At 59.8% G+C, this 57,671-nt stretch carries 52 protein-coding genes and 1 riboswitch; of the genes, 42 read left to right on the forward strand and 10 right to left on the reverse strand.

The window, feature by feature from the left end; genetic code table 11:
* The first annotated feature begins 157 nt into the window (after window positions 1-157).
* From argF to DW112_RS04685, 29 genes are all read left to right on the forward strand, one after another.
* A complete protein-coding gene (gene argF / locus DW112_RS04545; RefSeq protein ID WP_117584234.1) occupies window positions 158-1,153 on the forward strand; it encodes an ornithine carbamoyltransferase in 996 nt (331 codons plus the stop codon).
* A 138-nt stretch (window positions 1,154-1,291) separates the two neighbouring features.
* Window positions 1,292-2,779 (forward strand): YfcC family protein, encoded by a 1,488-nt coding sequence (locus DW112_RS04550; RefSeq protein WP_369831814.1) that lies wholly within the window; start codon window positions 1,292-1,294, stop codon window positions 2,777-2,779.
* Between the two features lie 554 nt (window positions 2,780-3,333).
* Window positions 3,334-4,815 carry a DUF1846 domain-containing protein gene (locus tag DW112_RS04555; protein WP_006234276.1) on the forward strand — a complete coding sequence of 494 codons (1,482 nt, stop codon included), beginning with the start codon at window positions 3,334-3,336 and terminating at the stop codon, window positions 4,813-4,815.
* 256 nt (window positions 4,816-5,071) lie between these two features.
* Window positions 5,072-5,410, forward strand: a complete 339-nt coding sequence (locus tag DW112_RS04560) for a hypothetical protein (protein WP_117655154.1) — start codon at window positions 5,072-5,074, stop codon at window positions 5,408-5,410.
* Between the two features lie 178 nt (window positions 5,411-5,588).
* Entirely contained in the window at window positions 5,589-7,250 is a 1,662-nt protein-coding gene (locus tag DW112_RS04565; RefSeq protein ID WP_006234274.1) for a CTP synthase, read from the forward strand.
* 2 nt (window positions 7,251-7,252) lie between these two features.
* Window positions 7,253-8,194, forward strand: coding sequence for a site-specific tyrosine recombinase XerD (xerD, locus tag DW112_RS04570; RefSeq protein WP_199585321.1), 942 nt, complete (start codon window positions 7,253-7,255; stop codon window positions 8,192-8,194).
* A gap of 462 nt (window positions 8,195-8,656) precedes the next feature.
* Window positions 8,657-9,091 carry a division/cell wall cluster transcriptional repressor MraZ gene (locus tag DW112_RS04575; RefSeq protein WP_035137949.1) on the forward strand — a complete coding sequence of 145 codons (435 nt, stop codon included), beginning with the start codon at window positions 8,657-8,659 and terminating at the stop codon, window positions 9,089-9,091.
* A gap of 20 nt (window positions 9,092-9,111) precedes the next feature.
* Entirely contained in the window at window positions 9,112-10,077 is a 966-nt protein-coding gene (rsmH, locus tag DW112_RS04580; RefSeq protein WP_006234266.1) for a 16S rRNA (cytosine(1402)-N(4))-methyltransferase RsmH, read from the forward strand.
* 90 nt (window positions 10,078-10,167) lie between these two features.
* The gene (locus DW112_RS04585; protein WP_089571576.1) at window positions 10,168-10,638 is read left to right on the forward strand and encodes a hypothetical protein; all 471 of its coding nucleotides are present in this window, start codon (window positions 10,168-10,170) and stop codon (window positions 10,636-10,638) included.
* Window positions 10,639-10,820: 182 nt separating this feature from the next.
* Window positions 10,821-12,521: a peptidoglycan D,D-transpeptidase FtsI family protein gene (locus DW112_RS04590; RefSeq protein WP_369834929.1), complete on the forward strand. Its 1,701-nt coding sequence runs from the start codon at window positions 10,821-10,823 to the stop codon at window positions 12,519-12,521.
* Between the two features lie 127 nt (window positions 12,522-12,648).
* Window positions 12,649-14,073, forward strand: coding sequence for a UDP-N-acetylmuramoyl-tripeptide--D-alanyl-D-alanine ligase (gene murF, locus DW112_RS04595; protein ID WP_117806416.1), 1,425 nt, complete (start codon window positions 12,649-12,651; stop codon window positions 14,071-14,073).
* Between the two features lie 3 nt (window positions 14,074-14,076).
* Entirely contained in the window at window positions 14,077-15,096 is a 1,020-nt protein-coding gene (mraY, locus tag DW112_RS04600; RefSeq protein WP_117637516.1) for a phospho-N-acetylmuramoyl-pentapeptide-transferase, read from the forward strand.
* A 9-nt stretch (window positions 15,097-15,105) separates the two neighbouring features.
* Entirely contained in the window at window positions 15,106-16,512 is a 1,407-nt protein-coding gene (gene murD / locus DW112_RS04605) for a UDP-N-acetylmuramoyl-L-alanine--D-glutamate ligase (protein ID WP_118328438.1), read from the forward strand.
* 36 nt (window positions 16,513-16,548) lie between these two features.
* Window positions 16,549-18,042, forward strand: a complete 1,494-nt coding sequence (gene ftsW / locus DW112_RS04610; protein WP_118328439.1) for a putative lipid II flippase FtsW — start codon at window positions 16,549-16,551, stop codon at window positions 18,040-18,042.
* Window positions 18,032-19,147 (forward strand): undecaprenyldiphospho-muramoylpentapeptide beta-N-acetylglucosaminyltransferase, encoded by a 1,116-nt coding sequence (gene murG, locus DW112_RS04615; protein WP_089571582.1) that lies wholly within the window; start codon window positions 18,032-18,034, stop codon window positions 19,145-19,147. The genes ftsW and murG overlap by 11 nt, the downstream gene beginning before the upstream one ends.
* Window positions 19,148-19,244: 97 nt before the next feature.
* On the forward strand, window positions 19,245-20,663 hold the full coding sequence (gene murC / locus DW112_RS04620) for a UDP-N-acetylmuramate--L-alanine ligase (RefSeq protein ID WP_118328440.1): 1,419 nt from the start codon (window positions 19,245-19,247) through the stop codon (window positions 20,661-20,663).
* Between the two features lie 5 nt (window positions 20,664-20,668).
* On the forward strand, window positions 20,669-21,580 hold the full coding sequence (gene murB, locus DW112_RS04625; protein WP_117636007.1) for a UDP-N-acetylmuramate dehydrogenase: 912 nt from the start codon (window positions 20,669-20,671) through the stop codon (window positions 21,578-21,580).
* Between the two features lie 424 nt (window positions 21,581-22,004).
* Window positions 22,005-22,793, forward strand: a complete 789-nt coding sequence (locus DW112_RS04630; RefSeq protein ID WP_231501570.1) for a cell division protein FtsQ/DivIB — start codon at window positions 22,005-22,007, stop codon at window positions 22,791-22,793.
* Between the two features lie 199 nt (window positions 22,794-22,992).
* Complete coding sequence (gene ftsZ / locus DW112_RS04635; protein WP_055251674.1) at window positions 22,993-24,147, forward strand: cell division protein FtsZ; 1,155 nt, start codon at window positions 22,993-22,995, stop codon at window positions 24,145-24,147.
* A gap of 210 nt (window positions 24,148-24,357) precedes the next feature.
* Window positions 24,358-25,158, forward strand: coding sequence for a polyphenol oxidase family protein (locus DW112_RS04640; protein WP_118328441.1), 801 nt, complete (start codon window positions 24,358-24,360; stop codon window positions 25,156-25,158).
* Window positions 25,155-25,991 carry a phosphate ABC transporter substrate-binding protein gene (locus tag DW112_RS04645; RefSeq protein WP_118328442.1) on the forward strand — a complete coding sequence of 279 codons (837 nt, stop codon included), beginning with the start codon at window positions 25,155-25,157 and terminating at the stop codon, window positions 25,989-25,991. The genes DW112_RS04640 and DW112_RS04645 overlap by 4 nt, the downstream gene beginning before the upstream one ends.
* Window position 25,992: 1 nt before the next feature.
* Window positions 25,993-26,919 carry a phosphate ABC transporter permease subunit PstC gene (pstC, locus tag DW112_RS04650; RefSeq protein WP_117736389.1) on the forward strand — a complete coding sequence of 309 codons (927 nt, stop codon included), beginning with the start codon at window positions 25,993-25,995 and terminating at the stop codon, window positions 26,917-26,919.
* A 3-nt stretch (window positions 26,920-26,922) separates the two neighbouring features.
* Window positions 26,923-27,828 carry a phosphate ABC transporter permease PstA gene (gene pstA / locus DW112_RS04655; protein WP_006234250.1) on the forward strand — a complete coding sequence of 302 codons (906 nt, stop codon included), beginning with the start codon at window positions 26,923-26,925 and terminating at the stop codon, window positions 27,826-27,828.
* Window positions 27,829-27,840: 12 nt separating this feature from the next.
* The gene (gene pstB / locus DW112_RS04660; protein WP_117776691.1) at window positions 27,841-28,644 is read left to right on the forward strand and encodes a phosphate ABC transporter ATP-binding protein PstB; all 804 of its coding nucleotides are present in this window, start codon (window positions 27,841-27,843) and stop codon (window positions 28,642-28,644) included.
* A 92-nt stretch (window positions 28,645-28,736) separates the two neighbouring features.
* Complete coding sequence (locus tag DW112_RS04665; RefSeq protein ID WP_118328443.1) at window positions 28,737-29,594, forward strand: PhoU domain-containing protein; 858 nt, start codon at window positions 28,737-28,739, stop codon at window positions 29,592-29,594.
* Window positions 29,595-29,713: 119 nt separating this feature from the next.
* Window positions 29,714-30,451, forward strand: coding sequence for a YggS family pyridoxal phosphate-dependent enzyme (locus DW112_RS04670; protein WP_118328444.1), 738 nt, complete (start codon window positions 29,714-29,716; stop codon window positions 30,449-30,451).
* Window positions 30,452-30,511: 60 nt separating this feature from the next.
* On the forward strand, window positions 30,512-31,237 hold the full coding sequence (locus DW112_RS04675) for a cell division protein SepF (protein WP_118328445.1): 726 nt from the start codon (window positions 30,512-30,514) through the stop codon (window positions 31,235-31,237).
* Between the two features lie 57 nt (window positions 31,238-31,294).
* A complete protein-coding gene (locus tag DW112_RS04680) occupies window positions 31,295-31,540 on the forward strand; it encodes a YggT family protein (protein WP_255360343.1) in 246 nt (81 codons plus the stop codon).
* Window positions 31,541-31,601: 61 nt separating this feature from the next.
* On the forward strand, window positions 31,602-32,279 hold the full coding sequence (locus DW112_RS04685) for a DivIVA domain-containing protein (protein ID WP_117640320.1): 678 nt from the start codon (window positions 31,602-31,604) through the stop codon (window positions 32,277-32,279).
* A gap of 165 nt (window positions 32,280-32,444) precedes the next feature.
* On the opposite strand, the gene DW112_RS04690 is transcribed toward DW112_RS04685, so the two are convergent.
* The 3 genes from DW112_RS04690 to DW112_RS04700 form a co-directional block, all read right to left on the reverse strand.
* Window positions 32,445-32,975 (reverse strand): nitroreductase family protein, encoded by a 531-nt coding sequence (locus tag DW112_RS04690; protein ID WP_118328446.1) that lies wholly within the window; start codon window positions 32,973-32,975, stop codon window positions 32,445-32,447.
* Between the two features lie 283 nt (window positions 32,976-33,258).
* The gene (locus DW112_RS04695) at window positions 33,259-33,882 is read right to left on the reverse strand and encodes a DUF47 domain-containing protein (RefSeq protein ID WP_117655140.1); all 624 of its coding nucleotides are present in this window, start codon (window positions 33,880-33,882) and stop codon (window positions 33,259-33,261) included.
* Window positions 33,883-33,949: 67 nt separating this feature from the next.
* Entirely contained in the window at window positions 33,950-34,999 is a 1,050-nt protein-coding gene (locus tag DW112_RS04700; RefSeq protein WP_117655139.1) for an inorganic phosphate transporter, read from the reverse strand.
* A 249-nt stretch (window positions 35,000-35,248) separates the two neighbouring features.
* Here DW112_RS04700 and DW112_RS04705 point away from each other — a divergent pair, with 249 nt between their 5' ends.
* The 5 genes from DW112_RS04705 (at window position 35,249) to DW112_RS04725 (ending at window position 39,067) form a co-directional block, all read left to right on the forward strand.
* On the forward strand, window positions 35,249-35,587 hold the full coding sequence (locus DW112_RS04705; RefSeq protein WP_138374472.1) for a hypothetical protein: 339 nt from the start codon (window positions 35,249-35,251) through the stop codon (window positions 35,585-35,587).
* A gap of 84 nt (window positions 35,588-35,671) precedes the next feature.
* Window positions 35,672-36,367 (forward strand): Bax inhibitor-1 family protein, encoded by a 696-nt coding sequence (locus DW112_RS04710; RefSeq protein WP_117655137.1) that lies wholly within the window; start codon window positions 35,672-35,674, stop codon window positions 36,365-36,367.
* A gap of 137 nt (window positions 36,368-36,504) precedes the next feature.
* Window positions 36,505-37,638 carry a TIGR02452 family protein gene (locus DW112_RS04715; RefSeq protein WP_022094505.1) on the forward strand — a complete coding sequence of 378 codons (1,134 nt, stop codon included), beginning with the start codon at window positions 36,505-36,507 and terminating at the stop codon, window positions 37,636-37,638.
* A 78-nt stretch (window positions 37,639-37,716) separates the two neighbouring features.
* A complete protein-coding gene (locus DW112_RS04720; protein WP_117655136.1) occupies window positions 37,717-38,376 on the forward strand; it encodes an SGNH/GDSL hydrolase family protein in 660 nt (219 codons plus the stop codon).
* 85 nt (window positions 38,377-38,461) lie between these two features.
* On the forward strand, window positions 38,462-39,067 hold the full coding sequence (locus tag DW112_RS04725) for a pentapeptide repeat-containing protein (protein ID WP_233545862.1): 606 nt from the start codon (window positions 38,462-38,464) through the stop codon (window positions 39,065-39,067).
* Window positions 39,068-39,212: 145 nt separating this feature from the next.
* Here DW112_RS04725 and thiD read toward each other — a convergent pair whose 3' ends face one another.
* Complete coding sequence (gene thiD, locus DW112_RS04730; RefSeq protein ID WP_118065214.1) at window positions 39,213-40,043, reverse strand: bifunctional hydroxymethylpyrimidine kinase/phosphomethylpyrimidine kinase; 831 nt, start codon at window positions 40,041-40,043, stop codon at window positions 39,213-39,215.
* A gap of 177 nt (window positions 40,044-40,220) precedes the next feature.
* The gene (gene thiC, locus DW112_RS04735) at window positions 40,221-41,555 is read right to left on the reverse strand and encodes a phosphomethylpyrimidine synthase ThiC (protein WP_099431544.1); all 1,335 of its coding nucleotides are present in this window, start codon (window positions 41,553-41,555) and stop codon (window positions 40,221-40,223) included.
* Window positions 41,548-41,663: riboswitch (TPP riboswitch) on the reverse strand. Its footprint overlaps the gene before it by 8 nt.
* Window positions 41,664-41,726: 63 nt before the next feature.
* Here thiC and DW112_RS04740 point away from each other — a divergent pair.
* Entirely contained in the window at window positions 41,727-42,242 is a 516-nt protein-coding gene (locus tag DW112_RS04740; protein ID WP_118065216.1) for a hypothetical protein, read from the forward strand.
* A gap of 40 nt (window positions 42,243-42,282) precedes the next feature.
* Here DW112_RS04740 and DW112_RS04745 read toward each other — a convergent pair whose 3' ends face one another.
* Window positions 42,283-43,092: a YaaA family protein gene (locus tag DW112_RS04745; RefSeq protein WP_118328448.1), complete on the reverse strand. Its 810-nt coding sequence runs from the start codon at window positions 43,090-43,092 to the stop codon at window positions 42,283-42,285.
* Between the two features lie 103 nt (window positions 43,093-43,195).
* Entirely contained in the window at window positions 43,196-44,593 is a 1,398-nt protein-coding gene (locus tag DW112_RS04750; protein ID WP_117655131.1) for an aminopeptidase, read from the reverse strand.
* Window positions 44,594-44,759: 166 nt separating this feature from the next.
* Here DW112_RS04750 and polA point away from each other — a divergent pair, with 166 nt between their 5' ends.
* On the forward strand, window positions 44,760-47,504 hold the full coding sequence (gene polA / locus DW112_RS04755; protein ID WP_118328449.1) for a DNA polymerase I: 2,745 nt from the start codon (window positions 44,760-44,762) through the stop codon (window positions 47,502-47,504).
* 343 nt (window positions 47,505-47,847) lie between these two features.
* Here polA and DW112_RS04760 read toward each other — a convergent pair whose 3' ends face one another.
* On the reverse strand, window positions 47,848-48,675 hold the full coding sequence (locus DW112_RS04760) for a Cof-type HAD-IIB family hydrolase (RefSeq protein ID WP_118328450.1): 828 nt from the start codon (window positions 48,673-48,675) through the stop codon (window positions 47,848-47,850).
* A 554-nt stretch (window positions 48,676-49,229) separates the two neighbouring features.
* Here DW112_RS04760 and DW112_RS04765 point away from each other — a divergent pair.
* The 4 genes from DW112_RS04765 (at window position 49,230) to ndk (ending at window position 53,199) form a co-directional block, all read left to right on the forward strand.
* The gene (locus tag DW112_RS04765) at window positions 49,230-50,456 is read left to right on the forward strand and encodes an argininosuccinate synthase (protein ID WP_035138001.1); all 1,227 of its coding nucleotides are present in this window, start codon (window positions 49,230-49,232) and stop codon (window positions 50,454-50,456) included.
* A 233-nt stretch (window positions 50,457-50,689) separates the two neighbouring features.
* Window positions 50,690-50,860, forward strand: coding sequence for a hypothetical protein (locus DW112_RS09945; protein ID WP_158571730.1), 171 nt, complete (start codon window positions 50,690-50,692; stop codon window positions 50,858-50,860).
* Between the two features lie 118 nt (window positions 50,861-50,978).
* Window positions 50,979-52,409: an argininosuccinate lyase gene (argH, locus tag DW112_RS04770; RefSeq protein WP_118328451.1), complete on the forward strand. Its 1,431-nt coding sequence runs from the start codon at window positions 50,979-50,981 to the stop codon at window positions 52,407-52,409.
* A gap of 385 nt (window positions 52,410-52,794) precedes the next feature.
* Complete coding sequence (gene ndk / locus DW112_RS04775; protein ID WP_118328452.1) at window positions 52,795-53,199, forward strand: nucleoside-diphosphate kinase; 405 nt, start codon at window positions 52,795-52,797, stop codon at window positions 53,197-53,199.
* 177 nt (window positions 53,200-53,376) lie between these two features.
* On the opposite strand, the gene rpiB is transcribed toward ndk, so the two are convergent.
* Window positions 53,377-53,844: a ribose 5-phosphate isomerase B gene (gene rpiB / locus DW112_RS04780; RefSeq protein WP_006234151.1), complete on the reverse strand. Its 468-nt coding sequence runs from the start codon at window positions 53,842-53,844 to the stop codon at window positions 53,377-53,379.
* Window positions 53,845-54,114: 270 nt separating this feature from the next.
* On the opposite strand from rpiB, the gene DW112_RS04785 reads away from it, so the two are divergent.
* On the forward strand, window positions 54,115-55,434 hold the full coding sequence (locus DW112_RS04785; protein ID WP_118328453.1) for a serine dehydratase subunit alpha family protein: 1,320 nt from the start codon (window positions 54,115-54,117) through the stop codon (window positions 55,432-55,434).
* On the opposite strand, the gene DW112_RS04790 is transcribed toward DW112_RS04785, so the two are convergent.
* On the reverse strand, window positions 55,431-56,189 hold the full coding sequence (locus tag DW112_RS04790) for an HAD family hydrolase (RefSeq protein WP_118328454.1): 759 nt from the start codon (window positions 56,187-56,189) through the stop codon (window positions 55,431-55,433). The two genes, DW112_RS04785 and DW112_RS04790, sit on opposite strands and share 4 nt — an antisense overlap.
* A gap of 315 nt (window positions 56,190-56,504) precedes the next feature.
* Here DW112_RS04790 and rpsA point away from each other — a divergent pair, with 315 nt between their 5' ends.
* The gene (rpsA, locus tag DW112_RS04795; protein ID WP_022095232.1) at window positions 56,505-57,671 is read left to right on the forward strand and encodes a 30S ribosomal protein S1; all 1,167 of its coding nucleotides are present in this window, start codon (window positions 56,505-56,507) and stop codon (window positions 57,669-57,671) included.

Here is a 57,671-nt window from a genome sequence, read left to right on the forward strand (position 1 = left end):
CCGCGGCGGCCCGCGCTGCATGAGCATGCCCTTCTGGCGCGAGGACCTCTAAGTCTTTCCGTTTCCGGTGCGGTCCCCCTACAACCGCACCGGTTTCGCCCGTCAAACGGGCAACACTAATACTTACGTAATTCATTTCTTCGAAAGGAAACGAACCATGGGTGTTAACCTCTCCGGCCGTAGCTTCCTCAAGCTCCTCGACCTCACCACCGAGGAGATCGAGTACCTGCTCAAGCTCTCCAAGAACTTCAAGGACATGAAGCGCGCTGGCGTTCCGCACCGTTATCTCGAGGGCAAGAACATCGTTCTGCTCTTCCAGAAGACCTCCACTCGTACCCGCTGCGCCTTCGAGGTCGGCGGCATGGATCTGGGCATGGGCGTCACCTACCTCGATCCGGGTTCGTCGCAGATGGGCAAGAAGGAGTCCATCGAGGACACCGCCCGCGTTCTCGGCCGCATGTATGACGGCATCGAGTTCCGTGGCTTTGCCCAGGACGACGTCGAGGAGCTTGCCGCTAAGTCCGGCGTGCCCGTGTGGAACGGTCTGACCACCGAGTGGCACCCCACCCAGATGCTCGCCGACATCCTGACCGTCCAGGAGAACTTCAACTACGACATCAAGGGCAAGACCCTCGTCTTCATGGGCGACTGCAAGAACAACGTCGCTCGCTCCCTCATGGTCGTCTGCTCCAAGCTCGGCATGAACTTCGTGGCCTGCGGCCCCGAGGAGTGCATGCCCGCTGACGACGTCATCGAGGCCTGCAAGCCTATCGCTGAGGCCAACGGCTGCACCATCAAGCTGACCACCGACGTCAAGGACGGCGTCACCGGTGCCGACGTTCTCTACACCGACGTGTGGGTCTCCATGGGCGAGCCCGACGAGGTCTGGGCCGAGCGCATCGCTCAGCTCACCCCGTATCGCGTTACCTCCGAGGTCATGGCTATGGCCAACCCGGGTGCCATCTTCCTGCACTGCCTGCCCAGCTTCCACGACACCAACACCACGATTGGCGCCGAGAAGTGCGAGCAGTTCGGCATCACCGAGCAGGAGGTCACCGACGAGGTCTTCGAGAGCCCCGCTTCCAAGGTCTTCGACGAGGCCGAGAACCGCATGCACACCATCAAGGCTGTCATGTACGCTACGCTCAAGTAAGAGCATCTAGCATCTCGCTCGGGGTGCATTGCTGCGCACCCCGAGCGCTTTTGTCTGGTTAAAATCTCGCATCGAGCGACATGCACGGCACGGAAGAGCCGCTTCGGGCGAGATCAGTAATTGATTTATGAAGGGGGGATGAGAACTATGACTGAGACCGCTAAGAAAAAGCGCGGTATGCCTTCATCGTTCACCATTCTTCTTGCTCTGCTGGCAATCGTCGCGGTTGTTACCGTTATCGTCTCCGGTACGTCCGGTGGCGCGGTTACCGCTGCCCGCTTGAGCGATTTCTGCACCGCCCCGGTCAAGGGCTTCGCTGACGCTCTGCCCGTCTGCCTCTTCGTTATGATCCTCGGTGGCTTCCTCGGCATGATGACCGAGACCGGCGCCCTGGACAACGGCATTGCCGTTCTGGTGCAGAAGCTTAAGGGCAATGAGATCATGCTCATTCCCGTGCTGATGCTCATCTTCTCCCTCGGTGGTACCACCTATGGTATGTGCGAGGAGACCGTTCCCTTCTACGCCCTGCTCGCCGCCACCATGATGGCTGCTGGCTTCGACCCCATGGTCGGCGCTGCTACCGTCCTGCTCGGCGCTGGCTGCGGCTGCCTCGGCTCCACGGTTAACCCATTTGCCGTCGGTGCTGCCGTTGACGCTCTGACTGGCGTTGGCATTGAGGTCAACCAGTCCATCATCATCGGCCTCGGTGCCGTCCTGTGGATTGTTACCACCGCTATGTCCATCTTCTTCGTCATGAGCTATGCCAAGAAGGTCAAGGCTGACAAGGGTTCCACCATCCTTTCGATGCAGGAGCTCAAGGACGCCGAAGAGGCTCACGGCAAGGCTGCTTCCGAGGTTCACAAGGAGGTCAAGCTCACCGGTCGTCAGAAGGGTGTTCTGATCGCCTTTGCCTTCACCTTCGTCGTCATGATCGTCGGCTTCATCCCGCTGGCCGATCTCAACGAGGGCGTCGCCAACTTCTTCGATGCTGGCGCCGTCTATGACGCCGACGGTAACGCCATCGTTCAGGGCTGGTCTGCCCTGATCACCGGCCTGCCCATTGGCCAGTGGTACTTCGACGAGGCTTCCACCTGGTTCTTCCTCATGGCTGTCCTGATCGGTATCATCGGTGGCCTGTCCGAGAAGCAGATCGTCAACACCTTCATCACCGGCGCTGCCGACATGATGTCCGTTGTCCTCGTCATCGCTCTCGCCCGTGGTATCTCCGTCCTCATGGCTAGCACCGGCCTCGACGTCTACGTCCTCGACGCTGCCGCCAATGCTCTGGCTGGCCTGTCCGGCGTGATCTTCGCTCCCATGAGCTTCCTGGTCTACTTCGGCCTGTCCTTCCTGATCCCCTCGACCTCCGGTATGGCTACTGTCTCCATGCCCATCATGGGACCGCTGGCTGTTAAGCTCGGCTTCTCGCCCGAGGTCATGGTCATGATCTTCTCCGCCGCCATCGGCGTCGTGAACCTGTTCACCCCGACCTCTGGTGCCATCATGGGCGGTCTCGCTCTGGCTAAGATCGAGTGGACGACCTGGCTCAAGTTTGCTCTCAAGCTCATCGTCGCTCTCTCCGTCGTCTGCGCCATCATTCTGACCGTCGCCTGCGTGATGCTCTAAGTACCCAACGGGTACCCCACGGAAACCTTGACGATCCTGCAAAGGACCACCTGGTCATCGTCTTTCCGGTGGGGTCAACCCACCGGTAGACTCCTACCTTTAGCCCCCTCCCGTTCCGTGCGCGGGAGGGGGCGCTCTTATGTTGCGCGGTTCTACGAACCGCGCAACCAGTCGACGCTGCGCGCCGTCCAGAACGACAATTTGTCATTCAAAAGGCAAGGCATGACCAAAAGGTCTATGCCTTGTCTTTTTCATGCCAACTTGTACGTTCTGGACGGCGCTCGCTGTCCGTCCTCTGCCTGCGGCGCTTTCCATTGTTGGTGCAGGGGCGCTTTGCCTACTCTGGCGGGCTTTCGCTGGCTTATGCTCAACCTGCGACGTTTTCATTGTTGGTGCTGAGTGCCTTGTTTCCCGTTCCAAATGAGCCACCCCGGGTCCCCGGCGGTTGCGGTGGGCGTGTTTGGTTGGTGCCTGTTGATGGCCTGGGCATCGGGGAGGGCAGGCTCCGTTATAATCGCCTAAGACATTAAATGGAAACGGGACGGGAGCCATATATGCGCCAGGGTTTCGACAACGCGAAGTATATCGAGCTGCAGGCCGCTCATATTAAGGAGCGCATCTCGCAGTTTGGCGGCAAGCTGTATTTGGAGTTTGGCGGCAAGCTGTTTGACGACTATCACGCGAGCCGCGTGCTGCCGGGTTTTGAGCCGGACAGCAAGTTTCGCATGCTCAAGAGCATCGCCGACGATGTTGAGGTTATCATCGCGATTAACGCGAACCACATCGAGAAAAACAAGGCTCGTGGTGACCTTGGCATTACCTATGACGAGGATGTGCTGCGCCTGGTTGACCTGTTCCGCGGCAACGGCTTTGCCGTCGCGGCTGTGGTCATCACCCAGTACGCCGGCCAGCCTGCTGCCGATGTGTTCCGCAACCGCCTGAACGCGCTCGGTATTCCCGCCAAGCTGCACTATCCCATCGAGGGGTATCCGCACGATGTCGATCTGATCGTGTCCGACGATGGCTACGGCAAGAACGAGTTTGTCGAGACCACTCGTCCGCTCGTCGTCGTGACGGCGCCCGGCCCCGGCTCGGGCAAGCTCGCCACTTGCCTCTCGCAGCTGTATCACGAGCATAAGCACGGTACCGCCGCCGGCTATGCCAAGTTTGAGACCTTCCCGGTCTGGAATCTTCCTCTGACGCATCCGGTCAATATTGCCTACGAGGCCGCCACGGCTGACCTCGACGACGCCAATATCATCGATTCGTTCCACCTTGAGGCCTACAACAAGACCACGGTCAACTACAACCGCGACGTCGAGGCCTTCCCGGTAGTCCGTGCCCTGATGGAAAAGATCCTGGGCAAGAGCCCCTACCAGAGCCCTACGGATATGGGCGTCAATATGGTCGGCTTTGCCATCACCGATGACGATGCCTGCCGCGACGCTTCCAAGATGGAGATCGTCCGCCGCTACTTTACCGCGGTCGAAAATGTGCGCCGTACCGGCGTGGGCGATGAGCAAGTCGACCGTCTCAAGATTATTATGAAGAAAGCCGGCATCGATAAGAACTACTCACCGGCACGCTCGGCGGCCCTCACCAGGGAGCAGCTGACGGGTGGTCCCGTGGGTGCCATGGTCATGCCCGATGGCTCCGTGGTGACCGGTAAGACCTCCACGCGCCTGGGCGCCGCAAGTTCGCTCATTATGAACGCCCTCAAGCATGTCTCGGGCGTCGACCTTGAGCTCGAGGTCATTAGCGATGAGGCGATCGAGCCCATCAGCAAGCTCAAGACGCATTTCCTGGGCAGCAAAAACCCGCGCCTCCACACCGACGAGACGCTTATGGCGCTGTCGATCACCTCGGCCACGAGTGAGACGGCCGCTCGCGTCCTTTCGGGCCTGGAGCAGTTGCGCGGTTGCGATGCCTTCTTTAGCGTGATTATCTCGCCGACGGACGAGACGGTACTGCGCAAACTGGGTATCAACGTGTGCTGCGAGCCCAAGTTTGAGCGCCGCGGTTTCTTCCATCGCTAAGTTTGAAGCACCGCGGTAATTGCATTGCATTTTGGCCGTATCGGGTTAGCGCCCGGTACGGCTTTTTGATCAATAAAGCGCCTATTTCGGCGAAAAATAGCCGTTTACCTGCCTAGAAACAATTTGAGCGGTATAAAATAACCGTAACTGTTTCATCCTTAGCGGGATGCCGCATGATGGATATTACCTGCCATCGTGAGGTGTGTCGGTCGCGCACGGTGCGTTAGATGCTCGTGCTCGGTTTGAGGAGGCTGCTATGGCGGGCAAGGGTCGTGCGAGTGTTAACGATATGAAGCGTGTCGAGGTACTGGTGTTGATGGAGATCGCCCAGCAAACCGAAGACAATGGCGGGCCGTATGGTTTCTCGCGCAAAACGCTTGCCGAGCGCGTGGGGGTTTCGCCGTATCGTGCCCGCGCCGCAATCGATCGCTTGGATTCCGAAGGCATGATTGATGTCGTCTCGCGTTATAGCGACGACGGCGGTCAGCTTGCAAATGGCATTTGCCTCACCGAACGTGGCGAGTGGTATCTTGAGGGCGTCCGTACCGGCATGCTCGTTCAGGAAATGCTTGAGGACGAGGTTGCTGATCGATAGCAGCATGTAACCCTTGCCATAGCGACGCCGCCTGGGAAACCGGGCGGCGTTTTGTTTCAAGATTGAGAAATGCAATCGCACGCGAGAAAAATTGCGAACGGTCCGCGGCGCGAGTATTACAATGAAGACCCGTAAGATGTGGATAAACAACTTCTACGGGAAGCGCAGGTAACTCAATATGACCAAGCATGTGTTCGTAACCGGCGGCGTGGTTTCGTCCCTGGGCAAGGGTATCACCGCGGCCTCGCTGGGCCGTCTGCTCAAGTCGCGTGGCTACAAAGTAACGATGCAGAAGGCCGACCCGTATCTGAACGTCGACCCCGGTACCATGAGCCCGTTCCAGCATGGTGAGGTCTTCGTTACCGAGGATGGTTACGAGTCCGACCTGGACTTGGGTCATTACGAGCGCTTTATTGATGAGAACCTGACCCGCGATTCCAACTTTACGACCGGTGCCATCTACAAAAGCCTAATCGCCCGTGAGCGTCGCGGCGACTTTTTGGGCGGTACCGTGCAGGTGATTCCCCACGTCACCAATGCCATTAAGGACAAGTTTCGCCGCATCGAGGAGCAGACCGGCTCCGATGTAGTCATCACCGAGCTGGGCGGCACGATCGGCGACATCGAGTCCCAACCGTTTGTCGAGGCCATCCGTCAGTACCGCAAGGAGGCCGGCCCCGAGAACGTCTGCTACATCCACGTGTCGCTCGTTCCCTATATCGCCGCCGCCCACGAGGTCAAGACCAAGCCCACGCAGCATTCCGTCAAGGAGCTCCGCAGCTTTGGCATCCAGCCCGATATTATCGTGCTGCGCTCCGACCACCATATCGATGACGCTATCCGCGGAAAGATCGCAAGCTTCTGCGACGTCGACACCGATTGCGTCTTTACCAACGAGGACTGCGCGAGCATTTACGATGTTCCGCAGCTGCTTGCCGAGCAGGACTTTGACCTGCGCATTTGCGAGCGCCTGGGTCTGGATCCGCGTGAGCGCGACATGAGCGAGTGGAACGAGTTCCTGCGCAAACAGAATCACGCCAACCATCACGCCGACAAGGTGAAGATTGCCGTCGTTGGTAAGTACACGCAGCTGCCCGATGCGTACCTGTCGGTTATCGAGGCCCTGCACCATGCGGGCGTCTTCTACGATCGCCATGTGGACGTCCAGCTAGTCGACGGCGAGAGCCTCGATGAGCAGAATGTCTCCGAGGTTCTAGGCGACGCCTCGGGCATCCTGGTCCCCGGCGGCTTTGGCAAGCGCGCCCTGGAGGGCAAGATCCTCGCGGCCGAGTTTGCCCGTGAGCACAAGATTCCGTATCTGGGCATTTGCCTGGGTATGCAAGTGGCCGTGTGTGAGTTCGCCCGCAATGTCGTCGGCCTTGCCGGCGCCAGCTCCTCTGAGTTCGATCCGGATGGTCCGTATAGCGTCATCGACCTGATGAGCTCGCAGGAGGACGTGACTGAGAAGGGCGGCACCATGCGTCTGGGTGCCTATCCGTGCAAGCTTGCTGCCGATACCCTTGCTCGCGAGGCATATGGCGAGGAACTCGTCTACGAGCGTCACCGTCACCGCTTTGAGTTCAACAACGCCTTCCGCGACCAGCTCGAGGACGCCGGTTTGGTTATCTCGGGTCTGTCGCCTGACGAGCGCCTGGTCGAGATGGTCGAGCTGCCGCGCGACGTGCATCCGTGGTATGTGGCAACCCAGGCTCATCCCGAGTTCAAGAGCCGCCCGACCAACCCGCAGCCGCTGTTCCGCGAGTTCGTGCGTGCTTCGATTGGCCAGCACGAGGGTGTCGACCGTCTGCAGGTGACGCCCATGAACCTCGCTACGGACTAAGGGTGCCGGCGAATAAGGAACATACCGAAGCTACTCCCTCGTCGCTCGCCGTGGCGGCGGGGGAGTATCTCGATTACCTCGCGGTCGAGCGGGGCTTGGCGCGCAACACGATTGTGGCCTATCGTCGTGACCTGACGACGTACTGCGCCTATCTGGAGCGGGCGGGTATTGTGTCTTTTGAAGAGGTGACCCGTCAGGTCGTGGAGGGCTTTGTCGCCGATCGCCGCGGCGGAGGCTATTCCGACGCCTCGGTGGAGCGCGCGCTTGCTGCCGTGAAGGGCCTGCATGCCTTTTTGGTGCGCGATGGGGCCGTGGCCCAAAACCCGACGGCGGCGTTGCGCCTGCCTAAAAAGGCTGAGCGTTTGCCGGAGTATCTATCGGTGGAGGATGTCTCGGCGCTGCTCGATCAAGACTTTCCCGAGGGCGAGATGGGACTGCGCGACCATGCCATCTTGGAAGTGCTCTACGGATGCGGTTTGCGTGTGAGTGAGCTGGTTGGGCTCGATGTGGGCGATATCCATATTGACGATGGCTTTGTACTCGTTCGCGGTAAGGGCTCAAAGGAACGCCTGTCCCCACTGGTGGGAAGCGCGGCGCGAGCTCTGACGCTCTATGTAACTGAGGGACGTTCTCGCTTGGCGGCCCATGCCCGCGGAACCGAGACCTCGGCGGTCTTTTTAAATAAGAACGGACGTCGCCTGTCGCGCCAGGCCGTGCATGCGATATGCGAGCGGTATGGGCGCCAGGTGGGGCTGGTGGGGCTCCATCCCCATACCTTGCGCCACTCCTTTGCCACCCACATGCTCGCGGGCGGTGCCGACCTGCGTGTGCTGCAGGAGATTTTGGGCCATGCCGATATTTCGACCACGCAGGTCTACACGCATGTCGACCGCACGCAACTGACCGAGGTCTATCTGGCGGCGCATCCGCTGGCACATTGCTAGCACCTCGCTGACCTGCATATTTATACATATTAAGGGGGACGGGCCCCAGATTGTCGCGACGCACTTTTGCGCGCATGAGCAATCTGGGGCCCGTCTCATTTTTCGCCAGACACCGACGCGGTGGTGGGCCATGTGCGCCGTGGGTGGGGGAGTTTGGGGGCGATGTGAACGGCGTGTAAAGGGACGTAAAAATCGCCTCAAGGTCAACTTGAAGGTTGAGGTTCGCGGGCGTGGTTCTACAGGTGGCATCCCGCCTTTGCTGCAAACACAACATATTGTGTTTTCGAACATATGCTCGGGGGTGTTTTACAGCATATTGGGTGTGGAATGATGGGGCGGGGTGGGGGAAGGGGTGGGGAAAGGTGTTGAAAAATGGGGCGGTTCCCCATATTATTGATGACGTCGACAGGCGGGGTGGTTCCCCGCGTACGTGCCATCTGAGTAACCGAGGGGAGGGCGCACATGGGAATGACGGGTGCATACGAGCGCAATCTCGATGCAAAAGGTCGTCTGTCCCTGCCTGCACCCCTTCGTGAGGAGCTTGGAGAGCACGTTCGCGTGTTTAAAGCCCTGGATGTCGATGCTCTGTACGTGTTCTCTGCCGAGGCCTTCGATAAGTGGGTCGAAGGACTCTTCGCGGGTCGTGAGGGCCACGAGGGTTTTAACCCGCGTGACATCAACGACCAGAAGCTCATGAGGGCGATCAACAAGCGCACCACGTCGATGGATGTGGACAGCGCGGGTCGTATCGGTCTTTCTGAGTCTCTCCGCAAGCAGGCGAACCTCGACCGCGAGGTCACGGTTGTGGGCAACTACGACCACCTTGAGGTTTGGGACCGCGCTACGGCCGATGAGGACGATGACGATGAGGCCCTGCTGGACCTTTTCTTCTCGTAAGGGCAAGGCACGGGTAACGGATGGAGCGTGGGATCTTGACGCAAGAATATCGGCATGAACCGGTCATGCTCGGCGAAGTGCTTGAGTCGCTGCGGCTAAAGAGCGGCTCCGTTGTCTGCGATTGCACCCTTGGCGGTGCCGGCCATTCGGTAAAGATGGCTGCGCAGGTGGGGGAGACGGGTCTTTTGCTCGGCGTCGATCAGGACGACATGGCCCTCGAGGCCGCTGGCGCCCGTCTGGACCGCGAGGTTCCCGGCGTTCCGCACCAGCTGCTGAAGGGCAACTTCGGCGACTTGGACGAGCTGCTTTGCTCGGCCGAGGTGCCCGGGGTCGATGGCTTCCTGTTCGATTTGGGCGTTTCGTCGCCGCAACTCGATATCCCTGGCAGGGGCTTTTCGTATAACGAGGACGCCCCATTGGACATGCGGATGGATCCGGGTAATAACACCTTAAACGCAGCTGAGGTCATCAACACCTATAACGAACACGACCTCGCCCGGATTCTACGCGTCTACGGCGAAGAGAAGTTCGCCTCGCAGATCGCGCGCGAGATCGTGCGCCGCCGCGAGCAAGAACCGATCGAAACCACCGGCCAATTTGTCGAGATCATCAAGGCGGGTATCCCGGCTGCCGCTCGTCGGCATGGCGGACACCCGGCCAAGAAAAGTTTCCAGGCCATTCGCATCGAGGTCAATCACGAGCTCGATGTGCTCGAACGAGGGCTTGATGCCGCCACCAGGTGGCTCAATCCGGGCGGACGTATCTGCGTCATCTCGTATCACTCGCTTGAGGACCGTATCGTAAAGAATCACTTTAAGGAGATGAGCCAGGGGTGCACGTGTCCGCCGGAGATTCCGGTGTGCGTGTGCGGCAACGTGCCGATACTCAAGGTCATCACCCGCAAACCCTTGGTTGCCCAGCCTGATGAGGTTGAGCGCAACCCTCGGGCGAGATCAGCCAAAATCCGCGTGGCGCAGCGTCTGTAGGCGCGACCGCGCGATATTGGACCTCCCGCTCGCACCATAAACGAAGCTTAAACACACTACCAACGTACTCGGGATGGGAGGCGGCATATCATGGGCTACAACACTTCAAGCGCAGCACTCGCCTATGATATGAACGCCATGCCCGCCTATCGTGAGACGCCGCAGGCCCCCGTTGCTCCCCGTGAGCAGCGCCCGCCGCGCTTTGATGTCTACACGGGCGCGGGCCGTCAGGCAAACCAGGCGGTAAGCCCGGTTTTCATGAGCGTTCTTAAAACGTTTTGCATCATTGCGGCTATCTTCATGACGATCGGCGTCGCCCGCGTGGCGCTCGCCGGCGTTACGGCCCAGGTGCTCAACAGCAACGCCGAGCTTACCAACACGCTCGAAAAAGCGACCGATGAGAGCTCCGACCTGGAGGTCATGCATTCGGTCTATGGCGCCGACACGCGCATTCGCGACCTTGCGGGCGCTTATGGCATGGTGGAGCCCAGCGAGAGCGTTACACTTGACTTTTCGCAGGATGCAGCCGCGGGCGCCAACGCGACCGCGACCGCTCAGTAGCAAGACGGTAGCTGAGTATGACAAATGACTATCGCCGCGGTTCCGATGGGGGCCGCGGTTCTGGACGTCCCTCGTCGCGGGGACGTTCTGGTTATCAAGGAACGGGTCGGCAATCTTACAACGCCGGGCAGTCCCGTGGCAACGACCCGGCGTCGCGACTTCGCGGCTCGGGCGGCCCTCAAGTGCATAACACCAGGTCGCGCAAGAGTTCGTCGACCGAATGGCTCACAGGCACGCCTCTGCCTCGCCGCAAAGCCGTCATGGGCTTCATTGGGCTTGGCTTGGGCTTGGGCGTCTTTCGCCTTGCCGGCTATCAAATTGTCGAAGCCGATAAACTGCGCGAGCGTGCCGATGCGCGCCGCCTGCTTGCGCAGACCCTCTATGCCAAACGTGGCACCATCTACGACCGCAACGGTAACGTGCTGGCGTCGTCGGTCGAATGTCGCAACATCGCCGTGAACCCCCAGCTTGTCGAGGATGTTGACAAGACGGTGTCGGCGCTGGTCAAGGCAACTGGAATCGATAAAAAGACCTGCCGCAAGCTCGTTGAGTCCGATGGAACCTGGGTGTATATCAAGCGCCAGGTGGACGAAGACGACGCTGCGGCGCTGGAGAAGAAGAACCTGCCCGGCGTGCTTTTTGAGCAGGCCATGAAGCGCGTGTATCCATACGGCAATCTGGCATCGCAGGTGCTGGGTGTAGTGAACGTAGACAACGACGGCTTGACGGGTCTCGAAAAGCAATACAACAAGCTTCTGACCGGCACGAACGGTTCTCTCGTACGCGAGCGCGCGAGGGACGGCAGCTATATCGCGGGCGGTGCCTATAAAAAGGTGGCTGCGGTCGACGGCGTTGATCTCGTGACGACGCTCGACGTCAATATCCAGCGTGCGGCCGAGGATGCCCTGGCAGAGGCTGTCGAGAAGACAAAGGCCAAGAACGGCTCGGCGCTGGTCACCGATCCTACGACAGGCGAAATCTTGGCAGCCTGCTCGTATCCGACCTACGACCAGACCAATTTGGAAAACGCCAAGACCGAGGATATGAACCTGCGCCTGGTCACCGACGCCTACGAGCCCGGCTCGGTCTTTAAGACGCTCGTGGCGGGCGCCGGCTTCGACTTGGGTGTCGTGCGGTCGAGTACGTCGTTTGAGGTGCCGGCGAGCATCAAGGTGGGCGACGATACCGTCACCGATGCCGACAAGCGCGACTACGCCATGACCATGGATGTGCGCGAGATGATGCGCCGTTCGTCCAACGTGGGATTTGTCCTGGTGGGGCGCAAGATCGGTGCCGACGACTTTGCCGCCTATGTGGACAAGTGGGGCATCGGTCACAGCTCTGGTGTCGATTTTCCGGGCGAGAGCCTGGGCATCGTCAAGGAGCGTGACCAGTATGACGGCGCCACGCTGGGCTCGATGAGCTTTGGACAGGCGCTGTCTGTCTCACCGATTGAGATCGCACGTGCCGTGGGCGGCATCGCCAACGGCGGCGTGATGATGACCCCGCACTTCTATAAGTCCAGCAAAGGCGACGAGAAGGACTGGGGCGAAGGCGAGCGCGCGATTTCGGAGGATGCCGCATCCCAGGTGACATCGTGCATGCAGACGGTCGTGTCGGAGGGAACGGGCGTTGGCGGCGCGGTTGACGGCTATGACGTGGCGGGTAAGACCGGTACGGCCGAACGTGCCGACGAGAACGGCGGCTACCTCAAGGAGAACTACATGTCGTCCTTTATGGGCTTTGCACCGGCACAATCGCCCAAGGTGCTGTGCTATATCACGCTCGACGGAACGCCGAGCGGCTCAGATGCCGCTGCGGTGCCGTTCCAGTCCATTATGGCCAACGCGCTCGACGTGCTGGGCATCCCGCGCACGAAGTAGGGGGTTACAATCTTTGGGGCATGGTTTGTTGTCCCATATGAGGGGTGTTCACATGCCCTGCACCACGCATGCGCGGCGCTGGGATACAATACGCCGATAGCATTATTAGGTTTACAGGGGAGCTGCAATGATAGAGATCGCCGTCAACAACCTCGCGGCCGCAACAGGGGCCCGAACCGTGACGGGAGAAGTCGATCGGGTATGCCGCGGGTGCGTTATCGACTCGCGCCAGGTCGAGGAAGGGACGATTTTCGTCGCCTTTCCCGGTGAAAACGTCGACGGCAATGATTTTGCTTCCCGTGCCGTCCAGTCGGGTGCCGGCGCCGTCGTGATGACGCGTGAGCCCGATGCCGAGTTGGTCTCGCTGGCGCAGGACAAGGGATGCGCCATCCTGCTGACCGATGATCCCGAGGAGTTTCTGCTGCGTTTGGCGCACGCGTATCGCCTGGAGCTTGGCTGCCTGGTCGTTGGCATTACCGGTTCCATCGGCAAGACGACGACCAAGGACGTGCTCGCCGCTGTACTCGCCAAGCGCTATCGTGTCTGGGCCACCAAGGGCAATTTCAATAACCTGATCGGCATGCCGCTCACGGTGCTTTCCGCCCCGGCCGGTACCGAGGTCCTGGTGCTCGAGATGGGCATGAACCATTTCCACGAGATCGAGCGCCTGTCCCAGTCCGCCAATCCCAACCTTGCCATCGTGAGCAAGATCGGCACCTCTCACATCGGCATTTTGGGCAGCCGCGAGAACATCGCCCGCGCTAAGGCCGAGATTGTCCAGGGTATGTGCGCCGCCGGCGACTTCTTGCCGCTGCTGGTTTTGGGCGGTGAGGACGACTTTACGCCGTTCATTCGCGATACGTTCGCCCAGCCTGCTGGTATCGATGTGATGCTGGCCGGCGTCTCGGACGATGATGAGGTCCGCGCCCGCGAAGTTCGTGTTGATGACGAGGGCCGTCCGGTCTTTACGCTCGATTTTGGTCAGGGCGAGACAATCGATACCATGCTTGCTATCCCCGGCGTGCAGTCCGTTCCAAATGCCGTTAAGGCCGCCGCGGTTGCCTATCGCCTGGGCGTGACGCCCGAGCAGATCGATGCTGCCTTTAGGGGCCTCACAATCACCGGTCACCGCCAGGAGATCAAGCGCGCCAAGAGCGGTGCACGCATCATCGATGACTCCTATAACGCCAGCGCCGAATCGATGGCAGCTGGTCTCGATCTGCTGTGCTCGCTTTCGTGCACGGGGTCTCGCATGGCGATCCTGGGCGAGATGGGCGAGATGGGCGATGAGGCTCCTCGCATGCATGAGCTCGTGGGCGCCTATGCCGCCGCCAAGAAGCTCGACATGCTGGCGTGCGTGGGTGGTGAGCTGGCCCAGCTTATGGCCGATGCCGCGCGCATGATGGGCATGGACGAGGACCGCATCCAGGTGTTCTCCGATTATCAGCAGGTGCTCGACCGCATGGGCGGCGCGCTTGAAAAACATGATGTTGTACTGGTCAAGGGTTCCCGCTTTGTTGAGCTCGACCGCTTTGTGGAAGGTGTGTGCTAGCCCATGTTCGGCAATCCCTCGTATCCAACGTATCAGGCTTTTTTGGGGCTTGGCATCGCCGCCGCCATTGCGCTGCTGCTCATGCCGTGGTGGATCAAGCTGCTCAAGGTCGAGGGTATCGGCCAGCAGGTTCGTGCCGACGGCCCCAAGCGTCATTTGGTTAAGCAGGGAACGCCCACCATGGGTGGCGTTGTCATCCTCATCGCGATCTCGCTGACCTGCCTGCTGATGGGCAAGCTCACCACCGAGCTCGTGCTCGTGCTGCTCGCCACGCTGGCGACCGGCGTGCTGGGTCTGATCGACGACCTGACCTCCGTTACGCATGGGCGCTCGCTCGGTCTGACGCCTCATGCCAAGATGATCGGCCTAACCATTATCTGTGTCACCTTTACGGTACTTGCCGTCAACTGGTGCGGCGTCGCCCCCGAGATTCGTTTTCCCGGTGGGTTGACGATCGACCTTGGCGTGCTTTCGACCACCATCTGCGGCTATTCGTTCCCGTGGCTCTATATTGTCTTTTGCTGGCTGATGATTGCCGGTCTTTCTAATGCCGTGAACCTGACCGATGGCCTTGACGGTCTTGCTGGCGGCACCTCCATGATCGCCATGCTCGCCATGGCTGCCATGGCGTTTTTGCACGGAGACGTGAACCTGTCCATCTTCTGTACCGCGTGTGCCGGTGCCTGCTTGGGCTTTCTGTGGTTCAACTGCTATCCGGCGAGCATCTTTATGGGCGATACCGGCTCGCTTGCTCTGGGCGCCGCGTTTGCCTGCACGTCCATCATGACCAACACCGAGGTCGTCTCCCTCATCATCGGCGGCCTGTTTATCGTTGAGACCCTGTCGGTCATGATTCAGGTTGTCTACTTCCATTTTACGCACAAGCGCGTCTTCCTTATGGCGCCCATCCATCATCATTTCGAAAAGAAGGGCTGGGCCGAGACCAAGGTCGTCATCCGTTTTTGGATTATCGCTGCGGCCTTTGGTGCCGTTGGCCTTGCTCTGTTCTTCCAGTTGGGATAGTGGTCTTTCATGCCTCTTGCTGATGTCTTTAGCCTGCTCGTTTTGGGTCAGGGCAAATCCGGTCTCGATGTCGCCCGCTGGGCGCTGGCACATCCCGAGCGCGTAAGCGCCGTTACCGTGTATGGCGGCGGCACCTCTGAGCCCAATGACGCCACGCGTGCGCTCGAGGCTGCTGGTGCGTCGTTTGTCTATGGGACCGAACAGGTCGAGGGCGCCTATGACGTATGCGTGACGTGCCCGGGCATCTCGGAGTTCTCGGGCTTCTTTAAGGCCGGGCGCGAACATGCCGCTCAGATTATGGGTGAGCCAGAGTTTGCCTATCGCCTGTCGCCCGATAACTGGATTGCCATCACGGGCACCAACGGTAAGACGACCACCACGTCGCTGACTGATTATCTGCTCAAGGCTGCCGGCGAGGCCAGCGTAGCTGTCGGCAACATCGGCGAGCCGCCGGTCAACGAGATTGACGGCCGAGCCCACAACGAGTGGTTTGTGGCTGAGCTCTCGAGCTATCAGATTGCTACGACCACCGAGCTCCACCCTCGCGTGGCAGTGCTGCTCAACATCACTCCCGACCACTTGGGCTGGCATAAGAGCCATAAGAACTATGCGCTTGCCAAGATCAAGCTGTTTGACAATATGGGCGATGACGATCTGGTGGTTGTCGACGTCGAAGACGCTGGCATTCACGAGTTCGATGAGTACATCTATACGCCGGGTCGCCGCATCTGCAAGGTCGCTTTTGACGAGCCCGAGGGTGCAGACGCCGCCTTTGTGCGCGACGGCAAAATGGTCGTGCGCCTGAAGGGCGTCGAGACCCAGCTTGTCGCCACGTCCGAGCTCAAGATCTCGGGCCATCACAATGTCATCAATGCCTTATGTGCCGCCACGGCTGCTCTGGCCGTCGGTGCCGATGTCGATGGTGTCCGCCGCGGTCTGGCCTCGTTCCAGCCGCTCGAGCATCGCGTGGAGCCGTGCGGCGAGATTGACGGTGTGCGCTACGTCAACGATTCCAAGGCGACCAACACCGACGCGGTCGAGAAGGCGCTGACGGCATTTCCCGATGACGACGTGATCTTGCTGCTCGGCGGCCACGATAAGGGCACGCCGCTCACGGACTTCGCGCGCGTTGTTATGGATAACGTGCGCTCGGTCGTCTGCTTTGGCGATGCGCGCGAGCGCTTCACCGCCGCTATGGACGAGGCCGATGTCGATGGCGATGTGGATATCGCCCAGGCGGATGACCTACGCGATGCCGTGGACGTTGCCCGTTCGCTGTCGAGCCGTGGCGACGTGATCTTACTTTCTCCTGCCTGCTCTTCGTTCGATGAGTTCTCGGGCTATGAGGAGCGCGGCCGCGTGTTTAAGGACTACGTGGCTCAGCTTGCCGCTGCAGCGAAATCGCAAATGGAATAGGGGTTGCCGGTGAGAGAGGAGAGCCCCCGACAAGGTATGAGGAGGCCCGACTCGGACCGTGCTTCCTCGCGGCGCAGCACACCGCGTTCCGGTCGTGGCAGGCAGTCGTTTAGCGAACGCTATATTGCCGGCGTTCCCGCCCGCATCATGCGCCCCCGTCTGATATTTATGGCCTGCCTGTTTACTTTGGTGTGCTTTGGTCTGCTGATGGTGTACTCGGCGTCTTCGGTCGAGGCGCTGCACGAGAATGGCTCGGCGACGTTTTTCCTGGGTCGACAGGCCGCGTTTGCCGTGGTTGGTGTTCTGGCGCTGATTGCCATCGTGCGCGTTTTGCCGGACAGCTGGTTTGGGGAGGATGTGCTTAGGATCTTCCTTATCGGCATGATAGGGCTACTGTTTCTGGTGTTCTTGGTGGGCAGCGGCAGCCGTGGCGCCACGCGCTGGCTCAACATCGCCGGTATTCAGTTCCAGCCTTCCGAGTTTTTAAAGCCATTTGCCATTGCGTATTCGGCCATCATGCTTGATCGCTTCTTTTCGCCCGGTGGCAACATCAACGAATTCCTTCGCAAGATGGGCATCTACCTGGGTATTTCGCTCTTTCTGATCTTTATCCAGCCCGATTTCGGTACTGTCCTGATCATCCTGTTGACCCTCATGTGCATGGCGTTGTTTGCGGGTCTCGACCCCAGATTTATCATCGGCGTGCTAATCTTCGGCATTCTCGTGATCGTGATTGCACTTGTCGCAGAGCCGTACCGTATGGTGCGTATTCAGGTTGCCTTGAACCCTTGGGCTGACGAGTATGGTGACGGCTATCAGGCCACGCTTGCCATCATGGCCTTTGCCTCGGGCGGTCTGTTCGGCCGTGGCATCGGCAACTCAACCATGAAGTACTCGTATCTGCCCGAGGCGCACAATGACTACATCCTGGCCATCATTGGCGAGGAAGTCGGCTTTGTCGGAACCGTGCTGTTCTTCTTGGTGTTTGCGATGCTGATCTACTCGGCGTTTCGCATTGCCGAGCAGGCGACCGATCGTCGGGGCGCGCTTATGGCGTCTGGCTCCGCGGTCATTCTCGCGGTGCAGTTTTTGATTAACGCGCTGGGCATCCTCAACGTGTTTCCCATGACGGGCAAACCGTTGCCGTTTATTAGCTACGGCGGTTCATCGATTATTGTGTCGCTTATGCTTGCCGGTCTGATCCTGCGCGTTTCGTACGAGAGCGCCCGTCGCGATGAGTACGACCGTCGCCGCGAGAGCTTTGCCGTTATGGATGAGAGTACCGCCGGCGTAGCCCATGTGCGCGGTGAACGACCTTCGCGTAGCGGCTTTACCGTTCTGGATGGTTCTACATCCGAGCCGGCAGCTCGTCCACGTCCGCGGACGGCTCCGCAAGGTCGTCCTCAGCGCCCCAGCCCTCGCAGCGCGGGCGGCGGATATAATCGAATCGATTTGAACTCGGACCCGTCGGCGCGTTTGGGCACCGACGACCAGGGACCGCGTGTACGAAGGGACTACCATGACCGATAAGATGACCGTTGCTATTGCAGCCGGCGGCACGGCAGGGCATATCAACCCCGCGCTCGCCTTGGCCGAAGAGCTGCGTGACCGTGGCCACCACGTTGTGTTCGTGGGCCAGTCGCGCAAGCTCGAGGGTCGTCTGGTCCCCGAGGCTGGGTTTGATTTTGTGCCCATTACGGTTACGGGCTTCGACCGCTCCCGTCCTTGGACGGCGCTGACCTCGCTGTGGCGTGTCAACAAGGCCAAGCGTGCGCTCGCCAGTCATTTCTCAAAGGTCGGCAAGCCCGATGCCGCCATCGGTTTTGGTGCCTATGTCGAGGTTCCGTTGCTGGGGTGGTGCAAGGGCGCAGGCGTTCCGTATCTGCTGCATGAGCAGAACTCTGTTCCGGGCCTGGCCAACAAGATGATGAACTCCCACGCCGCTCGCGTGTGCATCTCGGTGCCGGCAGCGCGTTCGGTCTTTGAGCGCGAAGGTGACCCTGACCACGTGCTCATGACCGGCAACCCCGTACGTCGCTCGGTGATCGAGGGCGATCGCGCTCGCGGCCGCAAGGCACTTGGCGTTCCCGAGGACGCTACGCTGCTGCTCGTCTTTGGCGGTTCACTTGGCGCCCAGCACCTCAACGAGCGCGTGGCTTCGCTCAAAAACGAGCTGCTTTCGCGCAAGAACCTCTATGTGTTGCATTCGACGGGTGCCGACGGCTTTGAGGAGACCGAGCGCGCTTTGGCGCTGACGCCCGAGGAGGCGAAGCGTTACCGCGTCCAGCCTTACATCGACAACATGGGCGACATGCTGGCTGCTGCCGATTTGGTGCTATCGCGTTCGGGCGCATCGAGCGTGGCCGAGATCGCTGCGCTCGCCGTGCCCTCGGTGCTCGTGCCGTACCCGCATGCGACGGCCGACCACCAAACCACCAATGCCCGTTATCTGGTCGACGCCGGGGCCGGCGTGCTCTGTGCCGATGCCGATATCGACGGTTCTGCCTTTGCCGATGAGCTGCTGCACCTGGTCGATGACGCGGCGGCACGCGACGCCATGCGTCAGGCGGCGCGTGGTCTGGCTCAGGATAGGGCCGCCGCTCTTCTGGCGGATGCGGTAGAGGGTTTGCGTTAGTTAGACGGGATATCGTCGGTCGCCCTCGCGCTGATGCGGTAGGTGCGGTACAGTTAACGGGTTACAGGCAGTGTTTACGCAAGGAGTACACGAGCACATGGCTGATTCCCAGACTGCAACCTCCGCGCCCGAGTTTAAGAGCGCCCACTTTATCGGTATCGGCGGCGCCGGCATGAGCGGCATCGCCCTCGTTCTGCACGAGCGCGGTTATGCCGTTACCGGCTCCGACCTTAAGACGTCACGTTATATCCGCCAGCTTACCCGCGCTGGTGTGAAGGTGCATGTGGGCCATGAGGCCGCCACGATCGACGAGGTCAAGCCCGACGTGGTTGTTGTGTCCACCGCTATTCCGGAGTCCAACCCTGAACTCGTGCGCGCTCGCGAGCTGGGTATTCCCGTGTGGCCCCGTGCCAAGATGCTCTCTGCTTTGGGCCACGGCTACACCACCGTCGCTGTTGCCGGCACGCATGGCAAGACCACCACGTCTTCGATGTGCGCCACCATGCTCGACCGCATGGGTCTGGATCCGAGCTTCTTGATCGGCGGCATCGTCGAGGGCTATGACACGAACGGCAAGAACGGCTCGGGCGACTACTTTGTCGCCGAGGCCGACGAGTCCGACAGCTCCTTCCTGTTCCTGAACCCCAACGTAGTCATTGTGACCAACGTCGAGGCCGACCACCTCGATCACTACTCGGGTATCGAGGAGATCGAGGCAACTTTCGCCAAATTCATGAGCCTGGTGGGCGAGGACGGCACCGTCATCGTCTGCGGTGAGGACCCGCATCTGGTCGAGCTCGCCAAGTCGACGGGCCGTCACGTGCTTTCCTACGGCTTTGCCGAGAGCAACGACATCGTCTGCATGCACCCGGATGTCAAGGGCATCCAGAGTGACTTTATCGTTCGCTTTGAGGACGGCACTGAGCGCGCTGTGGAGATCAAGAGCAATCCCGGTCGCCACAACATGCTCAACGCCACGGCGGTGCTCACCGTCGCCCATGTCCTGGGCCTTGACATCGACGCCGCCGCCAAGGCGCTCTCGAGCTTTGAGGGCGTCCGCCGTCGCTTTACCCACGTGGGCGATATCGATGGCATCACCGTGGTCGATGATTACGGCCATCACCCCACCGAGATCAAGGCGACGCTTGCTGCCGCTTCGTCGCTGGGTTACAAGCACGTCGACGTCGTGTTCCAGCCGCACCGCTATTCGCGCCTGCAGGCCCTGTGCGAGGACTTTGCCGATGCATTTGCCAATGCCGATAAACTGCTGCTGATTGATGTGTTCTCGGCTGGCGAGATGCCCATTCCGGGTGTCACCTCTAAGATGCTCGCCGATACCGTGCGCGCCAAGCATCCTGGCAAGGAGGTCGTGTACTGCTCCAGCCGTCTTGAGCTCAATCAGGAGCTCGAGCAGATGGTGGGCGAGGGCGACCTGCTGCTCACCATGGGTGCCGGCGACGTTACGACCGTCGGTCCCGAGTTCATTGAGTATCTGACTGCCAAGAAAGACGCTTAAGTCTAATGGGTCTGTTTAACGCCGTCATGGCGCTCTCGGGCATGATCGACACGGATGTGATCGAGGACGAGCGCCTTGCGCGTCATACGAGCTATCGTATCGGCGGCAAGGCCGACCTCTTTGTGACGTGCCATAGCTATCATGCCCTCCGCCGCGCCGTGGCGGTGCTCGATCGCGAGCAGGTGCCGTGGGTCATCATCGGCAAGGGCTCCAATCTGCTGGTTGCCGATGGCGGTTATCGCGGTGCCGTCATTTCGCTCGGACGTGAGTTCCAGCGCACGGTTGTTGCCGATGACGGTTGTACGCTGACGGTCGGTGCGGGCGTGATGTTTGCGCGCCTGGTCAACGATGCCCTGTCGCGTAGCCTCTCGGGCCTTGAGTTTGCCGTTGGCATTCCTGGTTCGGTCGGCGGTGCGATATCTATGAATGCCGGCACGCGGACCGAGTGGATTGGCTCGCTGGTTGAGGATGTCGTAACGTTTGACCCGGCATCCGGTATCAAGCATTATGCGGGGTCCGAGATCTCTTGGGGCTACCGCGAATGTAGCCTTCCCCGCAATGAGATCATCCTCGAGTGCGTGCTCAAGCTTAAACCGGCGCCCAAGGCCGACATTCGCGAGCGCATGGAGCGGTACCTTACAAGGCGCAAGCGTACGCAGCCCATGGGTCGCGCATCCTGCGGGTCTGTCTTTCGCAACCCGCCCGATGCGAGTGTGGGCAAGCTTATCGAGGATTGTGGATTAAAGGGTTTTTCGATTGGCGGCGCGGAAGTTTCGCCCGTTCACGCTAATTTTATCGTTAATAACGGAACTGCCTCGGCCGATGACGTTGCCGCGGTTATCAGACATGTGCACGGAAAGGTGAGGGAGGCGTATGGCATCGAGCTCAGACCGGAAGTTAAATTCCTCGGCTTCTAGAGCATCGAAACCCACCTTCCGCCGCGCCGGAGGGCGTTCCGGCGCGCCTGCCAAACCTCAACGCAATACCGTCGCGCACTCTAAGTCTGTCAGGCATGCTCGACAGACCAGTCGTCCGGTCGTCGGCTCGCAGCTCGGTAATCGTCCGGCCGCAAAAAAGTCCTCGCGTCCCTCGGTGACGTCAAAGCCTGTTATGGGCGCCAAGCCTGCCCGTCCCATGGCAGCTCCCAAGCCCTCGACGGGAACTAAAGCGGCGCGTCCAGGTCTCACGCTGGGCGCATCGAAACCGCGCTCGCTGACATCGGTGCCGGCTACCGCCAAGAAGCCTTCGAGTAAAAAAGGTTTCAACCCGTTATCTTCACTTGGAGCGATGGCAAATAAAACATCAGATGCCGCTTCTGTCGTTACAGGCAAAGGCAAAATCGTGGGCGGCGTTCTGGCCGTCTTGGCCGTGCTCGTCGTCGTTGCCATCGTGGTGATCAACTCTGGACTGTTTACTGCCACTGATATTCAGATTCAAGGCAGCGAGCATGTGACGAAGCACGATGCTATCCAGCTGATCGACTTGCCCGAGGGAACGTCGCTTTTTAACGTCGATCCCGACCAGATTACCGAGGATCTCAAGCAGAACCCGTGGGTTTCGGGCGTGGATGTCCAGCGCCAGTTTCCCCATACGCTTATCATCACGCCGACGGAGCGTAAAGTTATCGCCATTGCGTATATCAGCTCCGACGACCTTGCCTGGGCTATCGGAGACGATGACACCTGGATCGCCCCGCTGTCGACGTCGGTCGAAGTGGACGACCAGGGCAACGTCATCACGACAGGGCAGGGCTCAAATACCTTGACCGGAATCGATGCCGCGCTGGCGCTCGCCAAGCATTATGGCGCGGTGTTATTGACTGATGTCTCGGCGGATGTCGCTCCGGTTTCCGGCCAGGCGGTGAACTCCAAAGCCGTTAAGGCCGGCCTGGATTATGTGCGTGGTTTTTCGAGCGAGTTCTTGGGACAAGTCAAGGATATTTCTACGCCTTCGGTCGAAGCCATCTCGGCAAACCTCAATAACGGCATTGAGGTGTCGCTGGGCGATTCGGACGATATCGCCAAGAAGGAACGCGTAGTCACCAAGTTGCTTTCGCAGGTAGAGGGCGTAACGTATATCAATGTGCGCTCTCCAGGCAACTACACATTTAGGAATGCTCCGACCTCGTAGCGCTGGTTGATGCTTTGTTGAGGGGCCATACCACGCCGTTTATCTGGTTTGTTTGGTTTTCACGGTCAATTATTTGACTGATACGTTCATAATGTGCAAACATAATACGGTTTACCTTTGCATTTACTTTCAACCTGAAGGTTAATGTGCGCAGGGGTCGACCCATGCTATGGCTATAACCTTTGTTCGGAGGACCGACATGCACGAGACAGAGATCAACAACTACCTTGCCGTCATTAAGGTGGTCGGCGTCGGCGGCGGCGGTACCAACGCGGTCAATCGAATGATCGAAGAGGGCATCCGCGGCGTCGAGTTTGTTGCCATCAACACCGATGCTCAGGCACTCGCGATCTCTGATGCCGATATCAAGGTGCACATCGGCACCGACCTTACCCGCGGCCTGGGCGCCGGCGCCAATCCCGAGGTTGGCCGCAAGGCTGCCGATGAGTCCCGCGACGACATCGCCGAGGCGCTCGCTGGCGCCGACATGGTGTTTATCACCTGCGGCGAGGGCGGTGGCACCGGTACCGGCGCTGCTCCCATCGTTGCCGATATCGCGATGAACGAGGTCGGCGCACTGACCGTCGCCGTCGTGACCAAGCCCTTCACCTTCGAGGGCCGCAAGCGTAAGAAGAGCGCCGAGGAGGGCATCAAGACCCTCTCCGATTGCGTCGACACCATGATCGTCATTCCTAACGATAAGCTGCTCGACATCGCCGAGAAGAAGACCACCATGCTCGAGGCCTTCGCGATTGCCGATGGCGTCCTTTCCCAGGGCACCCAGGGCATCACCGACCTCATCACCGTCCCCGGTATCATCAACCTGGACTTCGCCGATGTTAAGACCATCATGAAGCAGGCCGGTACCGCCATGATGGGTATCGGTACCTCTTCTGGGGATACTCGTGCCGTCGACGCTGCCCAGCAGGCCATCTCCAGCCCGCTGCTCGAGAGCTCCATCGATGGTGCCACGCGCGTGCTGCTCTCCATCGCCGGTTCCAAGGACCTGGGCATCCAGGAGATCAGCGACGCCGCCGACGTTGTCGCCAACGCCGTCGACCCCGAGGCCAACATCATCTTCGGTACCGTTGTCGACGAGTCCCTGGGCGATCAGGTGCGTATCACCGTCATCGCTACGGGCTTCTCCGACTCCAACGTCAACCGTCAGGATGAGCTCTTTGCTGCTCAGCAGTCTCAGAGCAAGGCCGCTGCCTCCGCTGAGCCGCAGCGCACCGCCCCGGCTGCCAGCCCGGCTCAGGCCGCTCCGACCCGCAACGTCGGTGGTACCGAGCTGCCCAACTTTGGCAACGACCAGTTCGAGCTTCCCGACTTCCTGAAGCGCGGTAGCTTCTAGTTCGTTTTTCTCAACGACCTGCACGGGGTGTGTCCATTTGGATGCACCCCGTTTTGTTTCTCGTTTGTAAACGAAAGCCTCCAATCTCCTTACGTTCCCTTTACGTTTGGTCCCTACCGCTGCGGGTATCCTTTTAAGGAAGTATGACAGCCGTATAAACGCGGACTGCGCGGCGACGCCGCGGTACTTGTGTTATTAGGAGGCTTTAGTATGGCAGCACGTGCGGACAACGTTTCGCGTGTCGACCATGATGGAGTTACGTTGGTGGAGGGCGCGACATCCGATGTCCGCTTTGCCTTTACCGAGCGCACCGGTGGCGTTTCTGAAGATGCGTACTCCTCGCTCAACCTGGGCTCGCATGTAGGCGATGACCCCTTTGCTGTTCAAGAAAATCGTCGTCGAGCGCTCGAAGCTATGGGCGCCACTGAGTGCGAGCATAATCTGCTCGTGCCCAATCAGGTACATGGTGACCATATCGTTACGGTGACTTCGAACGGTGCCGACGATCTTGAGGCTGTTCGCGAGCAGATTGCCGAGGGCTGCGATGCCATCGTCTGTACGGCTCATGACGTGCCCGTGCTGCTCTGCTTTGCCGACTGCGTTCCCGTGGTGCTGGTGGCCCCTGGCGGATTTGCCGTGGTGCACTCCGGTTGGAAGGGCACGATTGCACGTATTTCTGCCAAGGCGTGCCAGGCGCTTTGCGATGCTGCCGGCTGCGATGCGAGCGACGTTTCCGCCTATATCGGCCCCCATATCTTGGCTGACGAATATGAGGTATCCCAGGAACTCATGGATCGCTTTGCCGTCGAGTTCTCTTGCATCGATGCGAGTGCCTCTCGTATGCTCGATCTTTCCGCTGCCATTTGTGAGGCGCTGGTAGATGACGGTGTGGACGCGGATAATATCGTGGATACCCAGCTTTCGACTGTGCGTCAGAACGACCGCTTTTATTCCTACCGTAACGAGGACGGCACCTGTGGGCGCCATGCTGCGATCGGCGTGATGCTATGAGAAAGATCGTATCGGTCCTGAGCGCCGCTGTGCTTACGCTTACGCTGTGCGCCTGTTCTTCGGGATCTTCTGCCTCTTCCATTACCGTGGCCGGCTCCACGACCTGCCTTCCTATCGCCGAAATTGCGGCAGAGGGCTTTAAGGAGGAGACCGGCATCGACGTGCTCGTTTCCGGTTTGGGCTCTTCCGCTGGCATCGAAGCCGTCAGCGCTGGCACGGCCGATATCGCCAGCTCCTCCCGTGGACTCAATGCCGACGAACAGGATCTGGGCCTGACTCCCATCGTCATTGCCCACGACGGTATCGCGGTCATCGTGAACGAAGACAACCCCGTCGATAACCTCTCGACCGAGCAGCTCCGCGATATCTATGCCGGCAAGATCACCAACTGGAAAGAAGTCGGTGGCGAGGACCTGAGGATTCAGGTTATCAACCGAGATGAGGCGTCTGGCACGCGTGAAGCCTTCCGCACCATCGTGATGGACGGCACCCCGTTCGATCGCCGCTCCGCCGTTCTTTCGGGCACGGGCCAGGTGCGCGACGTGGTATCTCGTTCGCGCGGGGCTATCGGCTACATTTCGCTGGGCTTCGTCGATGGCCTCAACGCCAAGACCTCGGTCAAGGCCGTCTCGGTCAATCATGTTGAGGCGTCCGAGAAGACGGTCGCGAGTGGCGGCTATCCCATCTCGCGCGACCTTTACTTCTTTGTGAAGGGTGCGCCTTCGCGGCAGGCGCAGGATTACATCGACTACGTGACGTCCGAAAAGATGGACAAGCAGATTCGCGAGGCGGGCTTTATTCCCGTCACCAACGACGAGAAGGGGAGTGAGTAGCATGGAAGCACAGGAAAACTCCCAGACTGAGCAGAATGCTCAGGCGCCCAAGAAGCGCGAGCTGGCGCTCGTATCGCGCAGCACCTATATCAAGGAGAAGGCGCTGCAGTGGATCTTCTTTGCCTGCGCGTTCTTGGCGGTTGTTACCGTCATCCTGATTTTTGTCTTTACCACGTACTCGGCGCTGCCCGTCTTTACCGACATCGGTCTGGCGGACTTCTTTAGCTTTACGTGGGCGCCCTCTGAGGGTCACTACGGCATCGTGTCGCTGCTTGCCGGCTCGGGTCTGGTGACCGTCGGCGCGCTCGCCATGGGTGTGCCCCTAGGCGTGGGCACGGCCGTGTATCTGGTCGAGATCGCCAGCAAGCGCGTGCGCAAGCTCATCAGCCCTGCCGTTGACCTGTTGGCCGGCATCCCTTCTATCATCTATGGCTTCTTTGGCATGATCATCATCCGCCCGTTTATCGCACAACTGACCGGCGGTCTTGGTTTTGGCGCGCTGACGGCGTGGTTCGTGCTCGCCATTATGATCGTGCCCACCATCACGACGCTTACCATCGATGCTCTCAATTCCATTCCCATGGGCATTCGCGAGGCATCGTATGCCATGGGCGCCACCAAGTGGCAGACTATCTATAAGGTCGTGTTACCTGCCGCCAAGCTGGGTATCGTGGATGCCATCGTGCTGGGTATGGGCCGTGCCATCGGCGAGACCATGGCCGTGCTCATGGTCGTGGGTAACGCCCCGGTTATTCCCGACAGCATTGCGAGCCCCATCTCGACGCTCACGAGCCAGATTGCGCTCGACATGAGCTATTCCTCGGGTCTGCATCGCTCGGCGCTGTTCGGCATGGGCGTGGTCCTGTTTATCATTTCCGCCACGCTGGTGGGCATCGTCCGCCTGGTTTCCAAGAAGAAGAGGGGGTAGGCTATGTCCGATTCCGTTGACACGACGGTCGATACGACCTCGTCGCGCGAGCGCATCAAGCGTGCCCTTTCCCACGGCAAGAAGGGCCGCATCAACAAGGACCTATCCAACAAGATCATGCTTGGCGTGTTCCGTGCCGCGGCATACATCACCACGCTGGTGCTGGTCGCTATCATCGCCTACGTGGTCATCAACGGCCTGCCACACATCTCGCTCGACTTTATCTTCGGTTGGCCCCAGGGCGTCAACGCCGAGGGCGGTATTTGGCCCACGATCGTCTCGACCGTCTATGTGACGGCGCTCGCCATGCTTATCTGCACGCCGATCGCTGTGCTGGCAGCCGTCTATCTGGCCGAGTACGCCAAGCAGGGCAAGGTCGTCGAGCTCATTCGCTACGCTGCTGACGCTTTGGCCTCGGTGCCCTCCATCGTTATGGGCCTGTTTGGCTACGCCTTGTTTGTCGAGGCCATGGGCCTGGGCCTTTCGATGGTCTCGGCCGCTCTGGCGCTCGCGCTCTTGATGCTTCCCATCGTCATGCGCACCACCGAAGAGGCCATTCGCGCCGTCCCGCGCTATATCCGTTGGGGCGCGTACGGCCTGGGCGCCACCAAGTGGCAGGTTGTCTCCAAGATTGTGCTTCCTTCTGCCTTTGGCCGTATTGCCACGGGCATCGTCCTCGCCATCGGCCGCGCCATTGGCGAGACCGCGGTGGTGCTCTACACCATGGGCCAGGCCATCAATCTACCTATTTCGCCGCTCGATTCCGGCCGCCCCATGACGGTTCACCTGTACCTGCTTGCCAACGACGGCATCAACATGAACGCAGCCTACGGCACCGCGCTCTTGCTGATGGTGATCATTCTGGCCTTCAACCTGTTTGCGCGCTTCCTGTCGCGCAAGCGTCGCTAGTTAAGGAGTCCCATGTCCGTTTATCAGTCCGCTCCCACGCTGGAGCAAGCGGCCATTACGGCCAAGGATTTCAACTTTTGGTACGGTGACTTTCATGCGCTGACGGGGCTTGACCTCAACATCGCCAAAAACGCCATCACCGCCTTCATTGGCCCTTCGGGCTGCGGCAAGTCGACGTTTTTGCGCTGCATCAACCGCATGAATGATCTGATCGAGGGTACGCGCGTCGAGGGCACCATGACGCTCGACGGCAATGATATCTATGCCGAGGGCGTCGACCCGGTCGACCTCCGTCGTCGCGTGGGCATGATCTTTCAGCAGCCCAACCCGTTTCCCAAATCCATCTACGAGAATGTCGCCTTTGGCCCTCGTCTGCAGGGCGTGACTAGCAAAAGCGACCTCGATGACATCGTGGAAGAATCGCTCAAGCGCGCCAACCTCTGGAAAGAGGTATCCAATCAGCTCAACAAGGATGGTTTGGCGCTCTCGGGCGGTCAGCAGCAGCGTCTGTGCATCGCGCGCGTGCTTGCGGTGCAACCCGATGTCCTCCTGATGGACGAGCCCTGCTCCGCCATCGACCCCACGTCCGTCTCTAAGGTCGAGGATTTGATGGCCGAGCTGGCGCCCGAGATGACGATCATCATCGTCACGCATTCAATGCAGCAGGCAGCTCGTATCAGCGACTACACCGCATTCTTCTTGCAGGAAGTTGCCGGTGAGCCTGCCACGCTCATCGAGTATGGTCAAACCGACGCGATCTTCACCAGCCCGGTGGACTCGCGGACGGAAGACTATATCACCGGCCGCTTTGGCTGATCGGTGCGACTAGTCCCAAGCCGATCGGACCTGGTCCGGTGCGTATTCACTGTGCGGGCGGCATGACCGCACCCAACTGATTGGAGTGAACCATGCGCAAACTGTTTTCCCGTCAGCTCGTCGAGGCCCGTCACGAGATGCTGAGCATCTATGAGGCCGTCGATCTAGCCCTCCACGATGCCGTTAAGGCCTATGTGACCGACGACCGCAAGCTCGCCACCAAGACCAAGAAGCGCACGCTTTCGATTGACGCGCGCTGCGCTAACTTGGAGGCCGTGTGCTACAACCTGATCGCCACGCAGTCGCCGGTCGCCTCCGACTTCCGCCTGCTTCAGACGATCATCTACGTCGACTTTAACCTGCAGCGCATGACCGATAAGGTTCGCCAGATTTGCCGCGCCACGCGTCACATGGTCAAGGCCGACATCTCGCTGCCCCAGGAGCTCGTCGGTACGGTTGAGGCCGAGGCCGAAGCTGTTTACCAGGTGCTGGGCTCTTCGCTTTCTGCGCTCGTCACCAATGACATGTCCATCATCTGCAATTTGGCCGTCGAGGACGAGCCGGTGCACGCCGCCTACGAGAAGTTCTTCCGCACCTTTAACCGTATGGATACGGGCGACTTTATGGACGACGACAGCAACTATGACGACCTGCGCCGCGCCATCATGGTTTCGCGCTACCTCGATCGCATCGCTTCGATTTCCATCGATGCCGCTTGCCGTCTGACCTTCCTGTTGACTGGTCAGCGTATGAACGCCGGCGATATCGCCCGTGTGGACGAGGATGAGCTCGAGAGCATGCGCGTGCCTTCGGGCGAGGGTGTTATCATGAGGCCCGCCGTCGACGCTCACTACGTTGCCAAGGTGCCCGCTAACGAGGTCAGCGAGGGTCTTCGCTACCTGCTCGATCATCTTGAGGACGAGGACGATGGCGAGGACGACGAGGAGTAAGTGACCCCGTTCGTCGAAAGATTGTAAATACCTAAGTGAGCGCGGCCTTGCACATGCGGGGCCGCGCTCTTGCGTTAGCATGGGACTACTTGTTTGGCTGTCAGCGGAGGCGATTAGCAATGGATAACTATTTGGACTTGATGCGCGCTCGCCGCGAGCAGATTCTGGAACGTTTTTATGCGGCGCTCGATCGCGCGGGCCGTTCTCACGACGCCGCGCGCCTCATTGCCGTGTCCAAGACCGTTGGTGTCGATGAGACCGTTGCCGCCATCCAGGCGGGGTATCGCCATTTTGCCGAGAACCGCCCGCAGGAGCTGGTTCGCAAGCTCACGGGTCTGGCGGAGCATCCGGAGCTGCCCGAGGTGCGCTTCGATATGATCGGCAACCTGCAGACCAATAAGATCAATGCGGTGCTGGGCTCAGCCGAGCTGATTCATTCGGTAAGCTCGCTGCATTTGGCTCAGGCGATCTCGAGTCGTGCGGTTCGCAAGATTGAGGCGGGCGAGCTCTCCGTCCCCCAGCACGTGCTGCTCGAGGTCAATGTGAGCGGCGAGGAGTCCAAGGGCGGCTTTTCGCCCGACGAGGTTCGCGACGCCGCAGGCGAGCTTGCGGAGCTTGAGGGAATTTGCGTACAGGGGCTTATGACTATGGCGCCCCGGGGGAATAAGGATGTGGCACGCCGCACCTTTGCGGGGCTTCGTGAGCTGAGGGATGAGCTGGAGGCGGCGCATCCCGATTTGAACCTGCCTGAGCTTTCCTGCGGCATGAGCGAGGACTTTGAGCCTGCCCTTGAGGAGGGCTCTACGCTCGTTCGCCTGGGCAGAGTAGTATTTAGCCCGGAGTTTGCAGTAAAATAAGGCTCTGAAGTGCGCACTGATTATCGGGGCGCCTGCACTAAACCGCGAGAGGACACAACCATGGGCTTCCTTGACGAGATTAAAAATAAGATGCACCTGGGCGGCCAGCAGGGTTACGACCAGGGTTATGGCCAGGACGACGACTACGGCTACGATGACGGCTATGACGATAGTTATCAAGGCAACGGCTACAGCGGTGCTTCGGGCGAGGGCTTCTACACTCAGGACGAGCCGAGCAACGGCCTGCTTGGTCAGACGCGCCGCGGTGAAGCTGAGTCGGTTGCCGTGTATACGCGCTCCGGTCAGCTGGTCGGCGATGACTCGCGTCATGCAACGACGTACAATCCGCCGTCGCGTTCGCAGGATTCTGTCGCGGGCGGCTATCGTCCCGGCGCCTACGACACGCCGTCGAGCTATGCCGAAAGCGCCCGTGCTCGCGCCGCGGCACCTGTGCCCGGTTCTGCACCGAGCGACGCCTCGGCCTATGCGAGCAACATCATCAACGCCACGCCGCAGCTGCCGGCCTATGTCCTGCGCCCCGAGAGCTATGACGACGTGGAGACCGTGGTGCGCCGCGTTCGCACCAAGCAGCCTGTTGCGCTGATTTTTGTTGGCGTTCGCACCGAGGTCGCCAAGCGCGTCCTGGACTTTAGCTATGGCTTTGCCTGTGGCCTGGGCGCCACGGTCAAAGAAGTGGGCGATCGCGTATTCATGGTGCTGCCCGCCGGCTGCGAGGTTAAGGATTCGGACCTCAAGAAGCTTCGTGCCGACGGCTACCTTAAGTAAACCCAAGACGAGGAGATTCTCATCAACATCTACACCATTGTCCAGCTGGTCAACACGCTGTTCAACTTCTACTCCACGCTCATCGTGGTCTATTGCTTTATGACGTGGATTCCCATGAAGCAGGGCGGCCTGCTGCAGGATATCGCTGCAGTGCTCGATAGCGTCTGCGGCCCGTGGCTCAACCTCTTTCGTCGGTTTATCCCGCCGATGGGCGGCGTTGATTTTTCGCCGGTCGTTGCGATTATTGCGTTGCAGTTGGTGCAGAGGCTGATTCTGCAGCTTCTTATAGGTATACTCGTATAGAACTGACTTAGTAACTTACGTCGGGCGTGTAGCGCCGAGGCGATGAAAAAGGAGACTTGTTATGGCTATTACCCCTGCAGACATCCAGGCTCAGACTTTCTCTGAGGCCAAGCGTGGCTACGATCCTGCCGAGGTCGACGTCTTCTTGGAGACGCTGTCCTCCGAGGTTGACGCTATGCTTGCCAAGATCGTTGATCTTAAGGGTCGCCTGACCGCCACCGAGCAGCAGCTTGCCGACGCGCAGGCTCAGCTTGCCCAGGCCCAGGATACCGCCGCTCAGGCCGTTCCCGCTGCTCCTGTGGCCGCTCCCGCACCCGACTTCTCCGCTCAGGAGCGTCAGATCTCCGCTGCCCTGATCGCTGCCCAGCAGACCGCCGAGGCAATTGTCAACGACGCCAACGAGAACGCTGATCGCATCCGCAACGAGGCTGACGCCAAGGCCCGCGAGGTTATCCGCCAGGCTCTGACCGAGAAGCAGGCCGAGCTCGAGGAAATCGACCGTCTGAAGGCTTCCCGCGAGGAGTTCAAGGCCGAGTATCTCAAGCTCATCCAGCACTTTATGGACGACGCCCAGAACTCCTTCCCGGCCGACCTCATGGCCTCCACGCCGGTCGGTTCTGCCGCTTCTCCCGCGGTGACCGTTCCCGCCGCCGAGCCGCTGCCCGTCGCCGATCCGGTTGTCCCCGTGGCCGATCCCTTCGCCCCGATCGACAACTTTGCCGCCGACGACCTGGACTAGCACCAGAACTACAATCTAGTGTCCGTAAGAGGAGCTCGCATTAGTGGGCTCCTTTTTTGGATGCATGCGGGTTGGAAAACAAAACGCCGAGCTCTGGATGCGGTGGCGCAGAACTCGGCGAAGGGCGCGTGGTAGAAGGTAGATTTTAAGGCATGTCCCAAAAATCTACTTGAGGAGGAAGTCGGAGAGGGGAATGGTGCGAGCCTCTCGATGCTCGGGGTCGGCGATATGGTCGGCAGGATAGCCACAGACGAGCATATGATAGGGATAGACACCCTCGGGCAGGTCGAACTGCTCAAGGGCCACCTCGGGCTTAAAATGGCACACCCAGCACGTTCCCAAGCCTTGCTCCTCGGCCTCCATCATCATCTGATCGCAAACGATCGAGGTATCGATGGCACTCGAGTTCATCTGGTCATAAGGGCGCACCCAAGCATCATTGGTAACGCTGCAAACAAGGAAAATGAGCGGAGCGCCAAAGATGGACCCATCACGAGCAAACCGAGGCTGACAAGCAGCAGCCTTCTCCAACAGCTCAGGCGTATCCAGCACCATCACACGGGCTGGATGATTATTACAAGCAGAAGGAGCAATACGCCCAGCCTCAACAATGGCATCCACCACAGCCTGCTCAACAGAACGGTCCTCAAAAGAACGACAAGAATACCGACCACGAGCCAGATCCAAATAAGACATACAAGCCCTCCTAAAATTAAAAATCAAACAAACCAAAAGTAACCCAAAGAGTACCCAAAGCAGCAATCAGCCAAACGCTCATCAAGGGCCAAAGTGTCCGAACGGGTACCATAGGTCCCTTCAGCCAAACCCCCATCGCGCTACAACTATCAGCCAAAGTTCCCAATGGTGGTACGTAAGGCGAAGGGCCGGCCACGGTTTACTTTCGAACGACTCTGCAAAGCAGCCGGAGTGAGAAAGCAAACCGTGGCCGGCCCTTCGCCGCCGGGACACGTACCCCCAATTAACTGTTCTTCATGACAATCGAATCCACGACATCGGCCACATTCTCGCAGCAGTCGGCGCAGTACTCCAGGAAGGCATATACGTCACGCCAAGCGATGACCTCGAGCGGGTCCTTGCCGTTGACGTGCAGGTTGCGCATGGCGTTGATGTAGAGCTCGTCGGCCTCGGACTCGATGGTGTTGATCTGAATGACCAGTTCGCGCAGCGTCTTGGACTTGCGGTAGTTGGGCAGCTCGACCATCAGGTCCTTCATGGCGCGGCAGGCGTCGGTCACCTTGTGGGCGATGACGATGGCGTCGGGATGGATGCTCTGGATGTTGGTGAAGTAGACGCGCTGCACGACGCCCTCAATACGGTCGAGCACGGTGTCGAGCGCGCAGCTCATCAGATCCAGATCCTCGCGCTCGAGCGGGGTGATAAAGGCGGTGAGCAGGGCGTCTTCGAGCTCGTGGTGCTTCTTGTCTGCCGCATGCTCAATCGCATGCATCTCCTCGAGCATGTCGTGGATCTGCGCGGGATCAAAGTTCTCAAAAATCTTGATGAGCAACTCTGCGGCCTGGACAGCAAGGTCGGCGCAGGCGACGTAGTTGTCAAAGTAGAACGAATCGGGTTTCTTTGCCATGGGTGGGTCCTTTCGAGGCGAAGACGGGTGGGCGAAGTGTTGCGGTCCAGATGGACGTTCGGTTTGACTAGAGGAACATCATGAACAGCTTGGCCATGACAAAGCTGATGAGTCCGCAGGCGGGGAAGGTGAAGAACCAGGTGAACATCATGTCCTTGACGACGCCGAAGTTGATGGCCGAGAGGCGCTTGACGGCACCGACGCCCATGATGGCGCAGGTCTTGATGTGTGTGGAGGACACGGGGATGCCGGTAAGGGTGGCAAGCAGCAGGTTCGCGGCGCCCGCGAGGTCGGCGGAGAAGCCCTGATACTTCTCGAGCTTAACCATGCTCTGGCCGACGGACTTGATGATGCGCTCACCGCCCACGCTGGTGCCGATACCCATGGTGGCCGAGCACAGCAGCATAATCCAGATGGGGATGCCGGCATCGCCGACGCTGGTCTGGCCGTTTGCGAAGGCCACGCCTAAAAAGAGCACGCCGATGAACTTCTGTCCATCCTGCGCGCCGTGCATAAAGCTCATGGCCGCAGCGCTCGCGATCTGAGCGTATTTAAAGAAGACATTGGCACGTCGCCTGTTGGCGGCGGCGAAAAGAATCGAGACGAGTTTGCACAGGACCCAGCCCATGACAAAGCCCAGGCCGATGGAGAGCGCCAGGCCGTAGATGACCTTCATCCACTCGTGGACGTTGACGCTGCTCGCGCCGCCGAGGGCGATAGCGGCACCGGTCAGGCCGGCGATAAGGCTGTGGCTTTGCGAGGTGGGGATGCCAAAACGCGACGCTGTGGCGCCGTAGACGACGATGGAGAACAACGCCGCGCACAGGCAGGCGAGCGCCATGGTGCTGTTTCCGCCAAAATCGACGATATGTGAGATGGTGTTGGCGACGCTCGCATTAAAGTGCGTCATGATGAGCACGCCGAGGAAGTTGAATGCGGCGCTCATGAGAATGGCGGCGCGGGCGGGCATGCAACGCGTAGTGACGCAGGTCGCGATGGCGTTGGGCGCGTCGGTCCATCCATTGACGAAGATGGCGCCCAACGCGAGGATCACGGTGACGGCAAGGACTGGGTTCGACACAATTTGGCCGAGGAAGGTTGAGAACGTTACGTCCATATATGGGCTTTCTCGAAGTTTGCAGACACGTTACAAAAACATGATAAATCGTATCACCTCCTACGGGTTTCTTTGCCGAGTTCTGATGGGAGAAGTAATTTTTTGGCACTAAAATTGAATATTAGCCCTGTTGACCGTGGGTGTTCTTTTTGCTATCACGCCATGCGGACACGCGCGTTCGCTCCGACACTCCAAAACCACAGTCTGTTCGCTTTACAACATGCAAACATGCGTTCGATAATAGGAGACATGGAATATCGACAGACAGATGGCAAAACTCGGCGCGTGCACAAGCAGTATGTGGACGTCGTGGCTCGCATCCTCGCGGGCGGACAGGTCGTGCCGGTCACCGTCTGCTGGGTCGACGGTCGTTGCTTTACGATTGACGAGATTGTCTCGACCGCTGGGTTTGGCCTGACGGTTCACGGCATCCGTACGGCAACCTATAAGGTGCGTTTTGGCGGGCACGCGACCGAGTTGTATCTGGAGGACCAGACGCGCGAACGACCAGATGGCTCGCAGGCCCACCTGATGCGTTGGTGGGTGTGGGCATTCGACCGTACGCTTGAGGGCGAGCGCCGTAGGTAAGGACGCACGGCGTTCGGGTACAATGACAGGAATCTTGTCAGCTACTGCGCCGTTATTTGTGGCGCTTTTTGAAAGGACGAACCTATGAACGATATCCAGGGCTATCAGAACGGCCCCGTCGAGAGCGGCGCAAGCCGCGCCAAGGAGATGTCGCCGCGCGCGTACAATCTCACCATGTCTGCCCTGATCTTCTTGGGCTTTTGCGCCATGGGCGCCGGCGCCTACTTTACGAGCACCATGTCGTTTGCGCGCATGATGATGAGCGGCGCCGCCTTGCCGCTGGTCTTTGGCTCGTTTATTTTGACCATCGTCGGCATGGTTATGATGTCGGCTGCTGCCAGCAAACAGTCCGTGGGCCTGTCCCTTGTGGGCTACGTAATCTTTGCGAGTACCTTTGGCCTGACCGCGTCGTTTGGCCTTGCCAACTACGACCTGCCCACCATCAACACTGCCTTTATCGCCACGGCCGCCATCACCTTTGTCTTTGGCGCCTTGGGCGTGACGTTCCCCAAGTTTTTCCAGCGCGTATATGGCATCGGTTTTGGCATTCTGCTCGCCACTATTCTGGTTGAGATCGTGCTGATGTTCATGGGCGTCTCGCAGACCATCACCGACCTGATCGTGATCGTGGTGTTCGCCGGCTTTATTGGCTACGACACCTATGTTGCCACGACAGTGCCGCCTACACTGCCCAACGCCGTGCTCATGGCGTCCAATCTGTTCGTGGACATTATCAACGTGTTCCTGCGCATCCTGAACATCCTTGGCCGTCGCGACTAGTGGCGAATTGCGGTGGTGCTCGCCGTGCGTGTAAATCGATGCGAAAGGCGGTCCTTCGGGGCCGTCTTTTTTGTATGCGGCGGGGTATCATGGATGGAAAAAGCCGATAGCGGCAGCGACAGGAAAGGTGGCCACGTATGGCAGACGTCGACAACAGGAACCGTAACCGCAGGTCTAATCGCGCGGGTCAGCCCAATCCCAAGCGCGAGGCCCGTGCCAAGGCCGCCGAGCGTCACGTGGCAACTGTGTCCGAAGCGTGCGCCAAGGATATCGAGCGTTCGCTTGCCGGTGTTCGCGAGTTTGACGGTATGCCTGCCGGCTTTGTCGCGGCGATGAAGGCCAAGGTTCAGAGTGCTGTGGCCGCCGAAGAACAGGTTGCCGAGGACGTCGAGGGCGCGGAGGCTGCCGAGACCGAGGCGGCGCCCGAGACCGAGGCAGCGCCTGAGCCCGTCGAGGAGTCTGCCGAGGAAATCGCTGAAGCTGAGTCCGCGCCTGCTGAGGAGCCCGCTCCGGTTCTGCCCGAGGTCACCGTGCTCGATGCCTCCGCCACGCAGGCCATCCTGGACAACGGTCGTGGCTATGCGCAGTTCTGCGACATGGCCGTGCTCGCCTTTGCCTCGTTCACCAACCCGGGCGGTGGCTATATTCAGGGTTATCTGGGCCAGGAGGCCACGCTGTGCGCCGATTCGTATCTGTACAACGTTCTCGATAAGCAGCGCAAATGGTACGGCGAGAACCGTCGCCGCAACATCAACTGCGAGCTTTACCGAAACCGTGCGCTGGTGGTGCCTGCGGTGCGCTTCGACCGCAACCACGTGCATGCATACGCCGACGTGATCGTGGCCGCCGCGCCCAACGTCAAGCGCGCCCGCCAGGAGTATCGCGTGAGCGACGATGCTCTGCTGGATGCCCTGCGCGACCGCATTCGCTTTGTGCTTGCCATCTGCGACGAGCTGGGTCGCGAGAAGCTCGTGCTGGGCGCTTGGGGCTGCGACAACAACGGCTTTGACGCAGAGACCGTGGCCGAGCTCTTCCGCAAGGAGCTCGCGTCGGGCGACTTTAAGGTCAAGCAGGTCTTCTTTGCCGTGCCTTCTACGCGCTGGGATGAGGATTTTGCCAAGTTCGAGCACGTGCTGGCAAACTTCCCCGAGCGCAACGAGGAGTCCTATGCCCAGGTTGCCGCTCGCGCTGCGGCAGCTCGCGCCGCCGAGCAGGCCCAGGCTGCTACCGAGGATGATGAGGACGAGGACGATTGGCGCAAGTACCTGTAATCGGTACGTGCTGACAGATAGGCCGAGCCGACGGGAGAGGCTGCTTCCGTCGGCTTTTTACTGAGCGAGGGGCTTACGATGAAAAACGTTCTATGCTTTGGCGACAGCAACACCTATGGTTACGATCCGGCGGGCATGCGCGACGGCACCGCGGTGCGCTATGCGCAGGATGTGCGCTGGTGCGGCGTGGCCCAACGTGACTTAGGCGAGGGCTGGCATGTAATTGAAGAAGGCCTCAACGGCCGCACGACGGTACGCGACGACATGTGCCATCTGGATACCAATCTTAACGGCATCCGCGCGCTGCCGATGCTGCTCGAGGCCCATAAGCCGCTGGATGCGATCGTTATTATGCTGGGAACTAACGATTGCAAGACGGTCTTTGGTGTGACGGCCTCCGATATTGCCCGTGGCACCATGGCACTGATTCGCGCGGTGCGTGCATTTCCCTGGACCAATGTCGCACCCTGCCCGCGTATTCTGCTGATGGCACCTATCAAGATCAAGCCGCAAATCGCCGATGTATATATGACCGATTTTGACGAGCGTTCCGTCGAGGCCTCGGAGCATTTTGCTGAATACTATGCGCACGTAGCCAAGCAGTTTGGCTGCGACTTTTTGAATGCAGCGGAGTTTGCCGAGCCGGGCGATATCGACTATCTGCATATGATGCCCGAAAGCCACGAGAGCCTGGGTCACGCCGTGGCAGCCAAGCTCCAAGAGATGCTCGGTGAGTAGCGCGACCCCAAGCCACCGCAAAGGGGACAGGCACCTTTGTGGTGGTTTTGCCCGGGTAAACGAACGGATTGGCTGCCATATGGGCATGGACGAGCTCATCGACCTCTTTGCCGAGGGCGATGAGCTCGTCTCCAATACCGCTTTTGAGGATTTGGATCTTGCCTACGACGTGGCGAACGGCGCGACCTTCGATGGCGTTGTGTTCCGATCTTGCGAGTTCGATAGCGTTGACTGGAGCGGCTCGACGTTTCGCGACGTGGTGTTTCGCGGTTGCCGCTTTATCCGCTGCAACATGGAAGGCTGCTGGCTCAGCCGCTGCGACTTCGTTGACTGCTCGGCACCGGGACTCAACTTGCTCAAGGCGCGCCTGTCGAGCGTGTCGTTTGGATCGTGCGATTTGAGCTATACGAACCTTTCGGAGGGACGCATTGGCCCTATGACAGCATGCGATACACGTCTGAGAGAGGCTGCGTTTCAGGGTGCCAAGCTGGGTCAGATACGCCTGGATGGCTGTGACCTGACGCGTGTTGATGTGTTCAAGACGTCGCTTTCCGGCGTTGATGTGTCGCGCTGTACATTTGCAGCGCCCGTTGTTTCGGGCGATTACCATGAGCTGCGTGGCCTGACGGTTAATGCCGAGCAGGCGTTGGCACTCTCGGGCCTGCTCGGCATCCAGCTCGCCGACGAATAGGCGCCCCGGTCCTTTGCTCGACCGCTATCTAAAATCAAACCGTCGCAACATCCGATGATTTTTCGCGTTTGCACGATTTTCATCGAATGTTGCGACGGTTTTTGGTGCAAGGTAGCCTGTCTTTTTTTGGCAGGTTACTGGCTATTTAGTACTGCCACATGTGGTTGACAGGGCCGGAGCCTTTGCCCATGTTCAGGCCGGCGGCGAGAGCGCCGGTCAGGTAGGCCTTGCCGGCGTTGATGGCGTCGGCAAGTTCCATGCCCTGGGCCAGCGCGCAAGCGATGGCGGATGAGAGCGTACAGCCGGTGCCGTGCGTGTTGCTGGTCTCAATGCGCTTGTGGCGAAACCACGTAGTGAGCGGATCGCCCAGGTGGTTGCCCTCGTCATCGAGGGGCGCAGGCTCGGCCAGTACGTCGTTAGCCTCGTTGACAAAATGACCGCCCTTAACCAAGGCTGCGCAGCCAAAGCGGCGGGTGAGGAGCATAGCGGCATTTTGTTGCGTGCGCTCGGAATCGACCTCGTAGTCGAGCAGCGTCATGGCCTCGGGAATGTTGGGCGTGATGACCGTTGCCAACGGGAACAGGCGGCGGGTGAGTGCCTCGGAGGCATCCTCGGCAATCAAGCGCGCGCCCGAGGTGGCGACCATGACGGGGTCGACGACCACGTTGGTTGCGTTCCAAGCGCTCAAGCGGTCTGCGATGACTTCGATAATCTCGGCAGAGGAGACCATGCCAATCTTGACGGAACTCGGGCGGATATCGTCAAAGACAGCGTCAATTTGCGCGGCTACGATATCTGGCGAGATATCCTGCACGGCGGTGACGCCCAGTGTGTTTTGCGCTGTGATGGCGGTGATGGCCGTCTCGGCATACAGGCGGTGCGCCGTGATGGTCTTGATGTCGGCCTGAATGCCGGCACCGCCGCTGGAATCGGATCCCGCGATGGATAGAACGGCGGGTACCTTGCTGCGATCCATGTTCGCTCCCTCGTTCGGTCGGATTCAAATGGGTCTTCAATCCGCATTATAAAGATGCCCGGGCCGGCTGTATGCCGATCCCGGGCGGGCGGTGCAATCTTTACGTAAATATAAACAAATGTTCACATGTCAACAATTGACGAGCACCTTGTTGCCGATTGTGGCTCCAATGACGCGTTAATCCTCCATGCCAAGATCGATCGTCGTGCCCTCGAACACCTTGTTGACGGTACGGACGGCGCACATCTTGCCACACATGGTGCAGGTGCCCTCGGTGGCGGCGGGGGATTCCTCGTAGCGCTTCTTACCGGTGACCGGATCGAGAGCACACTTCCACATGGCATCCCAGTCGAGCTTGCGACGTGCCTGGCCCATCTTGTCATCCATGTCGCGGGCGTGCGGCACCTTCTTGGCGATATCGGCGGCGTGCGCGGCAATCTTGGTGGCCATGAGGCCATCGAGCACGTCCTGGGCGTTGGGCAGGCACAGGTGCTCGGCCGGCGTCACGTAGCACAGGAAGTCGGCACCGGAGCTGGCGGAGATGGCGCCGCCGATGGCAGCGGTGATGTGGTCGTAACCCACGCCGATATCGGTCACCAGCGGCCCGAGCACATAGAACGGGGCATTGTGGCACAGGCGCTTCTGCAGTTTCATGTTGGCGGCGATCTCGTCGAGCGCCATGTGACCCGGACCCTCGACCATGACCTGGACGCCGGCAGCCCAAGCGCGCTTGCACAGCTTGCCCAGCTCGATCATCTCAGCGGTCTCGGTGGCGTCGTTGGAGTCGTAGAGGCAGCCCGGGCGGCAGGAGTCGCCGAGCGAAATCGTCACGTCGTACTCGTGGCAGATCTCGAGCAGCTCGTCAAAGTACTCGTAGAAGGGGTTTTCGTTGCCGGTGACCTCCATCCAGCCAAACAGCAGCGAGCCGCCGCGGCTCACGATGTTCATCAAGCGGCCGGTCTCCTTAAAGGTCTTGGTGACCGACTTGTTGATGCCGCAGTGGATGGTCATAAAGTCCACGCCGTCCTCGGCGTGCGCGCGCACGACCTCGAACAGGTCATCCTTGGTAAGCTTGACCAGCGGCTTTTCCATGTAGCCGATGGCGTCGTACATGGGGACGGTGCCCACCATGAGCGGCGTCTCGTCGATGAGCTGCTGGCGGAACTGGCGCGTCTTGCCCGAGTTGGAAAGGTCCATGATGGCGTCGGCGCCAAAGTCCTCGGCGATCTTGACCTTCTTCCATTCCTCGGCGGCATCGGCTTTATCGCCCGAGATGCCCAGGTTGACGTTGACCTTAGTAGACAGGCCCTCGCCGACACCAAAGGCGCGCATGCCTTTTTTGATGTGCACGATGTTGGCGGGAATGGCGATGCGGCCGTCGGCCACGCGCTCGCGGATGTACTCGGGGTCGCGATGCTCTCGCTCGGCGACTTCCTTCATCTGCGGCGTGATCTGCCCGGCGCGGGCGAAGTCGATTTGCGTGACGAGCTTGGGCTCGGTCTGTGTGCTCATTGGCACGGCTCCCTTCGTTGGCATTACCCATATCAGGTTTGCGGGTCAGGGCGGGCGCGCCCAGTCTCAGCCTGCCGTCTTGTCCTGCAAGCTCCCCGTTTATGTAATGGGCTCAAGTATAGCTCGAATGGGTACGATTGGCCTAACGAGCGTGCCTGTGGGGAGGCGAACATGGAAGACAAGCATCTATATCGAGAGACGCAATGGGATGTATCGGCCGAGGAAAGCCGTGCGCACCATGGCCTTGTCGCGATTGGTTTTGCGGTGCTTGCCGTGCTGGTGATTGCCTTTTGTATCTGGACGTTTGGCGGTCACGGCGGCGCTGCATGGGAGTTCGAGGCCGACGATGCCCTGCCGATCATGACAGTGAAGGTTACGGGCGGCAATACCGTTGCCGCGCCGGGCGACTATTGGTATCCGCGCGACGAGTTTGTGCAGCTGCAGTTGAGCGGCGGGTCTATTCCGGGCGAAGAAATCGAACGCGTGACGTATGATGCGGCGCTCAAAACGCTGACGGTGAAGCTCAAGAATCAGGGCGACGTGCCTACGACTATGGATATCGCGCTGACGGAATGGCGCTTGGAGCCCCCATCGGGTGTTGCGGTGTCCGAGGTAGAGCACGTTAAGATTACCTACCAAAATGGCTCGACAAACGAAGTTGCCAAAGCCGACGGCTTGGCGGAATAGACGCCGTGCCTAGGCAGCACATTCAAAAGTAGCGGTGGTCCTACAAGGTCTGTTCGTTCAGGAAGACCAAAGTGTTCTTATTTGAAAGCTCGGGAAAGTGACGATAACCAACGTCAAACGCGGTGAGCCCGCTTACATCCTCGAGCTTGTTTTCTGCCATCCAGCGCACCATGGAACCACGTGCCTTTTTGCTGGCGGTCGAGCGCTGGATGGGCTTGCCGTTGCGGATGCCTTCGCCAAAGAGGCACGTGACGACCGTGGCGTCGCCCGCGAGATGGGGCAGAACGGCTTTGGCGTACTCTACGCTGGCGAGGTTGACGATCGTGGTGTTTGAGCCTGCCGGGGCGATAGCCCGCGCGAGCTTGTCGCTCCAAAACGCATAGAGGTCTCGGGCATCGTCAACGGCGAGCTTCGCGCCCATTTCCAGCCGATATGGTTCGACGGCATGAAAGGGGCGAACGCACCCGTAAAGGCCCGAGAGGATCCACAGATGGTCTTGCAGCCATGCGAGCTGCGCGGAATCCATCACCTCGGGCGCCATGCTCTGGTATTGAATGCCGTGGTAGGACATGACGGCAGGGGAGAGGTGACAGGCGAGTGCGGGATTGTCGAGATCGCCGTTTTTCAGGATGGGCCCGAACTCATGCAGGGTGTTGAGGCAAGGCCCCAGCAGTTTGTCACTCACGTTCCATAGCGCCTGCAGGCTGTCGCTGCCTTCATTCCGCTCGATATCTAGCAGTGCGCGGTGGAGGCGAGCCGTCTCGCGCGCAAAGGGTGGAATGCCCAGGACTTCAAAAGCATCTTGGGCCGCGCACATCTGCTTGGCGGGCGAAATGACGACCTGCAGCATGGACTCTCCTCTGCCAAAAAGGAAGTTGCGGTGGAATACGGTCTGTTTTGGCCGTTTATGGGCCAGTTTAGTCTGTATTTCACCGCAACTGATGAAGGGTTGGTTACGCGCGCTCGATGAAGGCCTTGTAGCCGCGATAGGCCTCGTAGATATCGGCCTTGTTAGCGACCTCCCACAGGGCGTGCATGGACAGGACGGCAACGCCAGAGTCGATGACGTTCATGCCGTACTTAGCCATGATGTATGCGATGGTGCCGCCGCCGCCCGCGTTGACGCGACCGAGCTCGCAGGTCTGGAAGTCCACGCCGGCCTCGTCCATGATGTCGCGGATGAGGGCCACATACTCGGCGTCGGCGTCGTTAGAGCCGCCCTTGCCGCGGCTGCCCGTGTACTTGTTAAAGCACAGGCCGCGACCCATAAAGGCTGCGTTCTTGGTTTCGAACTTGCCGGCGTAGCCCGGGTCGAAGCCGGCGGACACGTCGGAGGAGAGCATGCGGCTGCGGGCGAGCGCGCGGCGCAGGGCCAGCGGGCTATCCTCGCCGGCGAGCGTCATGATCTCGGCGACGGTGTTCTCGAAGAAGCGGCTCGTCATGCCGGTGGCACCCACGGAACCGATCTCCTCCTTGTCGACGATGAGTGTGATGCTCGTGCGCTCCACGTTGGCGACGTTGATCTGGGCGAGCATGGACGGATAGGCGCAGACACGGTCGTCGTGGCCATAGCCCAGAATCATGGAGCGGTCGAGGCCCATGTCACGGGCGGGGCCGGCGGGCACGACCTCGATCTCGGCGGAGAGGAAGTCCTCCTCCTCGACGTCGTACTGCTCCTTGAGGATATCCAGGAACATCTGCTTGACGGGCTCCTTGGGAGCGTCCTTGTCGTCCTCGTCAAACTTGACGGGGCGGCCGCCCACGATCACGTCGAGGATCTCGGCGTCGACGGCGTCCTTGGCGGGCTTGGCCATCTGCTCGCTCGAGAGGTGGATCAGCAGGTCGGAGATGGTAAAGACCGGGTCGTCGGCCTTGTCACCGATGTTGATGTCGACGGTGGTGCCGTCCTTTTTGCAGATGACGCCCACGAGTGCGAGCGGGGAAGCGACCCAGTGGTAGCTCTTGACGCCGCCATAGTAGTGCGTGTCGAGATAAGCCATGTCGCCGGCCTCGAAGGCGGGGTTCTGCTTGAGGTCCAGGCGCGGCGAGTCCACGTGGGCGCCCAGGATGTTAAAGCCCTGCTCGAGCGGGGCGGTGCCCAGGTTGACGAGCATGAGGTCCTTGCCGTGGTTGGCGGCGTACACCTTGTCGCCGGCCTTGAGCGCGCGGCCCTCGGCGATCACGGTCTCCAGATTGACGTAGCCCGCCTCCTCGGCCATCTTGATACCGGCCTTGACGCACAGGCGCTCGGTCTTGTTCTCACTCAAAAACTGCTTATAGCCGCGGCAAAGCTCCTCGAGCTCCTCGATCTGCTGTGGCGTGTACTTTTTCCATGCGCTGGGACGCTCCATGACGCAGGCTCCTTTCGGATCGATCGTGCTGGTTGATGTACCGTGAGCCATCGTATCACGCGCGGGCCCGCGGCGGCAGGGAAGCCTGATGTGCGGTGGCCGCGGGGCGGGGAGCGTGTAAACTGGTGTGAGCAAACCGTGCCCAGCCCAAAGCGAGGTATTCAATATGTCTGAAAAGCGCCGTACCTTTGCCGTCATCGACGGCAACTCGCTCATGCATCGCGCCTTCCACGCCGTGCCGCCGACCATGAACGCGCCGGACGGTCGCCCCACCAACGCGATCTTTGGTTTTCTGAACATGTTCCTCAAGATGATCGATGCCTTTAATCCCGACGGCGTTGTCGTGGCGTTTGACAAGGGCAAGCCGCGTGTGCGTATGGAGATGCTGCCGCAGTACAAGGCGCAGCGCCCGCCCATGGACCCCGACCTGCACGCGCAGTTCCCCATGATCAAGGAGCTGCTCGCCGCGCTCAACGTGCCCATTTTGCAGTCCGAGGGCTGGGAAGGCGACGATATCCTGGGAACCATGGCGCGCCTGGGCGAGGAGGCCGGCTGCGACATGCTGCTGGTGACCGGCGACCGCGACATGTATCAGCTCGTGACCGAGCACGTCAACGTGGTCTCGACTCGCAAGGGCCTGTCCGACGTGGCGATCATGACGCCCGAGAGCGTGGACGACCTGTATCACGGCATCACGCCGGCGCTCGTGCCCGATTTTTACGGTCTGAAGGGCGATACGTCGGACAACATTCCCGGCGTACCGGGCATCGGCCCCAAAAAGGCGAGTGCGCTCATCGCGCAGTACGGCAGCCTTGACGAGGTCATCGCGCATGCTGACGAGGTCAAGGGCAAGATGGGAGAAAACCTGCGCGCACACATCGACGACGCGCTGCTGAGCCGTAAGGTGGCGACCATCCGCACCGATGCACCCGTTGAGCTCGATTTTGAGGCGACGTCCTTCCCGGCGTTTTCCGCCGATGAGGTTTCCGCGGCGCTGGGCACGCTTGGTATCACCGCCATGCAGAACCGTTTCTTGGCGCTGATCGGCGGCGAGGGCGGGGCAGCTGCCAGCACGTTTGAGATTCCCGCTGTTTTGCGCGCAGCCGCCGGCGATGCTGGCGCGCTTGGTGCCGTTGCGGCTGAGGTCTCCCGCGTGATTGATGCCGGCGAGTGGGTCGCCGCCGTGGTGGACGATGACAAGGAAGAGGGCGCGCTCTTTGGGCTGACGCGCACGCTGTGGTTGGCGACGTCCAAGGGCCTGTTTGCGCTCGAGGAGGGCGACAGTGGTGCGGCGGCTGAGGTTGAGGGCTTCAACTTCGCCCACGGCGTGATTGCCGGCGTGCTCGCGCGTCTGTTTATGGAAGGCCGTGTGGCGAGCCCGGATATGAAGGCGCTTCTGCATGAGCTTTCGCCCATCGATTCTTCTGAGCTCGAGCTCATGGATCCGCTGGCAGTCGATTCCACGCGCATCTTCGATACCGTTGTTGCCGCCTACCTGTTGGATTCCGACCGCTCCGAGTTCGATGAGGCGTATCTTGCCGATACGTATCTGCAGATGGCACTGCCTGCGGCGCGCGGCGCAGAGGGTGCTGGCGAGGACGCTCCTGCGCCCGCCGCTCGCACGGCGGCCTTGACGCTGGCGCTGGTTGCACCGCTGCGTGACCGCATGGCCCGCGAGAACGCCGCCAACGTGTTCGATGGGATCGAGATGCCGCTCGTGCCGGTGCTTGCCAAGATGGAGCGCGCGGGCATGCTCGTGGACCCCGACCGCCTGCACAGTCTGTCCGAGGGCCTGGCGACCCAGATTGCCGAGGTCGAGCGCAGCATTCGCGACCTGGCCGGCGACGAGACCTTTAACATCGGCAGCCCCATGCAACTCTCGCACGTGCTGTTTGATGTTATGGGACTTCCGACCAAGGGCCTCAAAAAGACCAAGCGCGGCTACTATTCGACCAACGCCAAGGTGCTGAGCGACCTTGCCCGCGACCACGAGATCGTGCGCCTGATTTTGGACTGGCGTGAGAAGTCCAAGATTAAGTCGACCTATCTGGACACGCTGGGCCCGCTGCGCCGTGGTGACGGGCGTGTGCACACCACGTACAACCAGACCATCACCGCGACGGGGCGTTTGTCTTCGAGCGACCCCAATCTGCAAAACATTCCGACGCGCTCGGAGCTGGGGCGTACCGTCAAGACGGCGTTCTCGGCGGGCGAGGGCAGCGTCTTTTTGGCGGTGGACTACTCACAGATCGAGCTGCGCCTGCTCGCGCATCTTTCGGGCGACGAGCATCTGGTGCGCGCCTTTAACGAGGGCGAGGACTTCCATGCCGAGACGGCCGCGCGCGTATTTGGCGTGCCGGTGTCCGAGGTGACACCCGACCTGCGTAGCCGCGCCAAGGCCGTGAACTTTGGCATCGTGTACGGTCAGCAGGCCTATGGTCTGTCGCAGTCGCTGCACATCTCGATGGCCGAGGCGCGCGATATGATCGATCGCTACTACGAGGCCTACCCGGGCGTGCGCACGTTCCTCGACAATGTGGTGGCGCGAGCCAAGCAGACGGGCTATGCCGAGACCATGTATGGCCGCAGACGCCATATTCCCGAGCTCAAGGCCAAAAACCCACAGCTCCGCGGCTTTGGTGAGCGCACGGCCATGAACCACCCCATGCAGGGCACCGCCGCCGACATCATCAAGATCGCCATGGCCCGCGTAAGCCGCCGCCTGGAAGAAGAGGGTTTTGCCGCCCACATGATCTTGCAGGTACACGACGAACTGGACTTTGAGTGCCCCGTCAACGAAGTCGAGCGCCTAACCACCATGGTCCGCGACGTCATGGAACACGTCGTAGACCTCCGCGTACCGTTGATCGCCGAAGCCAGCACCGGCATAACCTGGGCCGACGCCAAATAGGAAAGCGCTCCGTAAGGCAAGCTCGCCCAAGACGCAAGCCCCCACATACTTAAGATTTGGGACAAACACTACTGATTAATTTGTCCCACAGTAACCAAAACAGAGGGGAGCCCCTTCCAACAAGGAGCTCCCCTCTGCTCAAATCATTTCAGCTAAGTATCTAGACACTCAAGACGCCATCTTGGCGGCAGGAAAGTAAACCTAGGGCCTGGCCGGGCGGCACGGGTTAACTTTTCGTAGATTCTGCACGCAAAGAAAGCCACTTAATGTGGCTTTCGTCTTGCGCAGGACCTGACCGAGCGAAAAGTTATCCCGTGCCGCCCGGCCAGGCCCGATGGGACGGCTACCGAGCCGCCAGGATGGCGTCGATGAGCGTCAGTACGCCCCCGTCGTTGTTGCTCGGAATGCGCCACTTGGCGTGCGCGTTCATGTGCTCCTCGGCATTGTCCACGATAAAGCTGTGACCGACGCGCTCAAGCATGGGGATGTCGTTGTAGGTATCGCCCACGGCGGCAGCATCGGCAATATCGATGCCCAGGTGCTCGCACAGGTGCGCGACGCCGGCGCCCTTGTCGACGCCCAGGTTCATAAAGTCGATCCACTCGCGCCCGGCGTTGGTGACGTAGAGCTTGTCCGAGAACTCGGGGCTATAGGTCTCGCGGAAAGCGGGCTCGGCGTCGTAGCCGGGGAAGAAGATCGAAATCTTGTTGGACTCGAGATCAATGCCCTCAAAGCTGTCGACGTAGTTGATTGTGTTGTAGTAGACGCTGATCTCGTCGTGGTATTGATGGTCGCGGGCAAGTACGTAGAACTCGTCGAAGCAGCACAGGACGGGGACAGCGCGAGGATCCTCCGAGGCACGGCTCAAGACCTGCTGATACAGCTCCACGTCAATATTGCTCTTATAGATATAGCTACCGCGATAGATCACGCACGCTCCGTTATCGGGACAAAAAGCGAGGCGGTTCTTAATGCCCTCGAACATTTCCTCGAGCTTGGGGGCGGGACGTCCGCTGGCGGGGCAGAATACGATGCCTGCGTCGGCTAGCTTGTCCAGGCGCTCATCAAGACCCTGGGGCAGCACACGCTCGTCGGTCAGCAGCGTCTTGTCCATATCGACGGCGAGAAGCTTAATGTTGCCGATGTTGGCGTCCGATTCGTAAGTTTGCATAAAAATGCGCCTTTCGTTTCGAGATTGTTTCAGACGTTATAACCATCAACTAGTAGTCGAGCGTATTTTCGCAGGAATGGTGCGTATTTGCACTGCAATTCACAAACTAATGAAAAAACTTTTCAGAAATTTGAATTTGTCGCTTGCGCAGCGTGCACTTTATCGTAATATAGCGAACATCGAAAACGGAGACGGCAGAAGAGCCGTTTACCGAGGAAAAGGTACCGTTTGCGATATTTGAATTGCGCCCGGCGATACGTGAAAGGAGAGGCAGATGCAGTTCGTAAAGATCATCACCACTGCAGACAATGCCATCCGACGCCAGCGCGCAATTTCCCGACGACGATAACAATCGTCTCTGTCTGCATGGGGCGCAATGCCTCAACAGAGTCATTTTGAGGTCGTTGGGTTTAAGCACGACTTAACCGCATGTTTCTAGGGCATGCCTGTGATGCATTCTGCTGAATAACCTGATATTGCACGGTTTTTGACCTCAAGGTGACTTGCAACTGACCGATGTTCTAACTAGCTACCAAGGGCGAAAGGAAACAGCCATGAGCAAGGAAAAAGTCGTTCTCGCATATTCCGGTGGTCTTGATACATCCGTATGTGTCAAGTGGCTCCAGGACGAGAAGAATCTCGATGTCGTTTGTGTCTGCGGCAACGTGGGCCAGGAAGAGACCGGACTGGATGCCAAGAAGCAGAAGGCGCTCGACCTGGGCGTTCTCGATTGCCAGGTGCTCGACCTGCGCGACGAGTTCTCCGATGAGTTCCTGACCAAAGCCATCGCAGCAAACTCCATGTACGAGAACAAGTACCCGCTGCTCTCCGCCCTGTCTCGCCCGCTGCTTGCCAAGAAGCTTGTTGAGGTCGCCCACGAGTTTGGCGCGACCTACGTCGCCCACGGCTGCACCGGCAAGGGTAACGACCAGGTCCGTTTTGAGGCCGCCGTCAAGGCCCTCGACCCCGAGCTCAAGGTTATCGCCCCGGTTCGCGAGTGGGACCTGAAGTGCCGTCCCGACGAGGTCGCCTATGCCCACGCCCACAACGTGCCGGTTCCCGAGGGTGCCAACGACAACCCCTACTCCATCGACGACAACCTGTGGGGTCGTGCCATTGAGTGCGGTCACCTGGAGGATCCCTGGAACGAGCCGCTCGACGACGCTTGGGTTATGACCAAGAACCCCGAGGACACGCCCGACACTCCGACCTACACCGAGATTGAGTTTGAGGCCGGCAAGCCCGTCGCCGTCGACGGCAAGAAGATGAAGCTCTCCGAGATCGTCATCGCCCTCAACAAGATCTCCGGCGACAATGGCTTTGGCCGCCTCGATCTGGTCGAGGATCGCCTGGTGGGCCTTAAGAGCCGCGAGTGCTACGAGGTTCCCGGAGCCCTGACGCTCATCACCGCCCACAAGGCGCTCGAGGACATCTGCGTCGAGGGCGACCTGCTCAAGACCAAGATCAAGCTCGAGCAGGATTGGGCCACCGCCGTGTACAACGGCCAGTGGTACAGCCCGCTCAAAAACGCTCTCGATGCCTTTATGGCCGATACCCAGAAGTTCGTGACCGGCACTGTCCGTCTGAAGTTCTTTAAGGGCAACTGCCATGTCGTCGGCCGCAAGAGCCCCTTCAGCCTCTACGACTACGGTCTGGCTACCTACGACCGCGACACCACGTTTGACGAGAAGGCCAGCGCCGGCTTTATCGAGATCGATACGCTGTCGCTTAAGACGTGGGCAAAGGTCCAGGGCCCCAGCTCTGCTGCCGCCCAGGCCTAGCGCCTCCTTCCCTTGGTATCCGCGCGGCCCATCCGCGTGATACATAACGGGCGCACGGGGTCCCTACCTTTCGTTATGCTTGCTGACACTTCTTAACATCGGTGGCCCCTACGTTCCGCCCGCATATATGATGCCGCGTCTGCGGCTGAGTCCGAGCCCCGCCGGGGTTGTCCGGCGGGGCTCCTTCTATCAATTTGGCGGCTCTGCGCCTATATATATGAGGAGTATCCATTATGTTCAATGCTATCGCGCATGCTTTACTTGCCCTCGCGCCCGAGTTCGATGCTGCAAGGGTCGAGGACGTCCCTATGAGCCTGAAGGCCTGGATCGATAGTTCGCAGGGCAACATCCGGAGGGAGACGTTGGGCGCCAAGTGCATGGCGCGTCACTTCTTTACAAATTAGCTACATGGCTCCGCACACGGTGGGGAATGTGTAAAACTAGCGGTTGAAAAATCGCTTTAGCGACAGGGCGCATTGCTTTGGGCGCTTGTTTTGGTATTTGGAGAAAGGGGACGGTTCCATGGCTCTTTGGGGCGGTCGTTTTGAGGCAGGCGTGGCCGAGGTCACGCAGGAGTTTGGCGCGTCGCTGCCGGTCGACAAACATCTCTATAAGCAGGATATCGCCGGCTCTAAGGCGCATGCCAAAATGCTGGCGGCCCAGGGCATCATCAGTGCCGAGGACGAGCAAGCGATTGCCAAGGGCCTGACTGGAATCGAACAGGATATCGATGCCGGCAACTTCACCTTCGACATCAACGACGAAGACATTCATATGTCTATCGAGAGCGAGCTGACGCGTCGCATCGGCGAGGCCGGTAAGCGCTTGCATACCGGACGTTCGCGCAACGACCAGGTGGCGACCGACACACGCCTGGGCGTCAAGGCGCTGGCCAAGGAGCTCATGGAGGCCAATCTTGAGCTGCGCCATGTGCTGGTGGATGCGGCTAAGAAGTACGACAAGGTGATTCTGCCGGGCTACACGCACATGCAGCATGCTCAGCCCGTACTGCTGTCGCATCATCTGCTGGCGTATTCCTGGATGTTCGCGCGCGACTTTACGCGCCTGAAGGCCGCCTTTGATGCCGCCGACAACTGCCCGCTGGGTGCTGCCGCGCTTGCCGGCACGAGCTATCCGCTCGATCGCCAGATGACGGCTGCCGAACTTGGCTTTGCGGGTGTGATCCCTAATTCGCTCGACGCTGTTTCCGATCGCGATTTCCTGCTCGATCTGCATTACGCCGGCTCCGTTATGGCTATGCACCTGTCGCGTCTTTCCGAGGAGATCGTGCTGTGGTCGAGCTCCGAATTTGGCTTCATTACGCTTTCCGACTCCTACTCCACCGGCTCGTCCATCATGCCGCAGAAGAAGAACCCCGACTTTGCCGAGCTTATCCGCGGCAAGAGCGGCCGAGTCTATGGCAACCTGGTGCAGCTGCTCGTGACCATGAAGGGCTTGCCGCTCGCTTATAACAAGGACTTGCAGGAGGACAAGGAGGGCGCGCTCGATACTGCCCATACGCTCATGCAGTGCCTGTCTGTTATGGCCGGTATGATTTCGACCTGGACCGTTAACGAGGATGCCATGGCGCGCGAGTGCGGCGTGGGGCACCTTGCCGCCACCGATGTTGCCGATTACCTGGCCAAGCGTGGTCTGCCGTTCCGCGAGGCGCATGCCGTGGTGGGCCATCTGGTCCTGATGTGCGAGAAGCGTGGCTGCAATCTTGAGGACCTGCCGTTTGAGGTGTTCCAGGAGGCAAGCCCGCTCTTTGAGCGCGATATTACCGAGGCGCTCGACATCCCCTCAATTGTCGCCGCGCGTACGACCGAGGGCGGTACCGCCCCTGCCGCCGTCGCCGTGCAGCTTGAGCGCGCCGAGGCACAGCTCGTGGCCGACGAGGGCGTGTTTGGATCGCTGACCAAGGTCGTCGAGATGGGCCACGGGGTAAAGTAAGGGTTTGGCCGAAGCCGTTTTTGCCATTTATTGAGGAATCGTTTTTTGCTTTACGGGCGTCTGCTGATGTGGGCGTCCGTATTTTGTTGCTATGGGGGAGGGGCTTGTCGAGAAGTTCTGTAGGACCTTTGGGCAGGTTGTGAAGGGGGTACGTTCGCGGGCGGCAACCGACCGTCTGCTCTGCTCGATGCAGTTGATGGGCAGTCGGATGGTACTCTAATCGAGCTTCGAAACAGAAGTGACACATATGGAGCGCTTTAATAAATTGTAGCGTTTCAAGAAACAGCTTTTTGTTTAACTGCAGCTAAAACTCTGTTACGATGCAGTCCAGGCGGGTGCCGGAATGGGACTTGGGCACGCGCGAACCTACTTGAAAGGCTACCTTATGGCTATCGAGAAGACCTTCATCATGATTAAGCCCGACGCGGTGCGCGATCGCAAAATCGGCGAGATTGTTGCTCGCATTGAGCGCAGCGGCCTTGTCATCGAGTGCATGGAGATGACCACGCTCGAGCGCGCTACCGTCGAGGAGCACTACGCCCATCTGGCCGATAAGCCCTTCTTTGGCGGTCTCTGCGACTTTATGACGAGCGGTCCGGTCGTCAAGATGGTCGTTTCCGGTCTCTCCGCTGTCTCCAAGATGCGCAGCCTTATGGGCGCTACCAACCCGCTTGATGCTGCCCCCGGCACCATTCGCGGCGACTTCGCTGTCGATGTCAACGCCAACGTTATCCACGGCTCCGACTGCCTGGAGAACGCCGAGATCGAGATTAAGCGCTTCTTTGGCTAAACCAGCTTTGACTCCTTAAAGCTGTTAGCGTGTGGCTTTGGCGCCGCGGAATTCCAGCCGCGGCGCCCTTTTTATTCCAGTAGATTGTTGGTAAACGCCTAGAAATCTACTAAAGAGCCCCCGTCCGGATGTTTCTTCCGGGCGGGGGCTGGCGTTAGCGTATGGCTTTGTAGGTCTTTAAGCCTCGTCGACGACCTTGAGTCCGCGCGTGTGGTCGATCTCGTTGAGGAGATTGACGCGACGCTCGTGGCGGCCGCCCTCAAACTCGGCGTCGAGCCATTCGTCGACAATCATCTTGGCGAGCTCGGAGCCCACGACGCGAGCGCCAAAGGCGAGCACGTTGGTATTGTTGTGCATGCGGGAGAGCTTGGCGCTGAAGGGCTCGGAGCACACGACGGCGCGAACGCCCTCGACCTTATTGGCGGCCAGGCTGATGCCGACGCCGGTACCGCAGATCAGGATACCCAGGTCGACGTCACCGTTGGCAACGGCCTTACCCACCTTGTAGCCGGCGATGGGGTAGTCAAAGCTCTCGGAGGTGTCGGTGCCAAAGTTCACGACCTCGCAGCCGCGCTCCTTCAGGTGCTCGGAGATGATGTTCTTGAGCTCGACGGCGGCGTGGTCGTTACCGATACCGATCTTCATGGATGGTTCCTCTCTGGTCTGTGCGGCGCAAATGCTAAAGGTTTTACCGCGTTCGACTGCATGATAGCGCGACTTTTGTGTAAACGCTCGGGCGTTTTTTGGTCAAACGCTTTAGCATGCAACAAGACCAGCTTCTCATGAATAATTCCTCCGGTTTGCGTTTGAGCGCCGTCCGCCGGAACCATGGTTGCGGTTTTTGATGCATTGTTATCAAATAAAAGAGCTAGCTATTTTTGAGAGCCCAGCCCGTTATACAAGTAGGAGATACCTATGCCTGCCGATTCCCTTCGTGATAACTCGTTTTGCGATGTTTTGAACCGCGAGCTTGTCTGTGCGCTCGGCTGCACCGAGCCCATTGCCGTTGCCTATGCAGCGGCGCTGGCGAGCCAGACGCTCGGTTGCGAACCCGATCATATGGATGTTGCCTGCTCGGGCAATATCATCAAGAACGTTAAGAGCGTGACCGTGCCCAACTCGGGCGGCATGCACGGTATTGAGGCGGCGGCCGTGCTGGGTGCCGTGGGCGGCGACGCCAAGAGCGCGCTCGAGGTGCTCGAGAGCGTTGACGATAAAGACCGTGCTCGCGTGACCGAGCTCCTCGCCGATGCCGGCTACTGCGATGTGTCGCTCGTCGAGGGCGTGCCCAACCTCTACATCAAGGTGACTGCCACGGCCGGGGGCCATACCGCGGTTGTCGAGATTACCGATCACCACACCAATGTCACGTGCCATACGCTCGACGGTATTCCGGTATGCGGCAAGTCGGCGGGGGAGTGTGCCGCCTGCGCCGAGCGCGTGGTGGCCGAGCGGGCGGCGGATAAGGCCGACACGCCCATGTCAATTGAGTCCATTGTCGACTTTATCGAGGACGGCGACATTGAGGGCGCCCGCGCTGCCGTTGAGCGTCAGATTGAGCTGAACGGCGCGATCAGTGCCGAGGGCCTCGCGCACGCTTGGGGTGCCGAGGTGGGCCGTACGCTGCTGGGCGCTCGTGCCGATGACGTCGCCTGCCGTGCCCGTGCCCGTGCAGCCGCCGGGTCCGACGCCCGCATGAACGGCTGCGCGCTGCCGGTCGCCATTGTGTGCGGCTCGGGCAATCAGGGCATTACCTGCGCATTGCCCGTCATGGAGTATGCCGAGTACCTGCGCTGTGACCACGAGCGTCTGGTGCGCGCCGTGATGCTGTCCGATCTTATCGCCGTGCATATCAAGAGCTATATTGGTGCGCTCTCGGCGTTTTGCGGTGCTATTTGCGCTGCGTGCGGTGCCGGCGCCGCGATTACCTGGCTGTGCGGTGGCACGCGCGAGCAGATTGGCGCGACGGTCTCGAACACGCTCGGCAACGTGGGCGGCATCGTGTGCGATGGCGCCAAGGCAAGTTGCGCGGCTAAGATTTCGGCAGCCGTGGACGCTGCGATTCTGGGTCACGATATGGCTATGCAGGGTCGCGGCTTCCGCGCCGGCGAGGGTCTGATCCAAGATACCGTTGAACAGACGATCGCTAGCATGGGCTACGTAGGCCGCGTGGGCATGAAGGACACCGACGTCGAGATCCTCAACATCATGATCGGCAAGACTCGAGTCTGTTAGGACAACTCTTCCGCTACTTGGTGTTCGTAGAAGGCTTCTACTACGGCGTTAAAGTCGCGGGCGAAGCCTTCCATGGTTCCGCGCCAGGTGACTCGGTTGGGCTTGCCCTGGCCTACATAGGCAGTCTGAATGCCGCAGGCGGGGCTAGGGAAGTCGCGTTTGGGATCGTTGCCCACCATAAGGACCTCGTGCGGTTCGAGCCCCATCACCTGAAGCTGCTCTAGATAGTAGGTGGCATCAGGCTTGCAGCGGGTGGCGTTTCCCATGTGCGTGACGAGCTCAAAGGGGGCGTCGGCCAGGTCGCCCCAACCCATGCGGCACTCGATGGCCCCCTGCGGAAAGCTGGGGTTGGTAAAGAGCGCGCAGCGCAGCCCTGCGTCCTGTACGGCCTGAAGCGCGGCGTGTGCGCCCGGCATGGCATGGGCGTTGATGAGTTCGTCATTCTTGTACGGAAGAACTTCGCGGTCGTAGTAGGTAAACGCCTCGTAGATAAGTGGGTCCGAGAGGCAAATGCCGCATCGGCGCTTGACCTCTTCTTGGTAAAACTCAAGATTGGTGCGATTGTCCGTGCTGCTGCGGCGATTGGCGTTGAGGTCGACCAGGATGGTGCCGAGGCGTGCCATCGTGCCACCGCGGCTGCGGCGCCCGATATCCGCGAGCATCGAAGAGACATCCTTAAAATAGCGAAGGATGAACGCGTTGAGGTTGATGCTAAGAAGCGTTTCGTCCATATCGAAAACGACTGCTTTGAGCACGCGGGCACCTTTCTCGAAAAATCGTTCCAGAATCGTTGGCTTGGGATACTTTACTCCAAAGCCGTATGCCCAACTGCTTATCGTCAGCTTGTGGAGACAGTCGTTCACAAGATTGCGAAAAAGTCTCCATACGAGTAAAAAATGGCAGTTCACGCTTGAAATCGAACTCATTTCCCCGTAACCTATACGAACGTGATTGCATAAGCGTCACATTAGTATCTGTCGGCTCCCGAGTGTTCCTAAACGTTGTGTGCTTGTCGCACCCTTCTGTAGGTCCTAGCAATCGGGGCCCCGTAGTTCGAAAGGGGTCCACCTTTGAGTGAGATTCAGAACTCGTCCATTTTCTCTCTTGACGATGTCAACGAGGAGGAGATGAACAACCTCATCGACGGTACGATTACCGACTTTGATGAGGGCGATCTCGTTAACGGCACTGTCGTTAAGATCGAGCATGACGAGGTGCTCGTTGACATCGGATTCAAGTCCGAGGGCGTTATCCCGGTCCGCGAGCTGTCCATCCGCAAGGACGCTAACCCTGCAGACATCGTTGCACTCGGTGATCCCATCGAGGCTCTGGTTCTCCAGAAGGAGGACAAGGACGGTCGTCTGGTCCTGTCCAAGAAGCGTGCCGAGTACGAGCGTGCTTGGAACCGCATCGAGGAGAAGTTCAACTCCGGCGAGAACGTCGAGGGCGAGGTTATCGAGGTTGTCAAGGGCGGCCTGATCCTCGACATCGGCCTGCGTGGCTTCCTGCCCGCTTCCCTCGTCGACCTCCGTCGCGTCAAGGACCTCACCTCCTACATGGGCACCCGCATCGAGGCCCGCGTCATCGAGATGGACCGCAACCGCAACAACGTTGTCCTCTCCCGTCGCGTCGTGCTCGAGGAGTCCCGTAAGGCCGAGCGCTCCGAGATCCTGTCCAAGCTCAAGTCTGGCATGCGTCTCCAGGGCACCGTTTCCTCCATCGTCGACTTCGGCGCCTTCGTCGACCTCGGCGGTATCGACGGCCTCATCCACATCTCCGAGCTCTCCTGGAACCACGTCAACCATCCTTCCGAGGTTGTCAAGGTCGGCCAGGAGGTCGAGGTCGAGGTTCTCGACGTCGACCTCAACCGCGAGCGCATCTCCCTGGGTCTCAAGCAGACCACCGAGGATCCGTGGCGCGCACTGGTCAAGAAGTACCCCGTTGGCGCTATCGTCGAGGGCACTGTGACCAAGCTTGTCCCGTTCGGCGCTTTCGTCGATCTGGGCGAGGGCATCGAGGGCCTGGTGCACATCTCCGAGATGGCCAACAAGCACGTCGATCAGCCTTCTCAGGTCACCCATGTGGGCGACAAGGTTCAGGTCAAGGTCATGGAGATCGACCTCGACCGTCGTCGTATCTCCCTGTCCATGAAGTCTGCTGCTGAGACTCTGGGCGTCGAGATCGAGGTTACCCCGCTGCCTTCCGAGAAGAAGGACGAGGAGACCGACGCCGAGTAA

This window comes from Collinsella sp. AM09-41 (genome assembly GCF_003473245.1).
Lineage (GTDB): Bacteria > Actinomycetota > Coriobacteriia > Coriobacteriales > Coriobacteriaceae > Collinsella.

Bases quoted from the DNA above. Each gene is read 5' to 3' on its own strand.
- DW112_RS04750 (WP_117655131.1), bottom strand. From the start codon at position 44,593: ATGGAGCGTCCCAGCGCATGGAAAAAGTACACGCCACAGCAGATCGAG.
- DW112_RS04710 (WP_117655137.1), top strand. From the start codon at position 35,672: ATGAACGATATCCAGGGCTATCAGAACGGCCCCGTCGAGAGCGGCGCA.
- murF (WP_117806416.1), top strand. From the start codon at position 12,649: ATGATAGAGATCGCCGTCAACAACCTCGCGGCCGCAACAGGGGCCCGA.
- DW112_RS04700 (WP_117655139.1), bottom strand. From the start codon at position 34,999: ATGGACGTAACGTTCTCAACCTTCCTCGGCCAAATTGTGTCGAACCCA.
- mraY (WP_117637516.1), top strand. From the start codon at position 14,077: ATGTTCGGCAATCCCTCGTATCCAACGTATCAGGCTTTTTTGGGGCTT.
- pstC (WP_117736389.1), top strand. From the start codon at position 25,993: ATGGAAGCACAGGAAAACTCCCAGACTGAGCAGAATGCTCAGGCGCCC.
- DW112_RS04760 (WP_118328450.1), bottom strand. From the start codon at position 48,675: ATGCAAACTTACGAATCGGACGCCAACATCGGCAACATTAAGCTTCTC.
- DW112_RS04640 (WP_118328441.1), top strand. From the start codon at position 24,358: ATGGCAGCACGTGCGGACAACGTTTCGCGTGTCGACCATGATGGAGTT.
- DW112_RS04725 (WP_233545862.1), top strand. From the start codon at position 38,462: ATGGACGAGCTCATCGACCTCTTTGCCGAGGGCGATGAGCTCGTCTCC.
- murB (WP_117636007.1), top strand. From the start codon at position 20,669: ATGGGTCTGTTTAACGCCGTCATGGCGCTCTCGGGCATGATCGACACG.
- DW112_RS04560 (WP_117655154.1), top strand. From the start codon at position 5,072: ATGGCGGGCAAGGGTCGTGCGAGTGTTAACGATATGAAGCGTGTCGAG.
- DW112_RS04675 (WP_118328445.1), top strand. From the start codon at position 30,512: ATGGGCTTCCTTGACGAGATTAAAAATAAGATGCACCTGGGCGGCCAG.
- murG (WP_089571582.1), top strand. From the start codon at position 18,032: ATGACCGATAAGATGACCGTTGCTATTGCAGCCGGCGGCACGGCAGGG.
- DW112_RS04715 (WP_022094505.1), top strand. From the start codon at position 36,505: ATGGCAGACGTCGACAACAGGAACCGTAACCGCAGGTCTAATCGCGCG.
- argH (WP_118328451.1), top strand. From the start codon at position 50,979: ATGGCTCTTTGGGGCGGTCGTTTTGAGGCAGGCGTGGCCGAGGTCACG.
- ftsZ (WP_055251674.1), top strand. From the start codon at position 22,993: ATGCACGAGACAGAGATCAACAACTACCTTGCCGTCATTAAGGTGGTC.
- DW112_RS04690 (WP_118328446.1), bottom strand. From the start codon at position 32,975: ATGTCTTATTTGGATCTGGCTCGTGGTCGGTATTCTTGTCGTTCTTTT.
- DW112_RS04705 (WP_138374472.1), top strand. From the start codon at position 35,249: ATGGAATATCGACAGACAGATGGCAAAACTCGGCGCGTGCACAAGCAG.
- pstA (WP_006234250.1), top strand. From the start codon at position 26,923: ATGTCCGATTCCGTTGACACGACGGTCGATACGACCTCGTCGCGCGAG.
- rsmH (WP_006234266.1), top strand. From the start codon at position 9,112: ATGGAGCGTGGGATCTTGACGCAAGAATATCGGCATGAACCGGTCATG.
- DW112_RS09945 (WP_158571730.1), top strand. From the start codon at position 50,690: ATGTTCAATGCTATCGCGCATGCTTTACTTGCCCTCGCGCCCGAGTTC.
- ftsW (WP_118328439.1), top strand. From the start codon at position 16,549: ATGAGGAGGCCCGACTCGGACCGTGCTTCCTCGCGGCGCAGCACACCG.
- DW112_RS04685 (WP_117640320.1), top strand. From the start codon at position 31,602: ATGGCTATTACCCCTGCAGACATCCAGGCTCAGACTTTCTCTGAGGCC.
- DW112_RS04665 (WP_118328443.1), top strand. From the start codon at position 28,737: ATGCGCAAACTGTTTTCCCGTCAGCTCGTCGAGGCCCGTCACGAGATG.
- polA (WP_118328449.1), top strand. From the start codon at position 44,760: ATGTCTGAAAAGCGCCGTACCTTTGCCGTCATCGACGGCAACTCGCTC.
- rpiB (WP_006234151.1), bottom strand. From the start codon at position 53,844: ATGAAGATCGGTATCGGTAACGACCACGCCGCCGTCGAGCTCAAGAAC.
- DW112_RS04645 (WP_118328442.1), top strand. From the start codon at position 25,155: ATGAGAAAGATCGTATCGGTCCTGAGCGCCGCTGTGCTTACGCTTACG.
- DW112_RS04740 (WP_118065216.1), top strand. From the start codon at position 41,727: ATGGAAGACAAGCATCTATATCGAGAGACGCAATGGGATGTATCGGCC.
- DW112_RS04785 (WP_118328453.1), top strand. From the start codon at position 54,115: ATGCCTGCCGATTCCCTTCGTGATAACTCGTTTTGCGATGTTTTGAAC.
- argF (WP_117584234.1), top strand. From the start codon at position 158: ATGGGTGTTAACCTCTCCGGCCGTAGCTTCCTCAAGCTCCTCGACCTC.
- murC (WP_118328440.1), top strand. From the start codon at position 19,245: ATGGCTGATTCCCAGACTGCAACCTCCGCGCCCGAGTTTAAGAGCGCC.
- DW112_RS04555 (WP_006234276.1), top strand. From the start codon at position 3,334: ATGCGCCAGGGTTTCGACAACGCGAAGTATATCGAGCTGCAGGCCGCT.
- DW112_RS04565 (WP_006234274.1), top strand. From the start codon at position 5,589: ATGACCAAGCATGTGTTCGTAACCGGCGGCGTGGTTTCGTCCCTGGGC.
- DW112_RS04765 (WP_035138001.1), top strand. From the start codon at position 49,230: ATGAGCAAGGAAAAAGTCGTTCTCGCATATTCCGGTGGTCTTGATACA.
- murD (WP_118328438.1), top strand. From the start codon at position 15,106: ATGCCTCTTGCTGATGTCTTTAGCCTGCTCGTTTTGGGTCAGGGCAAA.
- DW112_RS04695 (WP_117655140.1), bottom strand. From the start codon at position 33,882: ATGGCAAAGAAACCCGATTCGTTCTACTTTGACAACTACGTCGCCTGC.
- ndk (WP_118328452.1), top strand. From the start codon at position 52,795: ATGGCTATCGAGAAGACCTTCATCATGATTAAGCCCGACGCGGTGCGC.
- DW112_RS04670 (WP_118328444.1), top strand. From the start codon at position 29,714: ATGGATAACTATTTGGACTTGATGCGCGCTCGCCGCGAGCAGATTCTG.
- thiC (WP_099431544.1), bottom strand. From the start codon at position 41,555: ATGAGCACACAGACCGAGCCCAAGCTCGTCACGCAAATCGACTTCGCC.
- DW112_RS04575 (WP_035137949.1), top strand. From the start codon at position 8,657: ATGGGAATGACGGGTGCATACGAGCGCAATCTCGATGCAAAAGGTCGT.
- pstB (WP_117776691.1), top strand. From the start codon at position 27,841: ATGTCCGTTTATCAGTCCGCTCCCACGCTGGAGCAAGCGGCCATTACG.
- DW112_RS04585 (WP_089571576.1), top strand. From the start codon at position 10,168: ATGGGCTACAACACTTCAAGCGCAGCACTCGCCTATGATATGAACGCC.
- thiD (WP_118065214.1), bottom strand. From the start codon at position 40,043: ATGGATCGCAGCAAGGTACCCGCCGTTCTATCCATCGCGGGATCCGAT.
- DW112_RS04745 (WP_118328448.1), bottom strand. From the start codon at position 43,092: ATGCTGCAGGTCGTCATTTCGCCCGCCAAGCAGATGTGCGCGGCCCAA.
- DW112_RS04550 (WP_369831814.1), top strand. From the start codon at position 1,292: ATGAGAACTATGACTGAGACCGCTAAGAAAAAGCGCGGTATGCCTTCA.
- DW112_RS04720 (WP_117655136.1), top strand. From the start codon at position 37,717: ATGAAAAACGTTCTATGCTTTGGCGACAGCAACACCTATGGTTACGAT.